We start from the raw sequence: 55,136 nt of genomic DNA, 5'->3' as shown, positions 1-55,136 counted from the left end.
AGCTCCTTTTAAAAAAGGGAGCCTTTTTAATTTTTCTGTCTCTTTTGGTTGACGGAGTGGGGAATGCGCGTTAAACTACATATAACTTCAATTTGCTACCATATTAGCGAACTAAAGGATTCGGAATTTTTAAGTCATAGAGGTGAATACGTATGAGCCGATTATTTATGTTTGAAAAGCCGTTAGGCATGAGAGATACATTACCTGATCTATACGAAAGAAAAGCTGCAGTCCGTTCATCCATCCAGGAGGAAATGAAACGCTGGGGCTATCAGTTTATCGAAACGCCTGCCCTTGAATATTACGAAACAGTAGGAGCGGCTTCAGCGATATTGGATCAGCAGCTGTTCAAGCTGCTTGATCAGCAGGGCCATACCCTTGTGCTTCGGCCGGATATGACCGCACCCATTGCAAGGGTGGCAGCATCCCGACTTTTAAAAGACGAGCTGCCAATCAGGCTTGCTTATTCCGCCAATGTATACCGCGCTCAGCAGCGGGAGGGCGGCAGGCCCGCAGAGTTTGAGCAAATCGGTGTAGAGTGCATTGGCGACCATACGATTAGTGCGGACGGCGAAGGAATGGCGCTTATGATCTCTGCTCTAAAAGAAGCAGGGCTTCAGTACTTTCAGCTATCAGCCGGCCACATCGGCTTTGTCCGTGACTTCTTCCAGCAGATTTTAGGGACGGAAGAAAGAGTGGAAAACCTGACAAGGTTTTTATATGAGAAAAATTATGTAGGATACAGGGAACATGTAAAGAGTCTGGCTCTTTCGTCCATAGATAAACAAAGGCTTCTCGATTTCCTTAAATTAAGGGGCGGGGAAGAAGTCATTGAGATTGCCTATGGCCTTCTGGAAAACGGAACAGGCAAGAAGGCATTAGCCGAGCTTGAACAGCTTTGGGGCATTATGCAGGACTACGGCCAGGAAGGCACCGTTAAATTTGATTTAACGCTCGTCAGTCATATGAGCTACTATACGGGGATTCTTTTTGAAGTATATGCAGGAAATGTTGGTTTCCCGATTGGAAATGGCGGCCGCTATGATCTGCTGCTTCAAAAGTTCGGAAAAGATACGGGAGCAACCGGCTTTGCCATCAGATTGGACCGCCTGCTTGAAGCACTGGAAGACACCAAGGCGGCTGAACCTGTTTACTGCATTTTATACAGTCCGGAACGCCGCAAAGAGGCTTTCGATGTTGCGAAGGAAGAACGTTCAGCCGGAAAGAAAGTGGTCCTGCAGGATATTAGCGGTGTTAAGGACATTGATGCCTGCACCAGCCAGTACGAGGATATTACCTTTTTAGTCGGAAAAGCTGGAAAGGAGAGCATAAAATGAGTGATGTTTTAACGATTGCGATGCCTAAGGGGCGCATTTTTGAAGAAGCAGCAGAATTGCTTCGCCGAGCAGGCTTTCAATTGCCCCCGGAATTCGATGATTCACGAAAATTGATTATCGATGTGCCGGAGGAGAATTTCCGCTTTATCCTTGCAAAGCCGATGGATGTACCCACCTATGTGGAGCATGGTGTGGCAGATCTTGGGATTGCCGGAAAGGACGTAATGCTAGAGGAAGAGCGGGATGTCTACGAGCTGCTTGATTTAAAAATCAGTGCCTGCTATCTGGCTGTTGCCGGACTGCCAAATACCAGGCTAAATGATGTGGCTCCTAAAATTGCTACAAAGTATCCACAGATTGCGGCAGCGTATTTCCGTGAGCAGGGGGAGCAGGTGGAAATCATTAAACTGAACGGCTCTATAGAGCTGGCGCCGATGATCGGGCTGGCCGACCGGATTGTGGATATCGTATCAACCGGCCGGACACTGAAGGAGAACGGTCTCGTTGAATACGAAACCATTGTCGGAATCACATCAAGATTGATCGTCAATCCTGTCAGCTACCGTATAAAGGATGAACGCATCAGCGAGCTCGTTGGCAGGCTGACAGAAGTTATTTCAGGAGAAGAAATAAGCTTTTAAAAGGATGTAGAACCCTATGAAAATATTGAAAATTAATGACCAGGTTTCAATTAAACGGTCTGTTGATAATGGAACAGAAGAACAGCGGGCGATTGTAAAAGATATCATTGAGACTGTCCGCCAAAATGGAGATCAGGCATTAAAAGAGTATACAGAAACATTTGATGGTATCTCCCTAGAGGATTTAGCGGTGACACAGGCTGAGATTGAGGAAGCCTGCAGTCAGGTGGATGAAGAAATCCTAGAAATTATTAGAGAGGCAGCAGATAATATCAGGTCATTCCATGAAAAGCAGCTGCGCCCATCCTGGATGACAACCGAGGAAAATGGCACAGTATTAGGGCAGAAGATTACATCGCTTGATTCGGTTGGGCTGTATGTGCCGGGCGGAACGGCGGCATATCCGTCATCCGTACTGATGAATGTGATCCCGGCAAAGGTGGCGGGCGTCAAACGGATTGTCCTTACCTCTCCTCCTGATAAAAAGACCGGCAAACTGCCGCCTGCTGTTCTGGCAGCAGCACATATCGCAGGTGCGGGAGAAATTTATAAAGTTGGCGGAGCCCAGGCAATTGCCGCATTGGCATATGGAACAGAATCAATCCGGCCTGTCGACAAAATCACAGGTCCGGGGAACATCTATGTCGCCCTCGCAAAGCGCGAAGTATTTGGGGATGTGGATATCGATATGATCGCAGGTCCGAGTGAAATTGCTATATTGGCAGATGAGACAGCGTATGCGGATGAAGTAGCGGCAGATCTTTTATCACAGGCAGAACACGACCCGATGGCAAGTGCAGTTCTTGTGACACCCTCATCCGCTCTGGCAGAAAAGGTTTCAGCCGAAGTTGAACGCCAGCTTGACAGGCTGCCCCGTCAGGAAATTGCTTTACAGTCCATCAGGGATTACGGAGCTATTTATGTGACGGAAAGCATGGATGAAGCAGTTGAGACGGTTAACCATCTCGCTCCGGAACATCTTGAGATTTTAACAAAGAATCCGATGGAGCTTCTCGGACGGATACGTCACGCAGGAGCGGTCTTCCTTGGAAGATTCAGTCCTGAACCGGTAGGTGATTATTTTGCCGGCCCCAACCACGTTCTGCCGACAAACGGGACAGCCCGTTTCTCAAGCCCTCTTAATGTGGAGGATTTTCAAAAGAAATCAAGTATTCTTTTATATAGCGAAAAAGCATTAAGGGATACCGGCGATAAAATTGCGGCATTTGCACGTCTGGAAGGCCTTGAAGCACATGCCAGATCCATTGAAACAAGACTAAGAAAATAAGCTGGAGGAATAATCATGGCTAGAACGGCAGAAATTTCACGTAAAACAAATGAAACGAATATCACTCTTTCCTTGAATATAGACGGAGAAGGCAAAAGCGATCTGGAAACTGGCGTGCCATTTATGACGCATATGCTGGACCTGTTTGCCAAGCATGGACAATTCGACCTGAACATCGCCGCAAACGGCGATACGGACGTGGATGATCACCATACAACAGAGGACATTGGCATTTGCCTGGGCCAGGTACTAAAGGATGCTTTAGGCGATAAAAAAGGCATTAAGCGCTATGGAAATGCGTTCGTTCCGATGGACGAAGCACTGGCTCAAGTGGTAGTCGATCTCAGCAACCGCCCTCACCTTGAGATGCGTGCCGAATTCCCAAGCCAGAAAGTCGGTACATTTGATACTGAGCTAGTTCATGAATTTCTTTGGAAACTCGCGCTTGAAGCGAGAATGAACCTGCATGTCATCGTTCACTATGGACAGAATACTCACCACATCATTGAGGCGATTTTCAAAGCACTCGCTCGTGCGCTTGATGAGGCAACAACGATTGACCCAAGAATTAAGGGAGTTCCATCAACGAAAGGGATGTTGTAAATGATCGGCATCATCGATTACGGAATGGGGAATTTGTTCAGTGTCAGTAAAGCGCTGGAACGTTTGGAGGTCCCTTATTTCCTCTCTGAGAATAAGCTTGAGCTCATGGAAGCAGACGCTTTAATATTACCGGGTGTCGGCTCTTTCAAGGATGCCATGAATATCTTAAATTCTACTGGCCTGGCAGATCTGGTAAAAGAGTTCGCTGATACAGGCAAGCCGCTGCTTGGCATTTGCCTTGGCATGCAGCTTTTATTTGAAAGCAGTGAAGAAAATGGGCTGACAGAAGGATTGCAGCTTCTGCCTGGCCATGTGAGGCGTTTTCAAGGTGCAACAGCCGAAGGTGAAACGTATAAGGTTCCGCATATGGGCTGGAACCGTCTTGAATTCCTGCAGGGATCGCCGATTTTAAAAGGCCTTGCTGAAGATTATGTCTATTTCGTCCATTCTTATTTTGTAGATACAGATGAAAAAGAAGTTGTAATCAGCCAGAGCAGCTATGATGTGGAAGTGCCGGCGGTTGTCGGAAGGGGCAATGTGTTTGGCATGCAATTCCACCCTGAAAAAAGCAGTTCGCTCGGCATGGCGCTTCTACGCAATTTTACCGAGGTGGTTGAAGAAAGGATGTCTGTGAAATGAGCTTTACGATTTATCCGGCAATCGATATGAGAGGCGGCAAATGCGTCCGGCTGCTGCAGGGGGATTATGATAAGGAAACTGTGTATGGCGATTCTCCGTTTGATATGGCCAAACAGTTTGCCGATGAAGGAGCAGACTGGATTCATATGGTCGATCTTGACGGAGCGAAGGACGGAAGACGCGTGAACGATCAGTTTGTCATACAGGCTGCCCGCGAGCTTGGCGCCTCCATCCAGATCGGCGGGGGAATCCGTACGGAGGAAGACATCCTTCATTACCTCGATAATGGCGTAACACGAGTAATCATTGGAAGCATTGCCGTCTCCAAGCCGGAGTTTGCAGTTGAGATGATCCGCAAATTCGGCAAAGCCATTGCGGTTGGACTCGATGCAAAAAATGGCTATGTGGCCACACACGGATGGCTGGAAACATCTGAAGTGAAGGCGGTTGACTTAGGGAGGAAATTTGCCGACGCAGGTGCAGAGACGTTTATTTTTACGGATATTGCAACAGACGGCATGCTATCCGGGCCCAACGTGGAAGCCGTTCGGCTGCTTGCCCGTGAAACCGGGAAAAGTGTCATTGCTTCCGGTGGTGTCAGTGGGCTGGCTGATTTAACGGCACTTCAGAAATATGCTTCTGAAGGTGTTGCAGGGGCGATTGTCGGAAAGGCCATTTATGAAGGGCGGTTTACTGTAGCGGAAGCCTTAAAAGAGGTGAAGGAATCATGCTGACGAAACGCATTATTCCCTGTTTGGATGTAAAAGACGGGCGTGTGGTAAAAGGGGTGCAATTTGTGCAGCTGCGTGATGCCGGAGACCCGGTTGAGCTTGCCCGATTTTATGACGGGCAGGGTGCTGACGAGCTGGTCTTCCTCGATATTTCTGCTTCTCATGAAGGCAGGAAAACAATGGTTGAAGTCGTTAAGGCTGTTGCGTCTGAGCTGGCCATTCCTTTTACAGTAGGCGGGGGCATTAACGCGCTGGAAGATATGAAACGAATTTTGCGGGCAGGGGCTGATAAAGTTTCTTTAAATACAGCTGCCGTAAACAATCCTGATTTAATAACTGAAGGGGCAAATTTCTTTGGCTCCCAGTGCATCGTTGTGGCAATTGACGCTAAATACGATGAAGAGCTCGGTTCCTGGCGAGTGTACACACATGGCGGACGGAAACCGACCGATTTGGAGGTAATCGCCTGGGCACGTGAAGCGGCAAAGCGCGGGGCAGGAGAAATCCTCCTGACAAGCATGGACTCTGACGGTGAGAAAAAAGGCTTCGATGTTAAGCTGACGAAAGCAGTCAGCGAGGCGGTTTCCATTCCGGTTATCGCATCAGGCGGTGCCGGTAATGCTGATCACTTTGCAGAAGCGTTTATTGACGGAAAAGCAGACGCAGCATTGGCAGCATCCATTTTTCACTATAAAGAAACATCGGTTGCTGAAGTGAAATCTTACATTAAGGAAAAAGGGGTGGTAGTCCGATGAATATCGATGCTGTAAAGTTTGACGAACAGGGACTGATCCCTGCTATTGTGCAAGATGCACAGACAAAAGAAGTATTAACGTTAGCCTATATGAATCAGGAGTCCCTTTTAAAATCCGTGGAAACAGGCGAAACCTGGTTTTTCAGCCGTTCCCGCAATGAGCTCTGGCACAAAGGGGCAACAAGCGGAAACACGCAGAAAATTTCAGAAATGAAGCTGGACTGTGACCAGGATGCTATCGTGGTATTGGTGGAACCGGCTGGACCAGCCTGCCACAAGGGTACAGTCAGCTGTTTTGAAGAAAGAGTATATGGTGAAAACACCGCCGGATTACCTGACTACGAAATCCTTTATACGCTTGAAAAAGTCATTGAAGAACGCGAAAAAACACGCCCAGAAGGAGCATACACGACGTATCTCTTTGAAAAAGGCGTGGATAAAATCCTGAAGAAGGTCGGAGAAGAATCCGCAGAAGTCATCATCGCTGCGAAAAACCGTGATAAAGACGAACTGAAATGGGAAGCGGCCGACCTGATTTATCATTTGATGGTGCTGCTGCGCGAGCAGGAACTGCCTTTCAGCGAAGTCCTGAAAGTACTTAATAAAAGGCATGATAAGAAAAATGAACCGGCCTCCGAATAGGGAGGGCGGTTTTTTTGTAATGGTTTCAAATGTAAGATAAATTCTTGAAGATGCTAGATAAAGTTTAGAATCTGCTAGATAAAATAATAACCCTGCTAGATAAATACAAAAATTGCTAGATATAATTGAAAACATGCCAGATATGAAAATAAAATAAAAATATATGCAGGAAAATACTCTTCCTCAGAAGAATTGTTGTATAGCAAATTGAAGGAGTGATGCTTTTGATCATGAAACATCGAACAATACCATTAAGAATTCAGAAAAACGAAGTGCTTTTAAGAAGGCTTCCCAAAAGTCATAAGGCACGGCCTGGAATTGAAAAAGATCAGGCAAAAAGATGGGCGGGATACCGAGGTGAAGCAGCTTTAGACTTCCATTTAAGCAAGCTGCCAGTTAATGAATATATGATTTTTCATGGATTGCGCCTGACAAATGGACAATATTTCTTCCAAATCGATACACTCATCCTCTCTTCGAAGTTCGCCCTCATTTTAGAAGTTAAAAATATTTCTGGAAAACTATACTTCGAATCACAATTTAATCAAATGATCCAGACAACGCATAACGGTGAACAAAAGGGCTATTCTAATCCAATTGAGCAAGCAAGCCAACAAGCTTGCGAATTAGAAAAATGGTTAGTGAGAAGAGGCATTAATCTCCAGGTTGAATTCTGTGTAATGATTAGCAAGCCCTCTACAATCCTCCAAACGTCCTCGGAAAATAATAATCAGCCAAAAAGTCACACATGTTCAATATTTACTAAGCAAAATTAAAAAATTGGATATGGCAATTAATATAACTCCACTCACAAATAAGTAACTTAAAAGGATTTCTAAAATACTTTTAAAGGAGCATGTACAAGAAAAGTTTGATATCTTAAACTTCTATAAAATATCAAAAGATGAAGTTATTAAAGGGGTTCTCTGCCCAGAATGCATTTCAGTATCCATGATTAGAAAAAATGGTGTTTGGATTTGTAAGATCTGCAAGTTAAAAAAGAAGGATGAACATCTTAATGCAGTAACTGATCTATTTTTATTAAATAATGATCAGCCTATTCCCAATAAGGAATTTCGGGATTTCCTTCAGCTAGAGTCCCCTGATATAGCCAGAAGAATATTGGATTCCCTCAGCCTCCCCCAAACCGGCACAAACAAAGGCCGCCGCTATCACCCGCCTCCAGACTATCAGTTAATCTCCGAATTATACACCAGCACCGCTGAATCAACGCGACACCCCCTTTAAAACATAATCGCGATAGGATTTCCAATAAAAAACTCCGCCTGGAAATAGTATTGTCATTTCTTCCCTTCTCCCCGGGCTTGTTCGTGTGATATACTACTTTAGTTACTAACATTTATGGAGGATTTCATGAGTAAAGACTCTAAAGCTAGACACCAAAAGGGAAAGTTACTGTCATTTATCCCGAATGGTGAGTACTATTTTTCCAAAGGGATTAAGGCGTACCACCGCAGGGATTTTCATAAAGCGAAGAAATATTTAATGCGGGCTATGCAGCTTGAGCCGGGTGAACCGATGATTGTCTGCCAGCTTGCCATTGTTCACTCAGAAATGGGTGAGTATCAAGAGTCAAATCAGCTGCTCCATATGATATTGGAGGAGCTGGATGAGGATATGGCGGAATGTCATTACTTCCTTGCCAACAACTATGCTCATATGGGCCTCTTTAAAGATGCATATACGCATGCCAATACGTATCTGGATTTGGATCGGGACGGAGAGTTTACGGAAGATACAGAGGATCTGCTGGAGCTTCTCACGCTTGAAGCGGATGAATTGGATGAAGAGCTGTACGAGCAGGATGATTTGATTACGAAGCAGGAACATGCACGGGAATTGCTGGAGTCGGGCCATTTTCCAAAAGCGGTAGAGATTCTGAATGCTGTTATTGATGAGTATCCGGAATATTGGTCTGCATACAATAATTTGGCCCTGGCGTATTTTTACCTGGGAGAAGTGCAAAAGGCATCAGATATTTTAGAGAAGGTGCTGGAGGAAAACTCGGGCAATCTCCATGCACTTTGCAATAAGCTGGTCTTTGCTTTTTACGAGCGGGATTTCAGACAGGTGCGCCTCTTAAAAGAAGCTCTGAAAAAAATTAAGCCGCTTTCGGTTGAACATCAGTTCAAGCTGGGTGCCACTTTTGCTTTGACCGGCGAGTATGAGGCTTCCTTTGCATGGCTTCGCAAGCTTCAGAAAAAAGGCTTTGAAGGGGACGGACCATTTTATTACTGGCTATCCTATTCCGCTTATTTCACTGGACGTGAAGAACTGGCGAAATCAGCATGGAAGAAGGCAATTGAGATCAATCCGGAAAAAGAAGGCTTTGAGCCCTGGAACGATGAAAAAGTAACCGGCAGCGGCTTTGAAGACCATTATTCTTCTATATTGAAAAAGCTGGAAAGCGACTACATTGAAGAGCGGTTATTCGGCCTCTTCCTAACATCCGTATCCAGCAGAAGAGATGAAATCCTCACTTCTGAAGCTATTGTACGAAACAATAAGTTTTCAGCTATGGAGCAGGATTATCTTTCCTTCGTTCAAACAGAGCAGGAAGCGCCTGCTCAGGTTCAGGCTGCGCATGAAACAGCCCAGCTGTTTTATGAAAACTACCACCCGATCGGCACAGTGGAAGCCGGGCTATATTTAATGTGGTTTACTATTTTTGCAGAATTGACCAATAACCGGCAGAATATTAAAAATAAAAATGCTTGGGCGGCAGCCATAGAGTATGTCTGGCATAAGCTTCGGAACGAAAAGGTTTCCCAATCAAAAATTGCCGGAAGATACGGCATTTCCGCTTCGACGATGGGCAAATATGTTAAATCGGTGAACGACCGCCTTCAGTGAGCAGATATTTGGACGAAACACAGGCCAATTTTATAGGATAACAGTAAGAAGGTCATACTATAATATGCGTATTTATAGAGTGTTTTATTTATTAATGGATTTCTGATTACTGAAGGAGTGACTCGCTGTGACTGAAGAAAAAATTTATGACGTCATTATCGCTGGTGCAGGACCGGCAGGAATGACTGCTGCTGTATATACATCCCGTGCAAATTTATCTACTCTCATGATTGAACGCGGTGTTCCGGGCGGACAAATGGCCAATACAGAAGAAGTGGAAAACTATCCTGGATTTGACCATATTTTAGGGCCGGATTTATCTACTAAAATGTTTGATCATGCGAAGAAATTTGGCGCTGAATATGCGTATGGAGATATTAAAGAAATCATTGACGGCGAAGAATACAAAACGGTTGTTGCCGGATCAAAGCAATATAAAGCGCGCTCAGTCATTATTTCCACCGGTGCCGAGTACAAAAAGCTTGGCATTCCTGGAGAGAAAGAGCTTGGAGGACGCGGAGTATCTTATTGTGCGGTCTGTGATGGAGCATTCTTTAAGGGCAAAGAGCTTGTAGTTGTCGGCGGCGGTGACTCCGCTGTTGAGGAAGGCGTATATTTGACGCGTTTTGCCTCTAAAGTGACAATCGTTCATAGACGGGATCAGCTTCGTGCGCAAGCGATTCTGCAGCAGCGTGCATTCGACAATGAAAAAATCGACTTTATCTGGAACACGACAGTGAAGGAAGTCAATGATAAGGACGGAAAAGTAGGCAGTGTAACGCTTGTGTCTGCTGAAACCGGTGAAGAAAGAGAATTCAAGGCAGATGGTGTCTTCATCTATATCGGCATGGTTCCTCTTTCCAAGCCGTTTGAAAGTCTTGGCATCACAAACGGCAATGGTTATATTGAAACAAATGACCGAATGGAAACAAAGGTGGAAGGCGTTTTTGCAGCAGGAGATATCCGCGAAAAATCCCTTCGCCAAATTGTTACAGCTACAGGTGATGGAAGCATCGCTGCTCAAAGCGCCCAGCACTATGTGGAAGAATTGAAAGAAAGCCTGAAAGCGAAGAAATAATTTTTAGAAAAAATAACCGCTTGTAGAAAAGATTAACAAAAAGTCATGCGGTTTTAATTCTCCTGTAACCTTGATGAAATAAAATTCGGGTAATATAGGAATAGAAATTGACCCCCTTTTAAAGATATAATCCTTTTTAAGCACAGGCATATGCCTGTGCTCTTTTTTTTGAGGTGACGATATATTTTAAAGAATGTTTTTGTAAACCTGTATTCATTGTGGCTCTATGACAAAAATAGTATAATGAAATGAATAAGAAACGCACGTTAGCCAGCCTTTGCTTTAAAGAAAATGGCGGCAGCGGTTGATTTTGAAAATAGAGGTGAAATGTGTTGCAGCGAGTCACGAACTGTGTGTTACTAAAAGAAGATAAAGTATTGCTTTTACAAAAGCCGAGAAGAGGCTGGTGGGTGGCTCCGGGCGGAAAGATGGAGCCGGGTGAATCAGTGAGGGACTCGTGCATCCGTGAGTTCAGGGAAGAAACAGGCATCTATCTGCGCAATCCGAATATTAAAGGCATCTTTACGTTTATCATGAAGGATGGCGAAAAGGTTGTGTCGGAGTGGATGATGTTTACTTTTTTGGCTACAGCTTCTGATGGGCTGAATCTGGATGAATCAGAGGAAGGAAAGCTTCGCTGGCATCCGTTTTCAGAGATAAAGAATCTGCCGATGGCTGCCGGTGATTCACATATTTTGGAGTATATGATTCATGGCCAGGGAATGATTTATGGAACATTCACGTATACGCCGGATTTTGAATTGCTTAGTTACAGGCTGGATCCAAGCTGAATTTGACAGATACAGGGGGAAATAAAAATGAGTACGGGTGCAGTTAATGATACTCAAATGGTGATTATTACGGGAATGTCAGGGGCGGGGAAAACAGTAGCGATCCAAAGTTTTGAAGATCTTGGCTTCTTCTGTGTAGACAACTTGCCGCCGACGCTGCTTCCTAAATTCCTTGAACTTATGAAGGAATCAGGGAATAAAATGAATAAGGTGGCATTGGTAATGGATTTGCGCGGCCGTGAGTTTTTTGACCACCTGTTTAAAGCGCTCGATGAATTGTCTGAGACATCCTGGGTCACTCCGCAGATTTTATATCTGGATGCGGATGATTCGACACTTGTCAGAAGGTATAAAGAAACAAGACGATTCCATCCCCTTGCACCTTCAGGATTGCCTCTTGAAGGCATCAAGCTTGAGCGGGAGCTGCTAGAGGAATTAAAAGGCAGGGCCCGGCTGATTTATAATACTTCACAAATGAAACCGAGGGAATTGCGCGAGAAAATTCTTACGGAATTCTCATTAAATAAAAAGACCATCTTTACTGTTAATGTCATGTCTTTTGGCTTTAAGCATGGAATTCCCATTGATGCCGACCTGGTATTCGATGTCCGGTTCCTTCCGAATCCTCATTATATTGAGCATATGAGGCCGAAGACAGGATTAGATGAAGAGGTATCCGCCTATGTGCTGAAATGGACTGAAACCAGTAAATTCCTTGAAAAGGTTACGGAGCTGCTGAGCTTTATGCTTCCGCATTATAAGCGGGAAGGGAAGGCTCAATTGGTTGTGGCAATTGGCTGTACGGGAGGCCAGCACCGTTCTGTAGCGCTGACGGAATATATTGCAGACTACTTCAGCAAGGATTATAATACGGCGATTACCCACCGGGATATCGACAGGAGAAAGGAAAACATCAAATGAACCGACAGCCAAGAATCGTCATCATCGGCGGAGGAACAGGGCTCCCTGTCCTCTTAAGGGGATTGAAGACGTATCCTGTAGATATTACTGCCATTGTGACAGTAGCCGATGATGGCGGCAGCTCAGGAAGATTGCGAAATGATCTTCATATCCCGCCGCCCGGTGACATCCGAAATGTGCTGGCAGCACTTTCAGATGTAGAGCCGCTCATTGAGGAGATGTTTCAGCACCGCTTTGCGACATCTAATGAGTTGTCCGGGCACTCGCTTGGCAATTTAATTCTCGCAGCAATGACCTCGATTACAGGAAACTTTGTTCACGCGATCCAGGAAATGAGCAAGGTCTTAAATGTAAGGGGAAAGGTGCTGCCGGCTGCCAACCAGAGTGTGGTCCTCCATGCTGAGATGGAAGATGGGACCATTGTATCGGGAGAATCTAAGATTCCTTATTCAGGCAAAAAAATTAAGCGGGTGTTTTTAACCCCTAAAAATATTAAAGCCCTTCCTGAATCACTGCAGGCTATTAGACAGGCTGATATGATTATTATTGGACCTGGAAGTTTATATACCAGTATTCTTCCGAATCTGCTTGTTCCTAAGCTGGGAAGGGAAGTCTGTCATTCGAAAGCAAAAAAGGTGTATATATGCAATTTAATGACACAGGCAGGCGAGACGCTCGATTATTCAGCAAGCGATCATGTAAAAGCGCTGTATGATCATATGGGCTGTGATTTTATCAATACCATCCTGGTTAATAATGAAGAGATTCCTGCCCATATTCAGGAGCGGTACAGCGAGGAAATGGCAAGGCCTGTTGTATATGATACAGGTGCTCTTTCCGAATTGGGCCTTAATATTATGCACGGTGAAATTGTCAGCCATGAAGGCGGGATCATTCGGCATGATACAAAAGAAGTTGCCCAAATGCTTTATAATTTAATTTTGCATGAAACCAATAGGCGTTTTAACGCGTAATATAAAGGTGTAAAAGGGCTTTTGTCAGTAAAAAAATAAACTGTGCATACGTTTGCTCAGCGGAGAATATCATTTTATATGTCTCTGGCTCAGCACTTTTACGGATAGGGGGTGAAGGGATGTCTTTCGCTTCGGAAACGAAAAAAGAATTGACGAACCTGGATTTAAAAGACTGCTGCGGCAAAGCGGAATTGTCCGCCTTGATCCGGATGAATGGTTCACTTTCTTTTTCCAGCCGGAAATTGATCGTGGATATACAGACGGAGAATGCAGCCATTGCAAGAAGGATTTATACACTGATTAAAAGGAATTACAGCGTTCAGGTCGAGCTGCTGGTCCGGAAAAAAATGCGGCTGAAAAAGAACAATGTATACATTGTCAGGCTGTCGGAACAGGCCAGCATGATTCTTGATGATCTGAAAATTTTAAGTGAGGGATTTGTTTTTACCCACGATATCTCAAAAGAGCTCATAAAAAAGAAATGCTGTAAGCGTTCTTATCTGCGCGGCGCATTCCTGGCCGGGGGATCGGTTAATAATCCGGAAACCTCTTCCTATCATCTGGAGATTGCTTCACTTTACAAGGAGCATAACGACTCCCTTTGTGAACTGATGAATACGTTCGGGCTGAATAGCAAAACGCTTGAACGGAAAAAAGGCTATATCACCTATTTAAAGGAGGCCGAAAAAATAACGGAGTTTCTGAATATTATCGGGGCGCATGCATCTTTGCTCCGGTTTGAAGACATCCGGATTGTCCGCGATATGAGAAACTCGGTCAATCGACTCGTGAATTGTGAAACAGCGAACTTAAACAAAACAATCGGGGCTGCCCTGCGTCAAGTGGAGAATATCCGGTTTATTGACCAGACAGTTGGACTTCAGGTTCTGCCCGACAAACTGAGGGAAATAGCCGAATTGCGTGTAGCATACCAGGATGTCACCTTAAAGGAGCTTGGGGAAATGGTCTCAGGCGGAAATATCAGCAAATCGGGCATTAATCATAGATTAAGAAAAATAGATGAAATCGCTGAGAAGCTCAGGGCAGGCAGCACCATAGATGCTCACTGACAGAGGCATCGGCAGGGAGGAGATAGACAATGGCAGAAAAACAGGTAGAAGTTAAGCTAAAGACAGGATTGCAGGCCCGTCCGGCAGCATTGTTCGTGCAAGAGGCCAATCGGTTCTCATCCGATATTTTCCTTGAGAAGGATGGGAAGAAGGTAAATGCGAAAAGCATTATGGGACTAATGAGCCTGGCTGTAAGCTCAGGATCAGTTATTACCCTGAAGGCAGAGGGGAACGACGAAAACGAGGCTCTGGAAGCATTGGCAAACTATATTCAGAAGGAAAACTAAAACAACTCGCATCGGAGAGATGCGAGTTGTTTTTTGCTTTTTTTATTTATCCTTCTTCTCATCCAAAGAGTTTCTGGAAATGATTTGGTCTACCAAGCCGTATTCAAGAGCTCTTTCAGCTGTCATAAAGTTATCGCGGTCCGTGTCTTTTGCAATGACTTCAAGCGGCTGTCCAGTACGCTCTGAAAGGATGGTGTTTAATTTTTCGCGAAGGAAAAGGATGCGCTTTGCAGCGATTTCAATTTCAGTCGCTTGTCCCTGTGCACCGCCAAGTGGCTGGTGAATCATAACCTCAGCGTTTGGAAGTGCAAAACGCTTGCCTTTTTCACCTGCTGCAAGAAGGAATGCACCCATTGATGCAGCCATACCGATACAAATGGTTTGTACTTTTGGCTTAATGAATTGCATCGTATCATAAATAGCCATACCAGCTGTAATGCTTCCGCCAGGGCTATTAATGTAAATGGAAATGTCCTTTTCAGGGTTTTCTGCTTCAAGGAATAACAGCTGGGCAACAATGGAGTTGGCCACGTTATCATCAATTGCGCTTCCAAGCATAATGATGCGGTCTTTTAAAAGGCGTGAATAGATATCATAAGCACGCTCCCCGCGATTTGTCTGTTCAATAACTGTAGGGATTAAGTTCATTTTCCAATTCCTCCTTCAAGATAAGGTCAACATACAAGCTGAACAAGCATGTTCTTCCAAGTAAAGAAAATTTTTTAACTCCTATGTATTATCATGATACACTGATGGTCAATTAAGGTCAAACAAATCGCATGCAAATCGCTCTTGATTCGTTCGACACTTTTTTCTGTGCTGTCCTATCTCATTCCATGATACCCATTGTTCCAATTTTTAAAACTAAAAGGAGGCTTGCAAAGTGAATAAACATAGCATATAATTAATTATCGTAGCGGCTGAGCGCTTGGTCAGCCAGTTTAAAACCTATTTGCCCTCGTGGTGCAACGGATAGCACGTGAGATTCCGGTTCTTAAGATGTGGGTTCGATTCCTGCCGAGGGCGCTAACAAAACTCCTTGTCTGATATGGACAGGGAGTTTTTACTTTTTATACTAACCGTAAATAAATTTGGCCAAAGTGCACATAAAAACTTTTATCCGAAAGTAAATTGGCCTTATCCGCAAATAAATCTATAATAGACCTCCTTATCTTTATCTGCATTTCAAAAAAACCATAAAATTCGCAGGTTTCACCATAAAAAATGAATATTCCCCCCTCTGCCATGCATATTGTGAAGTATTCAGAAAGAAGTTCGGTGCGAATGGCGATTGCCAGGAAATTTCCATACAACATTTTGTGTGAATATTGTAAAATGGGGACAGGGGGAATGTATGATGAATTTGAAAGCTGGGTTATGGCAGCAGCAGACAATGAAACTAACGATGACACAGGAGCTGACGCAGGCGATTGCCCTTCTGCAATACAGCACACAGGAGCTTTCTGCTTTCCTGGAAAGCAAAGCGCTTGAAAATCCCCTTTTAAAATTAGAGTCCGGTCATGTCAAAACAATGGATCCCCGCTATGACCGCGTCAAACCGACGAGGATAAAACCCGAAAAAGATAAAATAAATTGGATTGAGCAGATTGGCTGCGGAAAGACTATGATGCTTGATGAACATTTAAAATCCCAGCTTCATTTGAAGTTAAACCGGGATGAACAAAAAGTGATAAAGCATCTTATTGATAGCCTTGATGAAAACGGTTACTTGCGGGCGGATCTAAAAGCTTCGGCCAATGCTCTTAAGGTTCCCCTTGAAAAAGTGGAGCAAATGCTTGAGGAATTGCAGGAACTCGACCCTGCCGGTATTGGTGCAAGAAATCTTCAGGAGTGCCTGTCCCTCCAGATTAAGAGACTGCCGGAAGAGAATGAACTGGCTGAAGTCATTATAGATGAATACTTTACCCTTTTTGCAGAGAAGAAATGGAAAGAAATCGCCAAACAGCTAGGTGTGGAGCTTAAAGACATACAGGCCGTATTCGACCTTGTCCAGACCCTGAATCCAAGACCGGCTTCATCCTTCCAGAGCGAAAAATCCGCCTATATTACTCCGGACGTGATTGTTCAGTGGGATGGCAGCTCTTTTTCCGTCAGTGTGTTTGATGAAGTGCTTCCGAAAATCAGTTTTAATGAACCATATTACAAAAAGTTTTCGGCTGCTGGTGATCGAAATGTCTGCCGCTTCCTGCAGGAAAAGCAGCAGGATTACCAGTGGATTCTTAGAAGCATCGAGCAGAGGAAAGAGACTCTTGCAAATGTAACTCTTAAAATCGTTGAGAAGCAGCAGGACTTTTTTATAAAAGGACCTGCCCATCTGAAGCCGATGACAATGAAGGAAATTTCAGATGAACTCGACATTCATGAATCGACAGTGAGCAGGGCCGTCCGGGAGAAATATGCGCAAACACCATTCGGGACGTTCGAGCTGAGATCGTTCTTTTCCAGCACGATCAAAACAACATCCGATGAAAATACATCATCACAGCAGGTCAAGACGATGATCGGTAAAATGATAGAAAAAGAAAATAAACAAAAGCCGTTATCCGATCAAGAGCTTGTGAAGCTGCTGAAGGAAAATGAGGGAATGGTTGTCAGCAGAAGGACGATTGCTAAATATCGGGATCAGCTGGGCATCCCATCATCTTCCAAACGGAAAAGGTATGATTGACAAAGGAGATTTGCTGATTGAAACAGCCAGAACTAGTGTTTTATACACGCAGCAGATGCCCGCTGTGTGATAAAGCTAAAAGAGTGTTAGCACAACTAAAGAAGGAATATGACTTTAAGTTAATTGAGAAAGATATTGATGAGAGCGATGAGCTGACTGAGAAGTACGGACTCATGATTCCGGTTGTAGAAATTGATGGGCATGAAGTGCAATTCGGGCACATTGACCCCATTACAGTAGGTGAAGCGCTTACAGAAAAAAACTGAGTTTTATCAGTTGATTTCAATACTCACTCTTGCTATTATGAAGGAGAAGCAAGGGTGATTTTTTTTACGGTAAGTGGGACATAATATGTCTATGCGGGACAAAAAATGACCACATATGATGAAGGAGCATTCCGGATGTACTCACTAATAGATATTCAAAAAAGATTATTGCCTGATATGCTTGCGGTTATGCAGAAGCGCTATGGGATTCTTCATTACATAGGGCTGATGGAGCCGGTTGGAAGGAGAAGCCTTGCAGTCAGTCTCGGTTTGACGGAAAGAGTGCTGAGAAGTGAGGTTGAATTTCTAAAAGACCAAAACCTGATCCGCATTTCAAGTACAGGAATGAGTCTTTCTTCCGATGGCAGAGAATTACTTGATGCACTTGATGGAATAATGAGGGATATTTCGGGTATAGCCGTAATGGAGCATGATTTATCCCGAAAGCTTGGCATTCGCCAGACGATCATTGTTTCCGGAGACAGCGATGAATCTCCATGGGTGAAGCAGGAGCTTGGCAGAGCCACTGCAATGTGTATGAAATCAAGGCTCAAAGGAAAAAATATCATCGCAGTTACCGGCGGTTCCACAATGGCAGCCGTAGCAGAGATGCTTACTCCTGATCTTGCTGAACGCGATTGGCTGTTTGTGCCGGCGCGGGGCGGAATAGGCGAAGATGTGAAAAACCAGGCTAACACTATTTGTGCCAAAATGGCTGATCATACTGATTCCAGGCACCGAGTCCTGTATGTGCCAGACCAGGTAAGCAGGGAAATGTATGAAAGCATTATTAAAGAACCCAATATTAAAGAAGTAATCACCCAGATCAAATCGGCAAGCATGGTTTTGCACGGGATTGGGGACGCTATAACAATGGCGGAACGCCGTAAAACCAGTGAAGAAGATCTTGTGAAAATCAAGCAGGCCAAAGCAGTAGGGGAATCATTTGGCTATTACTTCAATGAAGGCGGCGAGGTTGTACATAAGGTTCAGACCATCGGCCTTCAGCTGGATGACCTATCACAAATTGAACATGTCATTGCAGTGGCAGGCGGCTCTACAAAGGCTAAAGCCATCGCTGCATACATGAAACGGGCACCATCCTCTACCATTTTAGTGACAGATGAAGGTGCAGCAAAACAGTTGATAAAAGGGTAATCCCTTTTCAAATATAAAATCTACCTTTTCAAGGAGGAAATAATCATGGCAGTTAAAGTTGGTATTAACGGATTTGGAAGAATCGGGCGCGTTGTTTTCCGTGCAGCTCTTAAAAACCCTAATGTAGAGGTTGTAGCAGTTAATGACCTTACAGATGCAAACATGCTTGCACACCTTTTAAAATATGATTCCGTACACGGAACATTAAATGAAGAAGTAACTGTTGACGGCGACTCTCTAGTTGTTGGCGGCCATAAAGTGAAGGTTCTTGCTGAGCGCGATCCTGCTCAATTAGGATGGGGAGATCTTGGCGTAGAAGTAGTAGTAGAATCAACTGGCCGTTTCACAAAGCGTGCTGACGCTGCGAAACATCTTGAAGCTGGTGCGAAGAAAGTAATCATCTCAGCTCCTGCATCTGATGAAGATATCACAGTTGTTATGGGTGTTAACCATGAGAAATATGATGCTGCAAACCACCATGTAATCTCTAATGCATCTTGTACAACAAACTGCTTGGCTCCATTTGCAAAAGTATTGAACGACAGCTTCGGAATCAAACGCGGTATGATGACAACTGTTCACTCATACACAAATGACCAGCAAATTCTTGACTTGCCGCACAAGGACTACCGCCGTGCACGTGCAGCAGCTGAAAACATCATTCCTACAACTACTGGAGCTGCAAAAGCAGTATCTCTAGTATTGCCTGAACTTAAAGGCAAACTGAACGGTGGAGCTATGCGTGTTCCAACTCCAAACGTTTCTCTTGTTGACCTTGTTGCTGAGCTTGACAAAGACGTAACTGCTGAAGAAGTAAACAATGCACTTAAAGCAGCTGCTGAAGGCGACCTTAAAGGCATCCTTGCTTACAGCGAAGAGCCATTAGTATCTGGAGACTACAACGGAAACCCTGCATCATCTACAATCGATGCACTTTCTACAATGGTTATGGAAGGCAACATGGTAAAAGTAATCTCATGGTATGATAACGAAACTGGTTACTCTAACCGTGTAGTTGACCTTGTTGACTACATCGCTCAAAAAGGACTTTAATCAAAAATATTCGTTTTGCGAAGAGTTCACAAGCTGAATTTTTTCTCTAAAAAAACACCTCATCTTGTTGGATATTCAAATCGCTAACGTCTATAATGGATAAGGGTAAAAGGGGAGCAGGGAAACATTCCCTCTCCCTTTTGTTTTAAGTAAAACTATTTAACTGGGATGGTGCTAAGCCCCGGAACCTGAGGCTTAAGCTTATGAGTCGTCAGGCAGGGCGCTTTTCGCTTTTCTGGTAAGGAGGTCCTTTTGCTATGAACAAAAAAAGCGTTAAAGATGTGGAGTTAAAGGGTAAGCGTGTATTCTGCCGGGTTGATTTCAATGTTCCGATGAAAGAGGGGCAGGTAACAGATGAAACTCGCATCAAAGCAGCTCTTCCAACGATTGAATACTTGATGAACCAGGGTGCAAAAGTAATCTTAGCCAGCCATTTGGGCCGTCCGAAGGGTTCAGTTGTTGAAGAATTGCGTTTAACACCAGTAGCAAAGCGTTTGTCCGAGCTTCTAGGCAAAGAAGTGAAGAAGGCGGATGAAGCATATGGTGATTCTGTAAAAGCTATGGTTGACAAGTTAAGTGAAGGAGATGTTCTGCTTCTTGAAAACGTGCGTTTCTATGCCGGCGAGGAAAAGAATGATCCGGAGCTTGCAAAGGCATTTGCTGAGCTTGCAGATGTGTATGTGAATGATGCATTTGGAGCAGCACACCGTGCCCATGCTTCAACAGAAGGTATTGCTCATCATCTTCCTGCCGTATCAGGACTTTTGATGGAAAAGGAACTTGATGTACTTGGAAAAGCACTTTCCAATCCTGAGCGCCCATTTACAGCTATCATCGGCGGTGCAAAAGTAAAAGATAAGATTGGCGTAATTGAAAACCTTCTTGAAAAAGTAGACAACCTGATCATTGGCGGAGGGCTTGCTTATACCTTTGTAAAAGCTAACGGCCACGAAGTAGGAAAGTCACTTCTTGAAGAAGATAAAATTGACCTTGCAAAATCGTTTATGGAAAAAGCAAAGGAAAAAGGTGTGAACTTCTACATGCCTGTTGACGTTGTGGTTGCAGACGATTTTTCAGAGGAAGCCAATATTAAGACAGTCGCAATTGAAGAAATTCCTTCTGATTGGGAAGCACTTGATATCGGACCTAAAACGCGCGATATCTACAGCGATGTCATCCAGAATTCAAAACTTGTCATTTGGAACGGACCAATGGGTGTGTTCGAATTAAATAAATTTGCAGGCGGTACAAGAGCAGTGGCTGAGGCTTTAGCAGAAGCAAACGATACATATTCAGTCATTGGCGGCGGCGATTCTGCAGCAGCAGTTGAAAAATTCCACCTTGCAGACCGCATGAGCCATATCTCAACAGGCGGCGGCGCTTCCCTTGAATTTATGGAAGGAAAAGCTCTGCCTGGCGTTGTTGCTTTAAACGATAAGCAGTGACAGGCACCACCCGAAATTTGTCGAATACAAGACACTATTAAAATGCATGAAAGGACGTGCACCATGCGCAAACCAATTATTGCTGGAAACTGGAAAATGCATAAAACACTTCCGGAAGCGAAAGTCTTTCTTGAAGAAATCAGTGGCTTAGTGCCTGGGAAAGAGCAGGTAGATACAGTTGTATGTGCACCTGCGCTATTCCTGGAGCGCCTTGCTGAAAGCTCAAAGGGATCCGATGTTGAAATCGGAGCGCAAAACATGCACTTTGAGGAAAGTGGAGCTTTCACAGGCGAAATCAGCCCGGTCGCGCTTGAAGACCTTGGGGTTAAATACGTAATCCTTGGACATTCTGAGCGACGTGAAATGTTTAATGAAACAGACGAGTCCGTTAATAAAAAGACATTGGCTGCATTCAAACACAATTTAACGCCAATCGTTTGTGTCGGCGAATCTTTAGAACAGCGGGAAAATGGCGAAACCATGGACCTAGTAGGCTCTCAGGTTGAGAAGGCCCTGGCTGGCTTAACAGAAGAACAGGTAAAACAAACGGTTATTGCTTATGAGCCAATCTGGGCAATCGGAACAGGCAAATCTTCTACTTCTGCAGATGCGAATGAGGTATGTGCCCATATCCGTTCAGTTGTTGCAAAGCAATTTTCACAGGCTGCAGCAGATGCAGTCCGCATTCAGTACGGCGGCAGTGTAAAGCCTGGAAACATCAAAGAATATATGAGCCAGCCTGATATTGACGGAGCTCTTGTAGGCGGCGCGAGCTTACAGCCTACAGACTTTCTTCAATTATTGGAGGCAGGCAAGAATGAGTAAATCTCCAGTTGCATTAATCATCTTAGATGGTTTCGCATTGCGTGGCGAGCGGATGGGAAATGCCGTTGCCCAGGCAAAGAAACCAAACTTCGAACGCTACTGGAATACCTACCCTAACGCAACGCTGACAGCAAGCGGGGAAGCAGTAGGTCTTCCGGAAGGGCAAATGGGAAACTCTGAAGTAGGACACTTAAACATCGGCGCAGGCCGGATTGTTTATCAGAGTCTTACAAGAGTGAACGTGGCCATTCGTGAAGGGCAGTTTGAGAAAAACGATACTTTCCGTTCTGCGCTTGACCATGTGAAAAAAACTGGCACGGATCTTCATTTGATGGGACTTCTTTCAGATGGAGGCGTTCACAGCCATATTCAGCATTTATTCGCACTGCTTCGCATGGCCGCTGAAGAAGGCGTTAAGAATGTCTATGTTCATGGATTCCTTGATGGACGTGATGTTGGCCCGCAAACGGCAACAGGCTACATTAAAGAAACACAGGAAAAAATGAAGGAGTACGGAGTCGGCAAATTTGCGACGATCTCCGGCCGTTATTATTCGATGGACCGCGACAAACGCTGGGAGCGTGTGGAAAAGTCTTACCGTTCCATGGTGTATGGCGATGGCCCTGCTTATAGCGATCCCCTGGATTTAGTTGAAGATAACTATAAAAATGGTATCTTTGATGAGTTCGTCATTCCATCTGTCATTACAGCAGAAGATGGCAAGCCGGTTGCAACGGTTAAGAAGGATGATGCAGTTATTTTCTATAACTTCCGTCCTGACCGGGCAATTCAGATTTCGAACACTTTTACAAACAAAGACTTCCGTTCCTTTGATAGAGGGCCAGGACATCCGGAGAACTTGTTTTTCGTATGTTTAACCCACTTCAGTGAAACGGTTGACGGATATGTTGCGTTCAAACCGACGAACCTTGATAATACCCTTGGTGAGGTATTGGCGCAAAACGGAAAAAAACAGCTGCGCATTGCAGAAACAGAGAAATACCCTCATGTGACGTTCTTTATGAGCGGCGGACGGGAAGAGAAGTTCCCTGGCGAAGAGCGGATTCTGATCGACTCACCAAAAGTAGCTACCTATGACCTTAAGCCTGAAATGAGTGCTTATGAAGTGACGGACGCGTTGCTGAAGGAAGTAGAAGCTGACAAATTCGATGCGATCATCCTGAACTTTGCCAACCCGGATATGGTGGGGCATTCAGGTATGCTTGAGCCTACAATTAAGGCGGTTGAAACGGTTGACGAATGTCTTGGAAAAATTGTTGACCTGATTATTTCAAAAGGCGGAAAAGCGATCATCACAGCTGACCATGGAAATGCCGACGAGGTTATTACACTGGAAGGCAGTCCGATGACTGCCCACACAACAAATCCGGTTCCGGTCATCGTCACACAGGATGGCTCAGAACTACGAACAGACGGAATTCTAGGAGACCTAGCTCCAACTGTTCTGGACCTGCTTGGACTAGAAAAACCGGCTGAAATGACAGGAACATCATTACTGAAAAAGTGACAGGCACCACCCGAATTTTGTCGAAAATAACTTTTTACCATAAAGGAGAGAATTACTATGCCATTTATCGAACAAGTATACGCACGTGAAGTATTGGATTCCCGCGGTAACCCAACAGTTGAAGTTGAAGTTTTAACAGAGTCAGGATTTTTCGGACGCGCGATTGTTCCTTCTGGAGCATCCACTGGTGAGCACGAAGCAGTAGAGCTTCGTGACGGCGACAAGTCCCGCTACCTTGGAAAAGGTGTTCAAAAAGCGGTAGATAACGTGAACAACCTGATTGCAGAAGCTGTAATCGGCTTGGACGTAACAGACCAGGTTGGCATCGACCGCACAATGATCGCATTAGATGGAACTGAAAACAAAGGCAAGCTTGGCGCTAACGCTATCCTTGGCGTATCTATGGCTTGTGCACATGCAGCTGCTGAGTCTGTAGGACTTCCTTTATACCGTTACCTTGGAGGCTTCAACTCGAAGCAGCTTCCAACACCAATGATGAACATCATCAACGGCGGATCTCATGCTGACAACAATGTGGACTTCCAGGAATTCATGATCATGCCTGTAGGAGCGCCTACTTTCAAAGAAGCTATCCGCATGGGTGCTGAAGTATTCCATTCATTAAAGAAAGTTTTATCTGGCAAAGGACTAAATACAGCTGTAGGTGACGAAGGCGGTTTTGCTCCAAACCTTGGTTCTAACCGTGAAGCGCTTGAAGTTATCATCGAAGCGATCTCTAATGCTGGCTACGAAGCTGGTAAAGATATCTACCTTGCAATGGACGTTGCTTCTTCCGAGTTCTACAACAAAGAAACAGGCAAATACGATCTTGCAGGGGAAGGCCGCACTGGCTTAACTTCTGAAGATATGGTCAACTTCTATGAAGAGCTTGTAAATGAGTTCCCAATCATCTCAATTGAAGATGGTCTTGATGAAAACGACTGGGAAGGCCATAAACTATTAACTGACCGCATTGGCGGAAAAGTTCAGCTTGTTGGTGATGACTTATTCGTTACAAACACGAAGAAGCTTGCTCAAGGTATCGAGCAGGGAGTTGGCAACTCAATCCTGATCAAAGTAAACCAAATCGGTACATTAACTGAAACGTTCGAAGCTATCGAAATGGCAAAGCGTGCAGGCTACACTGCAGTTGTATCTCACCGTTCCGGTGAAACAGAAGACGCGACAATTGCTGACATCGCTGTTGCAACAAACGCTGGCCAAATCAAAACTGGTTCTATGTCACGTACAGACCGTATCGCGAAATACAACCAGCTTCTTCGCATCGAAGACGAGCTTGGCGATTTAGCTGTATACGATGGATTAAAATCTTTCTATAACTTGAGCAAGTAATTTTGCTGTGCAGCCGTCCCGGGTGGGGCGGCTGTTTTTTGATGGGAAAAGGCTCGGAGCTATTTGAACGCATATAAAATTATTTATCCGCACAAAAATTCATGCTTTGCGCACATAAAAAATTTTATCCGCACAAAAAAGGGTGCTGTCCGCACAAAAAACGGTGCTATCCGCACATAAACTAGTTATTCAAGTAAATCTAAAACAGATTTTGAGTGCTTTTGCACGTAAAACCGCCTGAAAGTGCACTATATAGCCCATCCTCTTGTGTCGAGCCTTAAAATTCTATTGTGAATACCACCAAAATGTGATAAATTAAGAATAATGTGATTGTACGTTTTCAGGAGGTGGCTTCATGCATACATTATTGATTACCCTTTTAGTCATTGTTTCGATTGCTCTTATTGTAGTTGTACTCCTTCAGTCTGGTAAAAGCGCAGGTCTTTCCGGTGCCATTTCAGGTGGGGCTGAGCAGCTTTTTGGAAAGCAAAAAGCGAGAGGTATTGATCTGGTTCTTCACCGCGTCACGGTGGTTCTTTCTGTTTTATTCTTTATCCTTACTGTTTTAGTATCTTATTTTGCAATATAAATGAATGCAGCGCCTGGCCTTCAGAAGGTCAGGCTTTTATTTTTTTATTGGCAGATGCCCTTAAGAATGCTTTTTATTGGCATGTTCTCCCTCTGTTTGCTAAAAATAAGGAATGCGGATTCAATCAAACGTTTGATTAATAAAATTATAGGAATTATAAAGGTAAAAGGAGTTTTATCAATGAGAGTTGTTGCACCAAAACCGTTTACATTTGGAAATGGAAAAAGAGCAGTCCTGCTCCTGCATGGCTTTACTGGAAATACAGCAGATGTACGAATGATGGCGAGGTTTCTTGAGACTAAGGGCTACACCTGCCATGCACCGCAATATAAGGGACATGGGGTTCCGCCTGAAGAGCTTGTTCATACAGGCCCGGAAGATTGGTGGAAAGATGTCATGGAAGGGTACGAATTTCTAAAAAACAAGGGACATAATGAAATTGCGGTGGCCGGACTTTCCCTTGGCGGCGTATTTTCCCTTAAATTAGGTTACACTGTACCTGTAAAGGGTATTGTCCCGATGTGCGCACCTATGTACATAAAAAGCGAAGAAGTCATGTATGAAGGAATTCTGAGCTATGCAAGAGAATATAAAAGACTTGAAGGAAAGACGGAAGACCAAATTGAGCAGGAAATGCAAGAGTTTCAGAAAACACCGATGAATACATTAAAGGCACTCCAGGAACTGATCGCGGATGTGCGCAATCATGTGGATATGATTTACTCTCCAACATTTGTTGTACAGGCACGTCATGATCATATGATCAATACCGATAGTGCTAACATCATTTTCAATGAAGTGGAGAATGACTTAAAAAAGCTGAAGTGGTATGAAGAATCCGGGCACGTCATTACTCTTGATAAAGAGCGTGACCAGCTGCATGAAGATGTTTATGAGTTTTTAGAGCAGCTTGATTGGGAAGAATAAAAACAAATAATCTCCCCAAGGAGGGAAGAAGATATGGAAAATAATATACAACAGCTGATCGACAAGCTGCTTCATTACATGAAAGATGAAGCATATAAGCCATTGACGGTCCAGGAGCTGGAGGCTGCATTTGGAATTGAGGATTCCACAGGCTTCAAGGATTTCGTCAAGGCGCTTGTTGTGATGGAGGAAAAAGGGCTTGTCGTCAGAACGAGAAGCAACCGCTATGGCCTCCCGGAAAAAATGAACCTGATCCGCGGGAAGCTTTCCGGCCATGCAAAGGGGTTTGCCTTTGTTATTCCGGAAGAGCAGGGAATGGATGATATATTTATTCCGCCCAATGAAACAAATAATGCCTTAAATGGCGATATTGTTCTTGCCCGTGTGACGACTGAAAGTTCAGGCCAGAGGCGGGAAGGCACGATTGTGCGCATCTTAGAGCGCGGTGTCACACAAATTGTCGGAACCTATACGGAAAGCAAGCATTTTGGATTTGTCATTCCGGATGATAAAAAGTTTGCCAGCGATATTTTTATCCCTAAAGCAGCATCTAAGGGGGCTGTGGAAGGACACAAGGTCGTTGTAAAACTGACGACTTATCCAGAAGGCAGAAAGAGTGCAGAAGGAGAAGTTATCGACATACTTGGGCATAAAAACGATCCGGGTGTGGATATTCTGTCTGTTATTCACAAACATGGCCTTCCGCTTGAGTTTCCGGAAGAGGTGCTTAAGCAGGCCGAGGAAACGCCGGATACGATTGATCCAAGTGAGCTTGAAAACCGCCGTGACTTGAGAAACGAAGTCATTGTCACAATAGACGGTGCAGATGCAAAGGATCTTGACGATGCAGTAATGGTTAAGAAAATGGATAACGGCAATTACAAGCTGGGCGTTCATATTGCCGATGTCACATACTATGTACGTGAGGATTCTCCGATTGACAGGGAAGCTGAGGAGCGGGCAACCTCTGTGTATTTAGTGGACCGGGTCATCCCGATGATACCGCATCGATTATCAAATGGCATTTGCTCATTGAATCCGAAGGTAGACCGGCTTACCCTTTCCTGTGAGATGGAAATCACATCGGATGGGGAAGTGGTGAATCACGAGATTTTCCAGAGTGTGATTAAAACAACGGAGCGAATGACTTATTCAGATGTGAATAAGATCCTGGAAGAGCAGGACGAGGAACTTATCAACAGGTATCAATCTCTTGTGCCGATGTTTGAGCTGATGAAGGAGCTTTCTCTGATCCTTCGTAAAAAAAGAATGCACCGCGGAGCCATCGACTTTGATTTTAAAGAAGCGAAGGTTATTGTGGATGAAGATGGCAACCCGACAGATGTCGCTTTGCGCGAACGCTCGATTGCGGAGCGCCTGATTGAAGAGTTTATGCTGGCAGCGAATGAAACGGTTGCTGAGCACTTCCATTGGATGGATGTGCCGTTTATCTACCGTATTCATGAAGATCCGAAGGAAGATAAGCTCAGAAGATTTTTCGAGTTTATCACAAACTTCGGCTATATTGTAAAAGGAACAGCTAATTCTGTACACCCGCGGGCACTTCAGGAAATTATCGAAGAGGTTCAGGGAAAACCGGAAGAAATGGTTGTAAGTACAGTGATGCTCCGGTCAATGCAGCAGGCGAAGTACTTTGAAGAGAGCCTTGGGCACTTCGGGTTATCAACAGAGTTTTACACACACTTCACATCACCGATCCGCCGTTACCCGGACTTAATTGTCCACAGACTTATCCGCACTTATTTAATTGAAGGTAAGCTGGATCAGGCGACAAGGGAAAAATGGAACGTGCAGCTGCCGGATATTGCGGAGCACTCTTCCAATATGGAACGCCGTGCAGTTGAAGCGGAACGCGAAACAGACGAGCTGAAGAAAGCGGAATATATGGCTGATAAAATCGGCGAGGAATATGATGGGATCATCAGCTCTGTTACAAACTTTGGCATGTTTGTCGAGCTTCCTAACACAATTGAAGGTCTTATCCACGTCAGCTATATGACGGATGATTATTACCGCTATGACGAACGCCAGATGGCAATGATCGGGGAGCGTACGGGTAATGTCTTCCGCATTGGCGACGAGATTACGGTCCGTGTCGTAAATGTTAACAAGGATGAACGCTCGATTGATTTTGAAATCGTCGGCATGAAGGGAACCCGCAGACGGGAAACCCGTGAAGCGCCAAAGGTGTTCAAGACAGGCAGCACAGAGAAAAAGCCTCGCAGAGGGAAGTCTGACCAAGGAAAAGGAAACAGTTCAGGCGGCCCGAGAAAGAAAAAAGAGAAAAAACATTACGAGAATGCGCCGAAAGCAAAGCGGAAGAAAAAGAAGCGTTAAAAAGCGGGAGGGCCTTTGAGGCTCTCTCTTTCCTTCCTGGCAGGGCTCCGCGTTGAGAGGGGCCCGCAATTTTGCTATAATAGAGGAACCGCTAGAGAACGGATGCTGCATTTCCTGATTAAAGGAAAAGGGAGCAAAGGGGGATTTAATATGCCAAAAGGAACTGGCAAAATGGTTGCGCAAAATAAAAAGGCATATCATGACTATGCTATAGAAGAAACATATGAAGCGGGCATTGTTCTGCAGGGGACAGAGATTAAATCGATCCGTGCGGGCAAAGTGAATCTGAAGGACTCATATGCCAGAATTCAAAATAATGAAATCTATCTTTTCGGCATGCACGTCAGTCCTTATGAGCAGGGGAACCGCTACAATCATGACCCGCTAAGGACCAGAAAGCTTCTCTTGCACAGAAAAGAAATCAGCAAGCTGATTGGTGAGTCTAAGGAAGTTGGCTACTCAATCGTTCCATTAAAAATGTACCTCAAAAATGGTTATGCCAAAGTTTTAATTGGCCTGGCGCGTGGTAAAAAGAAATATGACAAGCGTGAGGATCTGAAGAAGAAAGAAGCCAAGCGTGAAGTAGAGCGTGCTTTCCGCGAAAGACAGAAAATGTAAATCCAGAACCTTACAATTGAAAAATGAGTTCAGTGTGTTATAATAGTAATTGTCACAGCGAGTGACATAAACTTTAGCTCATCTATTTCGAGCTTATCCGAACGTTAGCGTGCTGAATAAGATTCGGCGCAGACCTTTTATAATGGGGACGCTACGGATTCGACAGGGATAGTTCGAGCTTAGGTTGCGAGTCGAGGGGATCGGCCTCGTTAAAACGTCAAAGCCAATAACTGGCAAAACTCAAAACAACTTCGCTTTAGCTGCCTAATAGGCCTTTAGCGGTTCGCCCCTCCATCGCCCATGTGGTAGGGTAGCGGACTCACTCTTAGTGGGCTACGCCGGATTCCACCGCCTGAGGATGAAGGAAGAGAACAACCAGGCTAGCTGGCCGGACGCCCGTCGATAGGCATAAGGATCAGCGAACTGCGAATATATCGACTACACTCGTAGAAGCTTAAGTGCCGATATTTCTGGACGAGGGTTCGACTCCCTCCGTCTCCACCAAATACATATTTGGTGGTTTTTTATTTGTTATAAAGCTTAAAGCGTATGAGTTTATACTTTTGCTTTAAAGAATAAGTAATATTATTCGCTTTTAATACTGCATGAAGTTTATATTAATTATTCCAAACTTTTGATCTGCATAAGAGGGACAAAGTATAAGAAAACTCCATTGCTATTAAATAGCTTTGGAGTTTATTTTTTAAACTTTGTTATTATGTGGTTTCGGTTTAACAATTAAAGGGGGGAGTATTTCGTCGTCCCTGGCAATTGTATTGTGGTCCAAATTATTTAAATTACCCTTAGAATAATTAACTCCAGCTGAGCAACCGCTCATAAGTATACCGATAGTAAATGAAGAAATTAGTAGAAATTTTTTATTCATAATAACACTCCTTATACTGTTAGATGTGATTTCTTTAAGTATTCCCTTGACATTACAAAAAAATTAGCTGCATTTTTATATTTTCCAATAGAATAATAGTGGTCACCCAGAAACTTACAATAATTCGATAAAGAAAAATACTTCTTATCCTTTTCTAATGCAGGAACTATTTTAGAGAACATAATTTTATGTATTTCTTCATATTTTTCATGTAATAATAAATTATAAAAGTTAAATTCTATATAAAGTTGGTTTTTTAGGTTCGGGTAAATTGCTAATAAATCAAAGCCATTCTGTAAAAGTTGAAATATCTCTTTATTACTACCTTTTTTATGAAGTTCCTTAACTAAAGAAAGGATAGTTTGTGCGTGAACCAAAGGAGTTAGTTGATCCTCTTTACTTAAAATTTCCTGAAAAAGTTCAATTGCTTTATCTATCTCTCCGATTACACCGTATAGATAACCTAAATTATGTTGGATCGTCAGGAAAATGTCTTGATATTGGATCTTGCCTGCTAAATCTAATGATGTTTGATAATGGGATATTGCTTCTTCTATATTATTATTTCTTCGATGAATAATCCCCAATAAAACATGACAGTCTACACATCTCTTAAACAGGTATAGCTCTTGGTAAAGCCCTAGAGCTGATTGACAATATTTTAAACATGTAGAGGTCTTTTTTAATCTTGCTGCGGCCAGTGAATACGCATAATACAAGTCAGCCAATTCTAAGTTACTTAAAGTAAACATGGATACTAGATTTACTGATTTTTCGAAAAAATAAAATGACTTTTCTGCTTTTTGTGTATGGTAGTAATAATAACCCAATGCTTTATAAAAGATATACCTTAGCTCAGATGAAAGCTGGGCTTCCTTAGAAAATATGGATTGAATCAGATGAGGGAGTTCCCTGAACTGTTTTGTTTCCACGAAATAGAAAATTGATATGACTTCAAATCTAGATTTTAATGCTTCACTAAAGTCCTTATCTAAAAGTTTTTTGAAAACCTTATTAGCACTTTGGATGTCCTTATTTAATAAGAAATTATAAAACTCTTGAATCTCTTTTTCCTCATTTTCATTAATTTGAAAATTATCTTCGATACCTAATCTTTTTATTATTAAATTTTTAATCTCTTCACTGGGATAAATGACTCCATTTTCAATCTTAGAAAGATATGAAACTGAGCAAATCCCAATAGCAAGTTCACGTTGATTAATTCTTTTTAAAGTTCTTACATATTTGATCTGTTGACCAAAAGTAAAACTCTCCAGCACTTTACCCCCCCTTTCTCAATTTTGTATATGTATATATTACTATATATGGTAATATTTTGTAAGTTTATAGGGGATGGTATCCTGTCGAATATGGGAGTTGTATTTTTGAATTAAATTAAATAAAAACCAATATAATTCAAATTATTGAACTTGTTATTAAATAATTTCTAATTTAATAGGAATATTTTTGAGTAAATGTACAACTAATTGAAATGTCCTTATAGTTGCATAGAAAAATACTTTGATCATCCGCTTAACCCTTTTCAGTTCAATTTATTAAGTTTTTTTGAATTTAGCTAACTACAAAAACTTTTTTGGTTAAGTTTTTGTTCATAGGATTTATTTTAACCCCTGATAATTGCATCGATTAAAAAAAATAGTTCATCTTTTTGAATTTTATTGATTTCTCGCCCCCTGCCATTACAGTTATTTTATACTAATTGTGTAATCTTACTATGAGGGGGAATTAAAGTTTAATTAATGCTATTGTTTAGGAAAAAAGATACAGTGATTAAGGTATAAAACATTTACGATAGGCAAGCCATGGATTATATTTTGCTGGATTTTTGTAAATGAAGTTTGCCAAAAGCAGCAGAATCATTATTTCAAGAATGATGAGTGGACCTTCTTATGATGTACAACAACATAGGTTAGAATAATTAAATATTTTTAACTGTGGAGGAAAAAATGGGTCATTCTATTGGAGAGAAGCTTAAATATCTGAGAAATAAGTACACTCTTACTCAAGCTGAAGTAGCAGAAGGGATTTGTTCTCAAGCTATGATAAGTAAAATAGAAAAGCACGAAGAACTTTACCCATCTGCTCACTTATTATATGAGTTAAGTAAAAAATTAGGTGTTCCAATTGGTTATTTTTTTTCAGATGACTTTAATGCAGCAAATTATGTACAAATTACAATTGAAGAAATTTGTCGTCATACCGAGGAAAAGGATTTCTTTACGGCTTATGAATTAATTAAATTAGAAAAGAGGAATCCAAACTTTAAAAATAATGATGCTGCTATGAGTTATTTGCTTTGGCAAGAAGCGATTTGTATTAGTGAAATCACTAATAACCATAGGCTCTCTATAAAAATAATTGATAATTTATTTATTAATAAAAAGTTCTATTCACTTGAAGAAATAAATATGTTGAGTAGTAAAATCACCTTTTTATTACGTTGTGAAGAAATTGAGGAAGCTTATAATCTTCAAATCGACATTTTAAAAAGGTTAAATAAGCTCCCTTTTTTCAATCTTCACTATAGCAGATTTCTTATCATTAATATCTATTTTCTTTGCTCACAGGCTGCATTCTATTATGGAGATATTAAAAAAGCCATTTCTCATTGCCAGGAGGCAATAAGAATTTGTCATAAAGAACAAACATATTACAAATTGGCTGAATTAAAAGAATTAGAGATAAATATAAAGAATAACTCAAATGGGAGAAAATACTATAGTTCTGTAGAGTGTATACCTGTTTAGTTGGTTCCACTCTCAGCATTGATTATGATCAGCTGTCCGTAATGAACAGCTGATCTTTTGTTAAGGAAAGGGATATGGTTCAATAGGCAGAATTCTGTTACATAGCCTTCTTATTAATTACAAGCTGGTAACCATAGTAGAACACTGATAATAAATAAAGACCTATAAGACTAAAAAAGGATACTTCATTCATATATCCGAATAAAGTTAATGTTAAAAGTCCTAAGCAAAACATTACGACCATAAGGTCAAAGGCTTTAGACTTTGCTTTTTGCTTAATCACTATATTTCTCTCATCATTTTCTTCAATTACATCCTCTTTAGTCTTATATTTATTATCTAATATTACCATAACACCACCAAATAGAAGCATAAATCCACATCCCCCTACAGCAATTGGAACTAAATCCAATCTATCAAAAGGGATGTTTAAAACATCAGCTCCAACGGCCCCCAAAACAATACCTGATACCAGTAAAAAAGATCCCAAAATGGTTATAAACCAACTTAAAGTTAGTTTATTTTTCATTGTATGTTTCCTCCTCATAAATAAAAATGTCTTCAATACTCATGTTAAAAAATCTTGCAATTTTAAAAGCCAAAATAATGGAAGGGTTATATCTTCCGTTTTCTAACGAGCCAATTGTTTGTCGGCTTACTTCTAATGCGGAAGCAAGTTCCTCTTGTTTTATTCCGCATTTCTTTCTAATTTCTTCTAATCTGTTCTGCATACCTTAACTCCTTCGCAAGGGAAAGTTAACTTTCCATCATTATATAATGAACTGAAATTTATGTAAAGTTAACTTTCCGTAAAATTCAAAAAAATTACAAATCATTTGTTTAAAGATATTTTACCGCATCCCCCCAGGTATATAACAAAGGCTGTTGCCAAATTAAATGCAGGCTGAACCAGCTGGTTACTATTTGGACAAGAAGCAGATGGCGTTGTATAAACTAGAGTTTAATATTTATTCACCTATTTGCTTATCCCGTGTTAGTGGTTAAACGTGTATAGGTATGCTCAGCAAGAGGCCTCATTGTTTAGGATTAATTTGAGAATTGTTTTTGACTTCATTGGGTAACCTAGGGAGTCTTCTGCTTATGTAATTGATTAAATATAGCATCCTAAACAAAGTACCCACTACTATTCCAAAAATAGTAATTTTCGCAAATAATGGACCCATCATGAATAAGAAACACCCTAAAATGGTAGTGAAAAAAATTGATACTAATAAATACATTAAAAATCACCCTCTATAGTTGTAAGAATTGAAGATGTAAAGCGAAAGAGGGAAGCTCAGTTCTGCTGGCTTCCCTAAATTTTTTGATATTTATAGTTAAACTGAAATCTTTATTTTATCTAGGTATTCTACAAAATTCTCGCATTCAAAAAGTCCATTATTTTTCCAATACAGATACTCAGCGTGGTCCTTAGGATAGTTATTGAACAAAAATCGATACGAAAGGAAGGCAGCCTCTATCGTATCATTACTCTTTACCTCTTTATCTCCTCTGGTATAAGCAATGATACTTTCAATATTATCCTCTATGTCGTCAAACAAAGCGGGATCAGGAATTAAACTAACTCTACCTACGCCAACGACCCCCATATAGTTCATCACCTTCTCCATGTAACTTAGGACATAATTTAGACCATTAGTTCCTGAAGCAAAAAACATCCCTGGTTTACCTGCTAACCTGAATAGATGCCCCCAGTATGCAAGTCTATCAATAAAAGCCTTCATATCCCCAGAAACATTATGAGAATATACCGGGCTGCCTAAGATGATGAAATCTGCATTTAATAATTGATTTTTAATTTTGTCCATATTATCTTCAACTAACTGATCCTGATTGCAGTATCCTTTTGTAAAGCAATTTTTACAACCTGTTGAGTGATTAATATTTGTTGATGATGCTGTGTGTAAATCTATATGGATATCTGAGTCGACTTCTTTCAGCCGTTCTATCAATTTTTTTAAATATATTGTTAAAGTGGATTCATCATTTCTAGAACCGATGTAAACGAAGATTTTTTTCATGCATTCCTATCCTCCAAATCATTCTAAAGTTAGAACTGACTTTACAGAATTCGGTGAAGAGACTCTTAATAATTGGTTACCTATACCAGCAAGACCCGTGAACATCCCGATCTTAGGAAAATGATCTAAACCAACAGTTAGGTATTGACCACGCTCTTTGGCGTCCTCCATAATTCCCATAGCCAGCTTTCTTGCTTGTAATAGGTATTCGTCATTCTGCAGATATTGAGATGCGGCAACTAAAATTTCGGTTGCTCCCATGTTGCCATGACAGATACAATCACTTTCTCTATACTTACTTTCATAAGTCATCTGCAAGGCTCTTTCAATTTCACTTTGCAGATTCTCATCAGCGTAATATTTAGTTAAGAGTATTCTGCTTATGCCAATCCCTAATGAACCATGACACCAGTCATATCTAATTAAAGAAGGATCATAAATAGCCTTATTTAGCCAACCGTTATGTTCAATAGAAAAAAATGATCGATCTTGGTTCAGTATCTCTAATCCTTTTTCGGTAAATGATTTAACATTAGTTAGGTGTCCTAATCTAAGTAAGACTAAAGCGATGGAACTTGCACCGTGGGCAAACCCGCCGATCAAATCTTCTTCTGAATTATTTAACTGTTGAACTAACTTATTGCCCAGCATAATGGAAGTTGTTAAATAGTCAAGGTTTTTAGTTTGCTCTAATAGGTTCAATACAACAGCAGCTATTCCAGCAGTTCCTTCAATCCAATCAAAATGTTCTATTGAATTGATGTTCTCGCTAATTAACTCTAATAATTTGTCTAATTTCTTCTCTGCCTCAGTATCATTTTCTTCCAAGAATAAAATTGAATAAGGGTACAGTAATGAAAATTTACCAGTTATAGCCGAATGATTGTCTTTGTGATTAATGATATGTTCTGCGGCAACTAGAACTTTATTTGCAAATTCCCTATACTCTTTGTCCTTAGTGACTTTATAAAGGTTATAATAGAATATAAAAACTCCAGCAAGGCCATCATATAAGTCACTGGGCAGGGCAGTAATATTATAGGAGTCACCTACTTCAAAAATATCTAACCAAGTGACAGTTTGTTCATCATCTGAATAAATAGCTAGTTTCCTTAATTCGCGCTCAACCTTTATGGCTTCCTGGATAAAAACATCAACAACCTCATTTGATTCTGTTAATTCTTTTTTATTGATAATATCATTTAGACTAAGAGGTACTTCTATTTTCTCTTTTGCCACTTTTCCCGTCTGTACCTTTATAACTGAAATTTGTTTATTGATTTCATTTTCATCCAGTTGTCTAATTTTATTTAGTAACCTATTATATGCAGTCTCTTTATATATTTCCTTAATCACATTTCCTTTACTATCTATCAAATCTGTTGAATTTACATTATTAAAGAATATAGGTATGTCATCGTTGAGCATGTCTCTATACTCACTTCTGATAACTTCTTTATATTGGTAAGGATATCCCCATATATTTTCTAAGATTTTGTCTCTGTCCAGGGCATCCCTTAAAAAGTCAGGGTGGTAAGTATATGCTAATAATGAAGCATACTGAGAAGTTCCTTTAGCTATTATTCTTACTTTTAAATTTTCAAATTGCTTTAAAACGCCATCGCTACTCAGCAGCTCTTCTTTATGGTCCATAATCACCAGACAGGTTTTTCTAAACCCATTAATAATCTCTTCGACATAATCTTGATACGGGACAATTTGATTATTGTACATTGGAAGGTTGTTTGAGCCTGCCATTTTTGACTCAACCATTCCATACATCATTGTGTCAGTGTTATTGTTTATTATTCCTTGAACTTCATATGGTAATGTTCTTTCTTGCCCGTTTAGGGCGCTAAGATCAATTCCTGCTTTCTGTAAAGTGTTGAACTTTATTTCACCAGGAAGCAGTAAAGTACTCGAAACGAAGTCAATTTTTTTTGTGCTTGCTTTATAATGGGCATTATCCAAACTTGTTAATGGGACACTAGTATGCAAAAGTGTTTCAGTATCTACTATTACTGGCGAAGCTCCTTTTGCAATGATATTTTCCATGTGCATATCTGTTCCATTCAAAATGTACATTACGGCAAGTATTTGCCCAAACTTTATATAATAATCTTTAATTTCATCAGTGCTGCTGCAATCCATCTGAGGAACAAACTCTTCGACAGAGAACTTATTGTCAAAGTTAATAATTCTATAAGTATCCATATCTAAGATGGACTCTTTACTATTTAGCCAATTAATTAAATTATGGTAGGCAATTGCTACTTGTGAATTTCTCGGTTTATAAAGGAACTTCTTTCCTGAGCTTAGAACAAATGATATAACAGCTTTTCCTTCATTATGGGAGTCACCCAAACCAGGCGAAATGCCCTTAACTATTTCTCCCTCATCCAGGTCAAATTCTTTGTATATGGCTGTTTTATTTTGGGTTAGATTATCCAAAAAATCGATGGTGTTCTTAACAGTAAAATGGGCATTAGTAGAAAGTAATCTTGTTAGTACGATGTACTCAGAATAGAAATCATTTAATCTCTTTTTATCTGTAAACAATCTGTTAAAAGAGTGAAACCTATCTTCTGGTGTATCTCCGCTTAATTCACCGCGTACTCTAGAAACATTTAGTTCTAAAAGAAGAGTTTTCATGGAAATTTGTACTGAGTTATATGTAAAAGCATATAAGACATCATTAATGACCTGTTTATTAAAAACAGTGCTGTACTTTTCAAAATGGGAAGATACTTCTTTTTCAACATATAACGTGAAAGGCCGTAGAATAAAACTAAAACCTTTAGAATTGTCATATTCACTATTATCTTGTTTTAACAGATTAAATGCCTTTTGAAACACCTTATACCAGGTTTGATCTTCCAAGAAAGTATGTATATCTTCACGTTCAACTGACATTAGCGCATTAGGGTTAACCGCTTTAGAAAACACATTCTGATTATAATCCATGATTTCAAGCATTTTTTCAAAGCTATGTGGCTGTACTATATTCTTTCTTTCTCTCCATTTTTGAAAACTCTCATCATCAAAAGCTCCATTGTCTTCATTTTTTATGATGTTATAGCGCTCATTTAAGGTAAGGCCTTTCATAAAAGTTAAAATATCTACTCCAATTTCTGTTTGCATGGTACCCCTCCTTCTTATAGTGAAAGGAGCCAAAAACGCAATAACATTTTTGGCCCTTCAGTAAAATTATTTACAAAATACTTTTGTTACAAGGTATGAGCCGACAAAACTAGCTGGTGCTGATACAAGTGCAGAAGTAAGAGCAATTGTAGGTGTTGCTTCCGGTTTAATATCTCCACTTCCACCACAAACTGATAGCATTTCATCAAACTCTAATTCATTAAAACTTGTACCTGACGGATGATTCTCCACTTTTTGACGGCTTTCAGGGTTCTTCCAACTTAAAATGATTTCTTCAGAACTCATATTAGTTCCCTCCTATTATCCAAGGCAGTTTTTGTTATATGTTACAATACCGCTGATCGCGCTTAGAGAAGCACTTCCAATTAATGATGCGGCAGCTGAAATACATTGAGTAGCTGTTGGTAGCGTAAGTGCTGAAATAATGGTTGGAGTTGCTTGTGTTTCAGCTGCTCCATTTACAGCGATCATTTCTTCAAAGCTTAATTCGTTGAAGCTTCTGCCACTTGGGTGATTAGCGCTCCCTCTTTCTTCTGGGTTTTTCCAGGCTTTAATTAGTGCTTCGTTTGACATAATTCCTACCTCCTAAAATTTTACTTCGTGTTGCAAATAGAATGCTAATGCAAAAAAAAACATAGTTCAACAAGTATTTTAAATAGTCAAATAATATAACTATAGTTATGCTAAGGATTAATTAAAAAATCCAATAAATTCTCGCGCATTCTACCGATTTCTAGTTCAATATGAAAATAGTTATATTTTGGAATATTTGTTTGAAACTGTAACTATCAAACTATATAATTTATCATGTATTAACCTCCCTAAGGGTAATTTTTCTAAAGCGTTTGTCGTTAACCGTGTTTTTTAAGAAATTACCTGTCTTCCTTTTAACAACAATTGAACATAACATTCAAAAGGAGTGGATAGTCATAAAAATTAAGAAAAGGCTCCCATTTATAGGTCAGATGGAGCATAGTGAATGTGGTTTAGCATGCTTAGCTATGCTATTAAATTATCATAGTCATCATGTCACATTATCAGAACTTCGAGATGAATATGGATCATTAGCAAGCGGTTATTCATTTTATGATATAGCATGTATGGCCAATGAAATGGGACTGAAGAGTAAGGGGTACAGAGTGGATGTAGGCGGGCTGAAGCAATTTGATTTACCAATAATATTACATTGGAACTATAATCATTATGTTATTTTGGAAAGGATTACTAAAAAACATTTTTTTATTGTAGATCCCTCTAACGGGAGGAAGAAATATACTATTCAGGAATTCTCTGGAGCGTTTACGGGAAACATTTTAACTGCTGTTCCGACTGATGCTTTTACTAAAAAGAAAAAACAAAAACAAAATGTTTTCTTAAGTTTTTTAAAAGAGTCAAAAAAGCTATTATTCACGCTAATTCTCTTGACATGTTTCCTGCAAGCTGTAGCTATTTCAATTCCTATAATTACACAGAAGTTTACAGATAAAATCTTAGGGGCTACCGATTTTAATTTGTTGGCTAGTACTGGAGCAGTATTACTATTTATTCTACTCGGTAACTTGTTTCTCTCTATTTCTAGATCTTTAGTTATCGCTAAATTCCAATCCAGTTTAGATGTTAAGATCATGTCAAAATTTATGAGTGTCCTGTTAAGGTTACCCTACTTATTTTTCGGAAATCGGGCAAGTGGAGACTTAATATTCAGAGCAAATTCCAACTCTCTAATTAAACAACTATTATCAAGCACAACCATTTCTTTGTTTATTGATGTGTTGCTAGTGATTAGTTACATGATAATAATGTTTACATATTCAGTCCCCTTAAGTTTAATCTTAATCTCAATCAGTGTGCTAATTGTAACAGTACTATTAGTTAATACCCGGATAATAAAAACACTTTCTGATGAGAATGTATCAAATCAGGCAGATGTACAAACAATTTTAGCGGATAGTATAAACGGTATTTCAGATATAAAAATGTTAGGTTTAGAAAATACTATTTTTAATAATTGGCAAGAAAGCTTTACGAAAGAGGTTAAAACTGCGGAAAAATTAAATATTTGGAGTGGAAGTATTCAAGCCATTACTAGTTCAATCCAATTAATAGTACCTCTATCTATGTTATGGTTCGGAAGTTTTTATTTGATAAGAGGTGATATTACTATAGGTGTTCTAGTAGCTTTTAGTACAATTTCATCTTCGTTCATTAGCCCGATCGTATCTCTAAGCAGCAGTTACACTCAAATTTTAAGTATAGGATCCTATTTTCAGCGAATAAAAGATGTAATAACTTCAACAACTGAAGATTATAGTAAAGAATTTATAAATATGGAGTTAGGAGGAGAGATCGAATTTAAAAACGTTTGCTTTAAATATTCCAAATATTCTAACCAGGTAGTTTCAAATGTATCATTTAAGGTAAAGAAAGGTGAAACTGTGGCAATTGTTGGACCATCTGGATCAGGAAAGAGTACCTTGGCAAAGCTGCTGTTAGGATTTTATACTCCTACGGATGGAGAGATCAGTTTAGATCATTATAAGATGGACAAGCACACCAGGGTTTCTTTAAGGAAACAGATTAGTTCAGTTCTTCAGGAATCAAAATTATTCAATCGAACCATTCTCGAAAATATCACAATGTTTCAAAAGGATATAGCTATTGAGGATGTTATTAAAGCAACCAAACAAGCAAATATTTACTCAGATATTATGAGTCTGCCAATGAATTTTCATACTAAGATATCAGAAGGTGGTAATAATCTTTCAGGAGGGCAAATTCAGCGTATATTAATTGCCCGTGCATTAATTCGAAAGACCCCTATTTTAGTATTGGATGAGGCTTCAAGTGCTCTAGATAATATTTCTGAACGGATTGTTCACGACAGCCTCTTAGAGTTAAATAGCACAAAAATTATAATTGCTCACAGGTTATCGACAATTAAAAATGCAGATAAAATCATTGTTTTGAAGGAAGGAAGAATAGTTGAAAATGGCACCCATGAAACCTTGCTCCAAGAAGAAGGACTTTATTACAATTTGTATAATAATATGAAGAAAAAAGATGTACAGACTGTTGGATAAATACTGTTGGGATGCTGATATTATCAGCGTCCCTTTAAATTGTTTTTACATATAATTTTAATTCATGGCTGCTAACCTAACATTTTATTACCCTGTTAAATTGATTATATTGCTTTTCAACCCATTAAATAAAAAGTGTAATGGTCATTTATAGGAATTCGCTTTGAATCCTATTTAAAATGAGAGAGTTATGATCTTATTAAAGAAAATAAGTATGAAAACAAAACTCAGAAGGGGCTATAGTTAGAAAAAAACGGCGCTGCTCACTCGCATGTCTCCTGGTTAGAGTGATTGGTTCCTTCACTGTCTATTATTCCCGCAATATAAGCTGCTTCAACACTTTCCATTTCACATCCCCCAGTGTAAAATAAGAATATACGTTCCCTTTTTGAGTATGACACAACTTTTTCTATTTACTAATGTAAAATTCAGATAATTCCCAGGCTTTCCCAATAGTGATATTAGGTAATACTTGTGAGTAATATAATGCAGACGGAGCTGTTATTAATGGGCCACAGAGGACGGAAATAGGGGCCAGCGGAGGGCAGCGCCGCGCATTGCTTCTTGAAATTGCCACGGAGGAATTTGCCCAGAAAGGCTATTTTCATACAAACAGCAGCATTGTGAAAAGGGCAGGTCTGACACAGCCTTCGTTTTACCTTTACTTTGATGCCAAGGTGCCATTTTTCAGGAGCTTATCGACCTGTTTCGCAGACGGATTTCTGAGCTTACTTCCAGTAGCCGTGTGGAAACAGGTGTTGATTTGTCATCATTGCCTGAACGAAAAACCTCAGATCTGACAGCTATCTTTGCATTTTTTAGGGAAAATCAGCATTTGACTCATCGGTTTTTGTGTTGCTTTGGATGCCGACGAATTTCAGGAGATACTTGCTGGTCAAATTGAAGCCAAACCTCTTGTCAGAGCAACAGTCAGGATAGTTCAGTGAAGATATTGATATGGGAATTGTCGCAGAGAGTCTGACAGGAATTATTGAACGCCTGACATCAACCAACTTATTTAAAGGGATAAAGGCTCCGGAAGATTTAGCAGGAGAAATTGTCAATTTATTCCTTTATCGAATGATTAAAAAAGCAGCACTCAATGAAGACTTCTGAGGGGAACAGAATCTTTACGGGAGAGTGGAAAAGGGTATGGAAACCTGTGAGGGGAAAATTGATAAAGAATGGGTAGAGCTCATATTGATAGCCAAACAGCTGGGGTTAACAATTGAGGAAATACAGGACTTTATGAAACAATCCACGATAGGGCCTATTAAAGGCAAGATTCAAGAAAACCATAAATAGCTTGATTATCCTGCGATTAATGGGAAGGATAGGATCAATGCGGAGGCTTTGGGTAATATTTACAGGAATGCTATCTGGAATTTTTCTGGGGTTATTTTTAAAGATGATTGAGATATCCACTGATATAAAAGTGTACACTTTGCTATTAAATGTGGATTACTTTCCGATTTTAAAAAACTACAATTTTCCCGAATCAATCGAATTTGTATTCCACCTAGTCATCTCCGGTATTTTAGCAGTCTGCCTATTTTTCATAATAAATAAATACCGCTGGAACAGAACCCAAATTATCACCCGCACTTTATTCATCACCTTTATTATAGGAGTCCTCCTTTATCCAACGACTGCATTATCTGTTCGAACCCCTGAACTTACATCTATTTCTGCCATGTTTTTTTGGCTGTTAGGCCATCTGTTATATGGACTGCTTCTTTCAATCTTTTTTATTAAAAGTGCACGTCTTTTTAGGTGATGGATTTCCCCTATAACCGCCTTTGGGCTAATGACTCCTGTCAGTTATATAGTAACTGGCAGGAGTCATTTTATTGTAAAATAAAAAAATATACGCCAATTACCGTTAAGTGCAAGCGCCGACAGGGCAAGGCGCTGTTCATATGTACAGACTAATGAATATGGAGGGAGCTGCATGATTTATTTATGGGTAGGGGCAGCAGGTTTTTTGGGTGCCTCTTTACGGTATAGCATTGGTGTTCTTCTCTTTCATGAAAGCACCGTTTTTCCGTTTGCTACTTTGATGGTTAATCTGGCTGGCAGTTTTCTTTTGGCTTGGCTAACAACTGGTCTGATGATGCGTGCTTCAATGCCGGCTCATATAAAAACAGCAATCGGAACTGGCTTTGTTGGATCTTTTACCACCTTTTCCACAGTAAGCGTTGAAACGGCAGCCCTCTTTCTCAATGGAAATACAGCTCTGGCCGTTGTTTATGTTGCAGCCTCCCTTTTTGGCGGATTATGGATGAGCCGACGGGGGTTTCAGGTGTGGAAAGGAGAAGAAGCCGAATGAGTACGTTATATGTTTTAATGGTGGGGATAGGCGGCTTCTTTGGTGCGATATCCCGGCTATGGGTCAGTCAGTTCATTAGTAAAAAGTTTGTGTCGAATTTCCCCGCTGCCACGCTTGTCATTAACTTAATTGGTTCACTTCTTCTTGGAGTCATGGTAGGCTCCGGAATAGAAGGAAGTCTTTTTATGCTGTTTGGCACAGGGTATATGGGGGCATTCACCACTTTTTCTACCTTGAAGCTTGAGGCGATACAGCTGCACATGGATAAAAGGAAAAAGGAGCTTATTCTATATACTTTTTTGAGCTATGGCGGCGGGATTCTTCTGGCCTTCCTGGGAATCGAACTGGGATCCCTCCTCAAATAAAGAAGTAACAGTTTTCTGTATATACTTAGGGAAGTTTGTATGATAACCTGCCTCGGAGAATTATGTTATGATAGCAAATAGCATCAAGGAGGTAATAAAATGTTTTGGGAATCTTATTTAACAAATGATAAATTATTGGACCTGGGAATATCCATTGGGATTTTTCTGCTGTTTCTCATTTTCCGGAAGCTTTTCGCTAAATATGTATTTACTCTTTTATTAAAGATTAGCAGAAAAGCGCCAAACGACTTTTTCTCACATCTATTTGTATCTTTTCAAAAGCCGATTCAAGGTTTTTTTATCATAATAGGGATCTATGTGTCTGTTGGTTACTTTCCATATCTAAATCAAAAAAACCCCTTGTTTTTAGATATTATAAGCTCCTCATACATTATTTTGCTTGCGTGGGGATTATACAATATGGCAGCCGCATCATCTGCCCTTTTTACTAGTTTAAAAGTTAGGTATAATCTTGAGATTGATAACATTCTTATTCCTTTCATTTCCAAGGCATTGAGAGTTATCATTGTGGCTATTAGTTTTAGCATTGTTGCCCAGGAGTTTGGCTACGATGTGAATGGGTTTGTAGCGGGGCTCGGATTAGGCGGTGTTGCCATTGCTTTTGCTGCCAAGGATGTACTGGGAAATTTGTTTGGCGGATTTGTCATTATTACAGAAAAGCCGTTCACGATTGGAGATTGGATTATGACGCCAAGCGTAGAGGGTACGGTTGAAGATATTTCTTTCCGGAGCACCAGAGTAAGGACATTTGCACAGGCGCTGGTCACAGTTCCTAATGCTACTTTAGCCAATGAATCAATTACAAACTGGAGCAAGATGGGAAAAAGGCAAATAAGCTTCAGATTGCGCGTTACTCATGATACGACTAAGGATCAAATGGCTAATGTTATAGGGCAGATTGAGTATCTGTTAAAGAATCATCCCGATATTCATCCAGAAACCATTTTTGTCACCTTTGACGATTATAAAGAAAATGGGCTTGATATCTTCCTTTATTTCTTCACTAAAACAACAAACTGGGGAGAATTCCTGAAAATTAAGGAAGAAATCAACTTTGAAATCATGGATATCCTTGAAAATGAGCGTGTATATGTTGCTATGCCAAGCAGAAAGCTATACTTGGATCCTGAAGGTGAAAACCAGCTGAAAAAAGACATCAGAGTGAGGCAGGAAACCTAATAAGATAAAAAAGGCGGAACTTAGAGTCCCGCCTTTTTATTTTATGAAAAGTTTATTCCATTGTTCAGCCTTTACTAATGCAAATGAATCTTCTCTCACTTCTTCCGGCTTTACTCCGCTGCCGATGATATAGTCGGCAAATTCCATCCCGACAAAATCAAATATGTATTGAAATTGCTGAACAAGGGGAAGTCCTTTTACTTTTGCGCTGCTGCCGCCTGTGATAACAACGTAAGCTTTCTTCTTAGCCAGCTCCTCTTTGAGGTTAAATCGTTCATCCCGTAAATATTGTGACCAGCGATCAAAGAAATCCTTCATCGGACCGCTCATGCCATACCAATACAAAGGGGTGGCAAATACAAAAACATCATGTGACTGCATCTGCTGCACTAATTCTTCATAGTCGTCATCGACTGGTGTAAAGCCGCCATCAGTATGCCTCTTATCCACAATCGGTTCAATATTCAGGTCCGCTAATTTTACCAGGGTGTGGTCAGTGCCTTCTACAATCTTTTTAGCCAAATACTCAGAATTTCCGTTTTCTCTCGTACTGCCCAGCAAGGCCAATACTTTCATTAAAATCGCCCCTTCACTACTATCGTCTTTTTATGAATTTTACATAAAACTAATTTGGGAAGCAAAGAAAGTAACTTTATTTAATAATTACGCCACCAATCGCTATGCCCAGCCAAAGAAGTTTTGTCAGAGAATATGATGCTTAGTAAAAAGGCTCAAACTAGATAACAGCAAACAGGCAGGAGCGATTTTTTTTATTGACAATCCAATTTACCTCCCTTAAAGTTAACTACGTTAATAGTTAAACTATTGAACAGTTAAATAATAGAATAATCAAATGGCGAGGTGAATATATAAATGAGTGTGCCTGACATTAAGAATTTGGTCGACCGGTATATTTCCGTTTCTTTTTCTGTTGAGAAAAAGGCTGCATCACTTGTGAAAAATCAGATTGGCAGCGACCTGACCAATGATCAGCATTTTACCTTGAGGTACATAAACCGGGCAGGTTCCTGTACTTCGTCAGAGCTTGCGGAAGTGTTCGATGTAAAAAAGAGCGCGATTACAGCAATGATTACTCGTATGTGGGAAAAAGGTCTGATTCAGCGGACACGTGATGAAAATGATCGCAGAGTCGTCTATCTGACACTTACCGAAAAAGGGAATGAGCTTTACATGAGAGCAGAAGAAAAGATTCATATCCTGGTAGAATCGCTGATAAATAAATTTGAACAGACCGAAATACAGCAGTTCATTGAAACCTTTGAAAAACTGGATCAAGTCCTATCGCAATCAAACGGGCAGTAATATTCCCGCTTTTAGACGCAGGCACTCATCGAAGAGTCACCAATGGGTTCAACTAACGATCAGCAGAGAGGAAGCCCTCTCTGCACTATCAGAAAACAAAACGGGGGATTAAATAGTGTACTCAATTATTAAAAGAAAATGGCTTGTCATAGTCGTATGGATCGCAGTGGCTGCCGGTTTGTTTCTGGCAGCGCCAAACATGGCTGATCTTGTCCGTGAAAAAGGTCAGATAACTGTTCCTGAAGAGTATTCTTCCACACTTGCCGGGGATATCATGCAAGAAGTGCAGAAACAGGAAGGCGGCGGGGATGAGACCCAGGTCGCACTTGTTTTTCATAATGATAAAAAGCTTACAGGAGAAGAAATCGAAGAAGCGGAAAAAGCTATCCGCATGCTTGAAGACAAAAGCAATGAATTGGGCATAACAGAAATTCTTACTCATTTTAATGAAAAAAGCTTAAAAGATCAGCTTGTTTCAGAGGATGGCAAGTCTATTCTGGCATCTGTCAATGTAAGCTGGAACGACCGGGAACCTGCTGAGCTGAGTGAAGAGCTATATAGTGCGATTGATGATGCCAAGGTAGATTACTATTATACAAGTGAATGGCTGATCAATGAGGATCTTATGAACAGTTCGCAGGAAGGATTGAAAAAGACGGAAGGAATAACAGTCGTCTTTATTCTGGTTGTACTGCTTCTGGTTTTCCGATCAGTGGTTGCGCCGATTATCCCGCTCATGACAGTAGGATTCACTTATCTTGCTTCACAATCCATTGTGGCGTTCTTAGTAGACAGGCTGGATTTTCCGATTTCAAACTATACCCAGATTTTCCTGGTAGCGATTCTGTTTGGGATTGGAACAGACTATTGTATTCTGCTGCTAAGCCGTTTTAAAGAAGAGCTTTCCTATAATGAAAGCACAGCGGACGCCATTGTGGCAACATACCGAAATGCGGGCCGCACAGTATTTTTCAGCGGCCTGGCTGTAATGATCGGGTTTGCTGCGATTGGATTCTCACAGTTTATTCTTTACCAGTCAGCAGCAGCTGTAGCCATCGGTGTAGCGATTCTCTTAATTGCTTTATTTACGATTGTGCCATTCTTTATGGCAGTGCTGGGCCAGAAGATTTTTTGGCCATCGAAAAAGAGTGCCGAGCATGGTGAAAGCAAACTATGGGGTACGGTCGGACGATTCTCGCTTGCTCGCCCATTCCTGGCCTTGCTTATTGTAGCGGCCGTTTGTGTGCCGTTTCTGGTGACATATGATGGAGAACTTTCTTACAACTCACTTGAGGAAATCGGTGGAGATGTTAATAGCATTAAAGCGTTTAATGCTATTGCAGACAGCTTTGGGCCGGGAGAATCCATGCCGACGCAGATCGTCTTGAAAAATGATGAGGAAATGGATTCAGCAGAATATGTAGGACTGGCTGAAAAAATTAGCCGGGAGCTTGAGAAAGTAGACTTGGTAGATACAGTTCGTTCTGTCACAAGGCCAACCGGAGAGCCGATCGAAGACTTCTTTGTAGCCAAACAAGCGGAGACGCTTGAAGAAGGCCTAGGAGAAGGAAAAGACGGATTAAACAAAATTTCAGAAGGCTTAAATGAAGCAAGCAGCGAACTGTCAAAATCAGAACCAGAGCTGCAGAATGCCACAAAGGGGATCAATGACTTGATTTCCGGCACCAATGAAATCAAGTCGGGTCTAAGTGAAATACAGACAAACCTTGCTAAAATTGAAGATGGTATTCGTCAGGGATCTGCAGGTTCAGATCAAATTAAAGATGGGCTGGAAAAATCCAAGGCTGGAGTGGAACAACTCACAGCTAATTACCAAAAAATATTAAATGGTTACCAGGTTACACACGATAAGTTAACAGAGCTGCAAGCAGGATATGTTAAGGTGGGTTCTGGACTTGGTGAAATAAGTACAGCAAATGATAACTTGTATAAGCACCTTGAGGCCAATTATGCTGACTTAGAAACAGATCAAACCTACCAAACTTACAAACAGGCTATTCAGACAAACCTGGGTGAGCTTACAGGCGGTTTAACCGAGTTGAATTCAGGACTGAATCTGTTAACTGGTGGACTAAAGGAAGCAAATAATGGATTTGGTAAGATCCTGAATGAACAATCAAAGCTTTCTGCAGGCCTCCAGCAGCTAATCGACGGAATCGAAGCTCAGCAGGCGGGACTCAATCAGCTAGCCGACGGCCAGGGACAAATTGTTGATAATTTTCCTAGGCTGACAAATGGTTTAACTGGAATCAGCGGTGGCCAGGAGCAGCTTCTTGCCGGATTTGGCGACCTTGGAGGACAAATAAGTCAGCTGACAGATGGACTTGGCCAGAGTGCAAACGGACTTGAGCAGGTATCTGAAGGACTTGGTTCTGCACAGGATTACCTGGCAGGTCTATCGAAGTCGGATAATATGGATGGGTTCTATTTGCCGCCTGAGGTTCTGGAGGATGACGAGTTTGCCCAGGTGTTTGATGTCTACTTGTCAGAGGATCGCAAAGTTATGACAATGGATGTCGTTCTTGAAGCAAATCCGTATTCCAACGAAGCCATTGACCAGGTCGATGACATCAAGGATGCTGTGGAAAGAGCGGCAAAAGGGACTAAGCTTGAAAATGCGGTTGTCGCAGTAGGCGGGATTACAAGCACCAATGCTGATTTGAGCACAATGTCTGATAAGGATTACTCCCGTACAGTCGTATTAATGCTTCTGGGCATTTCGATCATCCTTGTGTTCCTTTTCAGGTCTATCATCATGCCAATCTATTTAATTGGTTCACTAATTTTAACCTATTATACGAGCATGGCAATGAATGAAGCGATTTTCGTAAACCTGCTGGGATACACGGGCATCAGCTGGGCGGTTCCATTCTTTGCATTTGTTATTTTGGTCGCGCTTGGCGTAGACTACAGCATTTTCTTAATGGACCGTTTTAATGAATATCGTGACCTTTCTATCGCAGATGCCATGCTTTTATCCATGAAAAAGATGGGTACGGTTATTATTTCAGCTGCGGTCATTCTCGGAGGAACATTCGCGGCAATGATGCCATCCGGAATGCTGTCTTTATTGCAGATCGCGTCTATTGTTCTGATTGGATTAATGCTTTACGCACTGATTGTGCTGCCTTTATTCATTCCAGTTATGGTCAAGAACTTCGGCCAGGCAAACTGGTGGCCGTTTAAAAGAAGTACAAATTAACTTAAACTGAGACTGTCTTTACGGCAGTCTCTTTTTGTTTCTTTCAAAAAGGATCCCCAATCCTTAAACGATTGGGGATTCATCAAAAATTTATGGATTAGTCGACCACATGCCGGCAGTTTTCACAAACACCCGCGGGTTCAATTTCAGCTGTGCTACCATGAATTCTGCGAGGTCTTCAGGCTGCATGACTTTTTCAGGATTGCCGTCCGTCAGGTTTGTTTCAATTGCAAGGTCAGTGGCAACCGTGCTTGGAGTCAATGCACTAACCCGGATATTATGCTTTCGGACCTCCAGCATCAGGGACTCTGTTAAGCCTAATACAGCAAATTTGGATGCACTGTATGCACTAGTGACAGGCGCTCCTTTTTGGCCGGCTGTGGATGCAATGTTGATAATGTCTCCAGATTTTTGTTCAATCATTTCAGGAAGAACAGCTCTTGTAACATTATAAACACCCATCAAATTGACCTGAATGATGCTTTCCCACTCATCAGGGGATAGCTCCAGGAACCCGCCGAACTTGGCAATTCCGGCATTGTTAATCAGGATATCCACAGAGCCAAGGTCTGATTTTATATGCTCGACTGCATGGGAAACAGCTTCAAGATCTGCAACATCGGCTGCGGCAGCAGATACATTCACCTCGTACTGGCTAAGTTCCTCCGCCACTTTTTCAAGATTTTCAATCGTTCGGCCCAGTAAACCAATATGGACACCCTCTTTCGCCAGCGCAATAGCGGCGGCGCGCCCGATCCCTCGGCCTGCTCCTGTGATGAGAGCGGTTTTTCCTTTTAAAGTATGCATTATCCTTCCTCCTTAAAAAAAATCATTCATATACTACCAGAAAGGCTGTGAATTTCCTAATAAACCGCTTGCGCAGCCGGGACAGTTGAGGAAGCTGCACCCCTTGTGATAAGATCATCTTCATTAAAAGGGGGAGTTCTCATGAAGCTTAGTGTTTTGGATCAATCTGTTGTGGCAAAAGGGGATTCTGCAGCTGAAACGTTTCGTAAAACAGTCAAGCTCGCCCAGGTGGCAGAAGAGCTTGGCTACACCCGTTTTTGGGTAGCTGAGCATCATAATTCGAATGGAATGGCCGGCTCTTCACCGGAAATTCTTATCTCCCATATTGCATCAGGCACCACCCGCATTAAGGTCGGATCAGGCGGAATCCTTTTGCCGCAATACAGTCCTTATAAAATTGCCGAAAACTTTAATGTGCTCCAAACTCTATTTCCGGGACGGATCGATTTGGGCATCGGGAGGTCTCCGGGGGGAACTGCATCCACCCGGCTTGCTCTGACAGATGGCGTAAGGAAAAGTCTGAATGAGTTTCCGAGACAGGTTAGGGATTTGCAGGGATTTTTACACAAAGAGCATCCAGAAGGCCATCCTTATCAGCAAGTGCAAGCTTTTCCACAGGCAGAAGATCCTGCCCTATTATGGCTTCTTGGAATCACGCACCGCGGAGCAAGACTGGCAGCGGAACATGGAGTTGCCTTTACATATGGGCACTTTATCAATCCTGACAATGGAAAGAGGGCACTGGATACATATTTCAGTCAATTCCAGCCTTCAGTGGCTTTATCTGAGCCGAAAGCAAATGTGTGCATTTTTGTTGTGTGTGCTGAAACACAGGAAGAGGCCGAGAGGTTGGCTTTGAGCCAGGATATGTGGCTTCTGGCAGTTGAAGAAGGGAGAGATACGAGACTAATTTCAAGCATTGAAGCTGAAGATACCCAGCTAATACATGAGGAAAAAGAAAAAATGACTGAAAACCGGAAGCGGATGTTAGTTGGTACTCCGGCAAAAATAAAAGAAGAATTGAAGACTCTCAGCGAAATCTACAGAACAGATGAGTTTATGGTCATTACCAATATTCATGACTTTCAAGGCAAGCTGAATTCGTACAAACTGCTGGCCGACGTTATCGGCTTAAGCTGAAACTAGTAATCCCCATTTCATCCACAGTCTGAGGGGTATTTTTATTTTGTATTTTCCATTAACTCGAATGTGAATAACTAATTCATTGATTTTTTTAATTTTTCAGAAGTATCCACAACTTTAGGTGATTTTTGTCCAATTCATCCACACAGCGTGGATAATCCGAAGGTTCAATAGAGTTATCCACATACAATAATCAAGATTGAGACAAAAAGTTATCCCCATTCTGCCCGTTTTTTTAGTTATCCACATAAGTGATTGCTTGTCTTCCATCCGGCAATGAACCTGTCCTTTTGGTATTGTGTATTCTTCTCTTTTAGCGGATTATTTGAATGGATATCATACTCAAAAAAAAGCCCGGTTTCCCGGACTTCAATGCAGCAGTTAATTAATTTCGGCTTTCCCGCTGGATACAGAAATGCGGATGTCATGTTTCCCTGATCCATGCCTGCCGGAAATATCATTTTTATCACGTTTTTCATCTTCCAATTCGAAATTGCTGCTGATATGGCCGCTGCTTGCTTTGCCTTTTAAAGTGAAGTCAGCATCATCAGGCAAGTCAAGGCGGACAAATCCTGAACTGGCTTCAACTTTAATAGAGTCAATCAGCTTGCCGACCATTATATCGAGCTGCCCGGATGAGACCCCAGCGTCAAGCTTGCCCTGGTAGTTTCTGATTTTCACTTTGCCTGAACTCATATCTATTTCGCCTGAACGGGCAAATAAATGATCTGCATCCATCATTCCTGATGAGCCTTCGTGTTCAAATTCATCTGTCTTAATGTTGGCCAGGCTGACTTTTCCCGAGCTCATATTAACATCCAGGCTCTCAAGCCCAAAAGGCTTGCTCTTGGATTCACCGGCGAAATTCATACGGCCGGAGCCTACATGAATGGACATGGACTTATTGAAATCTTCCGGAATGTAGATTCTCAGGTTGCTTTTGTTATTGAAAAACTGAAAGCCATCCAGCCACTTTCTCTTATATTCTACACGAATTTCGTTTCCAGACTTATTGACGGTCACTTTCCCTTTACCGTCAAGTTCCGCTCTAACTTCATTTCCCTTATCAGGGATAATGACGGTATCTGAGCTTGATACATCAATGCTGATCGTATCCGTTCTCTTGCTGAGAGAAGCTCCGGTATTGCTTCCTCCGAAGCTGAAGAAGCTGTTCACGCCGGTAAAGAGCATATATGAACAGATTAAAATAATAAAAATGGCGAAAATCCTTTTCACTGAGAATCCCCTGCTTTCCTAATAGTTTCTTAATATTATTTTATGCTAATCCGAATTCAGGCACATTGAGCCGCGGTTTTATTTCCAGCTAAGACTTGAGGCGTATGGTATATAGGATTACATTTGTGCAGATTATGCCTTAAGATCCAAAAGTATTATTATCTTTATTATAAAAGGAATAAATAGGAACAGCCATTTAAATAAAACAATAAGGCTGTGTCCAAAGGATTGGACATGTCACTGCCACGAATGCTAACATAAAAACAGTTTTCGGCTTAAAAGTTGATAGGATAAAAACAAGAAAAAACTTGCAAACAATCACTTGCATAGAAATAATAAATATGACCCAATACTTGAAGCTTTTCAAAACACTAATAGTAAAGGTAGATGAATTTTTTATTTATGAGTAAATTTAATGCTGATACAACTATTACAATGAAGGATATTGTGCGTGAGGGTGATCAAATTCTCCGTGAAGTTACAAAGGAAGTGCCAGTGCCTTTAACTGAGGAGGATCGCGGAACACTGATTGCAATGATGCAGTATTTGAAGAACAGCCAGGACCCTGCTGTTGCAAAGAAATATGGTTTGCGTCCGGGCATTGGGCTATCCGCTAACCAAATTGGCCTGAACAAGCGAATGTTTACTGCTTATTTTACCAATGAGAAAGGTGAGCCCCAGGAGCATTATGTAATTAACCCGAAAATAATCAGCCACTCTGTTGGTGTTATTTTTCTTCCTGAGGGTGAAGGCTGTCTGTCTGTAGACCGTGATGTAAAAGGATATGTGCCCCGTTATGAGCGCATTAAAGTAAAAGCGCATAATCTTGATGGCGATGAAGTGACACTCCGGTTTAAGGGGATTCCGTCCATCATCATGCAGCATGAAATCGACCATCTGAACGGAATAATGTTTTATGATCGAATTGATAAAAACGACCCGTTCAAAATTCCGGAGAACTCAGTTATGGATCATTTTTGAGATTGAAAAACCGGCTTCAATGTGAAGCCGGTTTTTTCTTAATCCAAATCAGTCTTATCTTTTTGATCCTTATTCCTCTTATTGCCCTTGCTGTTATCACCGCTGATCGAGGATTGATTTCCTCTTGGTGAATTTTGGTTATTGCTGCCTTTATTGAATTTTTTGGTCATTGGGATTCTCCTTTCATAAAATGCTTCTTTATTTTCTCTAAATTACTTCCTTTTTATCCGGACCGGCCTTCTTGTTCCCTTTAAAATGGCATATACATTTAAAAGGATAATGATGGGGGGATCGGATGAATGAAATAGTTTTGACGCCGTGGGAGGAGCATGCATTTTGGCTGGAGATTCTTGAGGATCACGCGATATTTGTCAGGGACCATCTTTCGCCGGCAGAAGGCAAGTATATAAAAAGAGCGGATGACTACAGGCAGGCTTTCAGAAACCTTTGGACCAGGCTTAATCAGTTAGCAACTTCAGCACCTGCAGACTCACAGGAAGCTGCTGCAATGGCCCTGGAGATATGGCCGGCTGCAAATGGCTATTTTCAATTTGAAGGAAAACTTCAGAATCTGAGAATTAATAACATGATTAATATAAATCTTTCGCCGACCTATTTTAACGGTACATTAAGTGAAAATCAGGAATATTTACGCCTGCTTTCTTATTATGCAAAAGGGCTTATACCTCCGCCGCTATCTCTTTTTGATTTGCTGGATTTGTGGCTGGAGGATCAGCTGGGACACATCATTCTTCTGAAAAACTCAATCGATCCGATAGAGGTATTTGTAGATGAACAGGCAGATACGTATACCCGGATTTTTCAGGGGTTTATGGTACAGAACCGGCATATGAAAGGATATCTCCGGTTTACGCAGCCAGGGTTTCCCCGACAGCAGGCATTGGCCAGGGATGTGGGGCTGACTGTGATTGAAATGAATGAATTCATTAAGGGGATAGTCGAGAAATACGCAGGCAAAAGGATCCTCAATAAAACAACACTGAGATTTCTCGAACATCACTTCCCTGAAGCCTGCTATCTAATTAAAAAGCTGAGTTTCTACGCTCCTGAACTGGCGGAAGAAGCATCAAAATGTTCCTTAAAAAAACCATCCTATTCTTAATCCCATAAAACCCTCTTTTAGAAAGAGGG

At 41.3% G+C, this 55,136-nt stretch carries 54 protein-coding genes, 1 tRNA gene, 1 other RNA gene and 1 riboswitch; of the genes, 44 read left to right on the top strand and 12 right to left on the bottom strand.

Annotated elements, in window-relative coordinates; translation table 11 throughout:
* Positions 1–152 precede the first annotated feature (152 nt).
* The 17 genes from AC6CHU_RS22620 to AC6CHU_RS22540 all read left to right on the top strand — a co-directional run bounded on the left by AC6CHU_RS22620 (position 153) and on the right by AC6CHU_RS22540 (position 14,630).
* Positions 153–1,337 carry an ATP phosphoribosyltransferase regulatory subunit gene (locus AC6CHU_RS22620; protein WP_159863687.1) on the top strand — a complete coding sequence of 395 codons (1,185 nt, stop codon included), beginning with the start codon at positions 153–155 and terminating at the stop codon, positions 1,335–1,337.
* On the top strand, positions 1,334–1,978 hold the full coding sequence (hisG, locus tag AC6CHU_RS22615) for an ATP phosphoribosyltransferase (protein WP_159863686.1): 645 nt from the start codon (positions 1,334–1,336) through the stop codon (positions 1,976–1,978). Before AC6CHU_RS22620 ends, hisG begins: the two co-directional genes overlap by 4 nt.
* A 16-nt stretch (positions 1,979–1,994) precedes the next feature.
* The gene (gene hisD, locus AC6CHU_RS22610; RefSeq protein WP_159863685.1) at positions 1,995–3,266 is read left to right on the top strand and encodes a histidinol dehydrogenase; all 1,272 of its coding nucleotides are present in this window, start codon (positions 1,995–1,997) and stop codon (positions 3,264–3,266) included.
* Between the two features lie 15 nt (positions 3,267–3,281).
* Positions 3,282–3,869 carry an imidazoleglycerol-phosphate dehydratase HisB gene (gene hisB / locus AC6CHU_RS22605; RefSeq protein ID WP_159863684.1) on the top strand — a complete coding sequence of 196 codons (588 nt, stop codon included), beginning with the start codon at positions 3,282–3,284 and terminating at the stop codon, positions 3,867–3,869.
* Positions 3,870–4,508, top strand: coding sequence for an imidazole glycerol phosphate synthase subunit HisH (hisH, locus tag AC6CHU_RS22600; protein WP_498122840.1), 639 nt, complete (start codon positions 3,870–3,872; stop codon positions 4,506–4,508).
* On the top strand, positions 4,505–5,242 hold the full coding sequence (hisA, locus tag AC6CHU_RS22595) for a 1-(5-phosphoribosyl)-5-[(5-phosphoribosylamino)methylideneamino]imidazole-4-carboxamide isomerase (protein ID WP_498122839.1): 738 nt from the start codon (positions 4,505–4,507) through the stop codon (positions 5,240–5,242). Before hisH ends, hisA begins: the two co-directional genes overlap by 4 nt.
* Entirely contained in the window at positions 5,236–5,994 is a 759-nt protein-coding gene (hisF, locus tag AC6CHU_RS22590; protein ID WP_498122838.1) for an imidazole glycerol phosphate synthase subunit HisF, read from the top strand. The genes hisA and hisF overlap by 7 nt, the downstream gene beginning before the upstream one ends.
* Positions 5,991–6,635, top strand: coding sequence for a bifunctional phosphoribosyl-AMP cyclohydrolase/phosphoribosyl-ATP diphosphatase HisIE (gene hisIE, locus AC6CHU_RS22585; RefSeq protein ID WP_159863680.1), 645 nt, complete (start codon positions 5,991–5,993; stop codon positions 6,633–6,635). Before hisF ends, hisIE begins: the two co-directional genes overlap by 4 nt.
* A gap of 230 nt (positions 6,636–6,865) precedes the next feature.
* Positions 6,866–7,411 (top strand): nuclease-related domain-containing protein, encoded by a 546-nt coding sequence (locus AC6CHU_RS22580; protein WP_498122841.1) that lies wholly within the window; start codon positions 6,866–6,868, stop codon positions 7,409–7,411.
* 175 nt (positions 7,412–7,586) lie between these two features.
* Positions 7,587–7,883, top strand: a complete 297-nt coding sequence (locus tag AC6CHU_RS22575; protein ID WP_498122837.1) for a hypothetical protein — start codon at positions 7,587–7,589, stop codon at positions 7,881–7,883.
* Positions 7,884–8,009: 126 nt separating this feature from the next.
* Positions 8,010–9,509: a tetratricopeptide repeat protein gene (locus AC6CHU_RS22570; protein WP_498122836.1), complete on the top strand. Its 1,500-nt coding sequence runs from the start codon at positions 8,010–8,012 to the stop codon at positions 9,507–9,509.
* A gap of 127 nt (positions 9,510–9,636) precedes the next feature.
* Positions 9,637–10,587: a thioredoxin-disulfide reductase gene (gene trxB / locus AC6CHU_RS22565; RefSeq protein ID WP_159863677.1), complete on the top strand. Its 951-nt coding sequence runs from the start codon at positions 9,637–9,639 to the stop codon at positions 10,585–10,587.
* A 332-nt stretch (positions 10,588–10,919) separates the two neighbouring features.
* A complete protein-coding gene (locus tag AC6CHU_RS22560) occupies positions 10,920–11,378 on the top strand; it encodes an 8-oxo-dGTP diphosphatase (protein WP_159863919.1) in 459 nt (152 codons plus the stop codon).
* A gap of 27 nt (positions 11,379–11,405) precedes the next feature.
* Positions 11,406–12,299 carry an RNase adapter RapZ gene (gene rapZ / locus AC6CHU_RS22555; RefSeq protein WP_159863676.1) on the top strand — a complete coding sequence of 298 codons (894 nt, stop codon included), beginning with the start codon at positions 11,406–11,408 and terminating at the stop codon, positions 12,297–12,299.
* Complete coding sequence (gene mgfK, locus AC6CHU_RS22550) at positions 12,296–13,273, top strand: gluconeogenesis morphogenetic factor MgfK (protein ID WP_251284513.1); 978 nt, start codon at positions 12,296–12,298, stop codon at positions 13,271–13,273. The genes rapZ and mgfK overlap by 4 nt, the downstream gene beginning before the upstream one ends.
* Positions 13,274–13,392: 119 nt before the next feature.
* Positions 13,393–14,343 carry a DNA-binding protein WhiA gene (gene whiA, locus AC6CHU_RS22545; protein ID WP_251284512.1) on the top strand — a complete coding sequence of 317 codons (951 nt, stop codon included), beginning with the start codon at positions 13,393–13,395 and terminating at the stop codon, positions 14,341–14,343.
* Positions 14,344–14,372: 29 nt separating this feature from the next.
* Positions 14,373–14,630 carry an HPr family phosphocarrier protein gene (locus AC6CHU_RS22540; protein ID WP_009331822.1) on the top strand — a complete coding sequence of 86 codons (258 nt, stop codon included), beginning with the start codon at positions 14,373–14,375 and terminating at the stop codon, positions 14,628–14,630.
* Positions 14,631–14,672: 42 nt separating this feature from the next.
* On the opposite strand, the gene clpP is transcribed toward AC6CHU_RS22540, so the two are convergent.
* The gene (gene clpP / locus AC6CHU_RS22535) at positions 14,673–15,278 is read right to left on the bottom strand and encodes an ATP-dependent Clp endopeptidase proteolytic subunit ClpP (protein WP_035329290.1); all 606 of its coding nucleotides are present in this window, start codon (positions 15,276–15,278) and stop codon (positions 14,673–14,675) included.
* A 306-nt stretch (positions 15,279–15,584) separates the two neighbouring features.
* On the opposite strand from clpP, the gene AC6CHU_RS22530 reads away from it, so the two are divergent.
* From AC6CHU_RS22530 to ssrA, 14 genes are all read left to right on the top strand, one after another.
* Positions 15,585–15,656 (top strand) — tRNA-Arg (locus tag AC6CHU_RS22530).
* A 331-nt stretch (positions 15,657–15,987) separates the two neighbouring features.
* Positions 15,988–17,319, top strand: coding sequence for an RNA polymerase factor sigma-54 (gene rpoN, locus AC6CHU_RS22525; protein ID WP_498122835.1), 1,332 nt, complete (start codon positions 15,988–15,990; stop codon positions 17,317–17,319).
* A 17-nt stretch (positions 17,320–17,336) separates the two neighbouring features.
* A complete protein-coding gene (locus AC6CHU_RS22520) occupies positions 17,337–17,585 on the top strand; it encodes a glutaredoxin family protein (RefSeq protein WP_159863673.1) in 249 nt (82 codons plus the stop codon).
* Positions 17,586–17,720: 135 nt separating this feature from the next.
* On the top strand, positions 17,721–18,743 hold the full coding sequence (locus tag AC6CHU_RS22515; protein ID WP_251284509.1) for a sugar-binding transcriptional regulator: 1,023 nt from the start codon (positions 17,721–17,723) through the stop codon (positions 18,741–18,743).
* A 45-nt stretch (positions 18,744–18,788) separates the two neighbouring features.
* Entirely contained in the window at positions 18,789–19,796 is a 1,008-nt protein-coding gene (gap, locus tag AC6CHU_RS22510) for a type I glyceraldehyde-3-phosphate dehydrogenase (RefSeq protein WP_159863672.1), read from the top strand.
* A 257-nt stretch (positions 19,797–20,053) separates the two neighbouring features.
* A complete protein-coding gene (locus AC6CHU_RS22505; protein ID WP_159863671.1) occupies positions 20,054–21,241 on the top strand; it encodes a phosphoglycerate kinase in 1,188 nt (395 codons plus the stop codon).
* A gap of 63 nt (positions 21,242–21,304) precedes the next feature.
* Entirely contained in the window at positions 21,305–22,066 is a 762-nt protein-coding gene (gene tpiA, locus AC6CHU_RS22500) for a triose-phosphate isomerase (RefSeq protein ID WP_159863670.1), read from the top strand.
* The gene (gene gpmI, locus AC6CHU_RS22495) at positions 22,059–23,594 is read left to right on the top strand and encodes a 2,3-bisphosphoglycerate-independent phosphoglycerate mutase (RefSeq protein ID WP_498122834.1); all 1,536 of its coding nucleotides are present in this window, start codon (positions 22,059–22,061) and stop codon (positions 23,592–23,594) included. Before tpiA ends, gpmI begins: the two co-directional genes overlap by 8 nt.
* 57 nt (positions 23,595–23,651) lie before the next feature.
* The gene (gene eno / locus AC6CHU_RS22490; RefSeq protein ID WP_159863668.1) at positions 23,652–24,947 is read left to right on the top strand and encodes a phosphopyruvate hydratase; all 1,296 of its coding nucleotides are present in this window, start codon (positions 23,652–23,654) and stop codon (positions 24,945–24,947) included.
* 355 nt (positions 24,948–25,302) lie between these two features.
* Positions 25,303–25,536, top strand: a complete 234-nt coding sequence (gene secG / locus AC6CHU_RS22485; protein ID WP_159863667.1) for a preprotein translocase subunit SecG — start codon at positions 25,303–25,305, stop codon at positions 25,534–25,536.
* Positions 25,537–25,716: 180 nt separating this feature from the next.
* Positions 25,717–26,463 (top strand): alpha/beta hydrolase, encoded by a 747-nt coding sequence (locus AC6CHU_RS22480; protein ID WP_159863666.1) that lies wholly within the window; start codon positions 25,717–25,719, stop codon positions 26,461–26,463.
* A gap of 33 nt (positions 26,464–26,496) precedes the next feature.
* Positions 26,497–28,821, top strand: coding sequence for a ribonuclease R (gene rnr / locus AC6CHU_RS22475; RefSeq protein WP_251284507.1), 2,325 nt, complete (start codon positions 26,497–26,499; stop codon positions 28,819–28,821).
* 150 nt (positions 28,822–28,971) lie between these two features.
* Positions 28,972–29,439, top strand: a complete 468-nt coding sequence (gene smpB / locus AC6CHU_RS22470; RefSeq protein WP_009331807.1) for an SsrA-binding protein SmpB — start codon at positions 28,972–28,974, stop codon at positions 29,437–29,439.
* 144 nt (positions 29,440–29,583) lie between these two features.
* Positions 29,584–29,943, top strand: a transfer-messenger RNA (tmRNA) gene (gene ssrA, locus AC6CHU_RS22465).
* 393 nt (positions 29,944–30,336) lie between these two features.
* Here ssrA and AC6CHU_RS22460 read toward each other — a convergent pair.
* Positions 30,337–31,605, bottom strand: a complete 1,269-nt coding sequence (locus AC6CHU_RS22460; protein ID WP_159863664.1) for a helix-turn-helix domain-containing protein — start codon at positions 31,603–31,605, stop codon at positions 30,337–30,339.
* 687 nt (positions 31,606–32,292) lie between these two features.
* On the opposite strand from AC6CHU_RS22460, the gene AC6CHU_RS22455 reads away from it, so the two are divergent.
* The gene (locus AC6CHU_RS22455) at positions 32,293–33,093 is read left to right on the top strand and encodes a helix-turn-helix domain-containing protein (protein WP_159863663.1); all 801 of its coding nucleotides are present in this window, start codon (positions 32,293–32,295) and stop codon (positions 33,091–33,093) included.
* Positions 33,094–33,190: 97 nt separating this feature from the next.
* Here AC6CHU_RS22455 and AC6CHU_RS22450 read toward each other — a convergent pair whose 3' ends face one another.
* The 6 genes from AC6CHU_RS22450 to AC6CHU_RS22425 all read right to left on the bottom strand — a co-directional run bounded on the left by AC6CHU_RS22450 (position 33,191) and on the right by AC6CHU_RS22425 (position 38,870).
* Positions 33,191–33,622, bottom strand: coding sequence for a hypothetical protein (locus tag AC6CHU_RS22450; RefSeq protein WP_498122832.1), 432 nt, complete (start codon positions 33,620–33,622; stop codon positions 33,191–33,193).
* Positions 33,612–33,824: a helix-turn-helix transcriptional regulator gene (locus AC6CHU_RS22445; protein WP_498122831.1), complete on the bottom strand. Its 213-nt coding sequence runs from the start codon at positions 33,822–33,824 to the stop codon at positions 33,612–33,614. The genes AC6CHU_RS22450 and AC6CHU_RS22445 overlap by 11 nt, the downstream gene beginning before the upstream one ends.
* Before the next feature lie 606 nt (positions 33,825–34,430).
* Positions 34,431–35,135: a flavodoxin family protein gene (locus tag AC6CHU_RS22440; protein ID WP_159863660.1), complete on the bottom strand. Its 705-nt coding sequence runs from the start codon at positions 35,133–35,135 to the stop codon at positions 34,431–34,433.
* A gap of 18 nt (positions 35,136–35,153) precedes the next feature.
* Positions 35,154–38,276, bottom strand: a complete 3,123-nt coding sequence (locus tag AC6CHU_RS22435) for a type 2 lanthipeptide synthetase LanM family protein (protein WP_498122830.1) — start codon at positions 38,274–38,276, stop codon at positions 35,154–35,156.
* Positions 38,277–38,342: 66 nt separating this feature from the next.
* Complete coding sequence (locus tag AC6CHU_RS22430) at positions 38,343–38,582, bottom strand: lichenicidin A2 family type 2 lantibiotic (protein ID WP_159863658.1); 240 nt, start codon at positions 38,580–38,582, stop codon at positions 38,343–38,345.
* 15 nt (positions 38,583–38,597) lie between these two features.
* A complete protein-coding gene (locus tag AC6CHU_RS22425) occupies positions 38,598–38,870 on the bottom strand; it encodes a mersacidin family lantibiotic (protein WP_159863657.1) in 273 nt (90 codons plus the stop codon).
* A gap of 284 nt (positions 38,871–39,154) precedes the next feature.
* Here AC6CHU_RS22425 and AC6CHU_RS22420 point away from each other — a divergent pair, with 284 nt between their 5' ends.
* From AC6CHU_RS22420 to AC6CHU_RS22390, 7 genes are all read left to right on the top strand, one after another.
* Positions 39,155–41,377: a peptidase domain-containing ABC transporter gene (locus AC6CHU_RS22420; RefSeq protein WP_159863656.1), complete on the top strand. Its 2,223-nt coding sequence runs from the start codon at positions 39,155–39,157 to the stop codon at positions 41,375–41,377.
* 557 nt (positions 41,378–41,934) lie between these two features.
* Positions 41,935–42,177, top strand: a complete 243-nt coding sequence (locus tag AC6CHU_RS22415; protein WP_236566191.1) for a helix-turn-helix domain-containing protein — start codon at positions 41,935–41,937, stop codon at positions 42,175–42,177.
* A gap of 157 nt (positions 42,178–42,334) precedes the next feature.
* Complete coding sequence (locus AC6CHU_RS22410) at positions 42,335–42,493, top strand: hypothetical protein (RefSeq protein WP_236566190.1); 159 nt, start codon at positions 42,335–42,337, stop codon at positions 42,491–42,493.
* A gap of 36 nt (positions 42,494–42,529) precedes the next feature.
* Positions 42,530–42,682: an anti-repressor SinI family protein gene (locus AC6CHU_RS22405; protein ID WP_159863910.1), complete on the top strand. Its 153-nt coding sequence runs from the start codon at positions 42,530–42,532 to the stop codon at positions 42,680–42,682.
* Positions 42,683–43,140: 458 nt separating this feature from the next.
* A riboswitch (Fluoride riboswitch) is annotated at positions 43,141–43,201 on the top strand.
* A gap of 127 nt (positions 43,202–43,328) precedes the next feature.
* A complete protein-coding gene (locus AC6CHU_RS22400) occupies positions 43,329–43,706 on the top strand; it encodes a CrcB family protein (RefSeq protein WP_251284503.1) in 378 nt (125 codons plus the stop codon).
* Positions 43,703–44,071, top strand: coding sequence for a fluoride efflux transporter CrcB (gene crcB, locus AC6CHU_RS22395; protein WP_159863654.1), 369 nt, complete (start codon positions 43,703–43,705; stop codon positions 44,069–44,071). Before AC6CHU_RS22400 ends, crcB begins: the two co-directional genes overlap by 4 nt.
* Positions 44,072–44,170: 99 nt before the next feature.
* Complete coding sequence (locus tag AC6CHU_RS22390) at positions 44,171–45,271, top strand: mechanosensitive ion channel family protein (protein ID WP_251284502.1); 1,101 nt, start codon at positions 44,171–44,173, stop codon at positions 45,269–45,271.
* 36 nt (positions 45,272–45,307) lie between these two features.
* Here AC6CHU_RS22390 and AC6CHU_RS22385 read toward each other — a convergent pair whose 3' ends face one another.
* Positions 45,308–45,847, bottom strand: a complete 540-nt coding sequence (locus AC6CHU_RS22385) for a flavodoxin family protein (RefSeq protein ID WP_251284501.1) — start codon at positions 45,845–45,847, stop codon at positions 45,308–45,310.
* A gap of 297 nt (positions 45,848–46,144) precedes the next feature.
* Here AC6CHU_RS22385 and AC6CHU_RS22380 point away from each other — a divergent pair, with 297 nt between their 5' ends.
* Entirely contained in the window at positions 46,145–46,594 is a 450-nt protein-coding gene (locus tag AC6CHU_RS22380; RefSeq protein WP_251284500.1) for a MarR family winged helix-turn-helix transcriptional regulator, read from the top strand.
* A 115-nt stretch (positions 46,595–46,709) separates the two neighbouring features.
* Positions 46,710–49,817: an MMPL family transporter gene (locus AC6CHU_RS22375; RefSeq protein WP_159863650.1), complete on the top strand. Its 3,108-nt coding sequence runs from the start codon at positions 46,710–46,712 to the stop codon at positions 49,815–49,817.
* A 90-nt stretch (positions 49,818–49,907) separates the two neighbouring features.
* Here the strand turns inward: AC6CHU_RS22375 and AC6CHU_RS22370 are convergent, their stop codons facing one another.
* A complete protein-coding gene (locus AC6CHU_RS22370) occupies positions 49,908–50,624 on the bottom strand; it encodes a 3-ketoacyl-ACP reductase (protein ID WP_159863649.1) in 717 nt (238 codons plus the stop codon).
* A gap of 141 nt (positions 50,625–50,765) precedes the next feature.
* Here AC6CHU_RS22370 and AC6CHU_RS22365 point away from each other — a divergent pair, with 141 nt between their 5' ends.
* Positions 50,766–51,764: an LLM class flavin-dependent oxidoreductase gene (locus AC6CHU_RS22365; protein WP_498122828.1), complete on the top strand. Its 999-nt coding sequence runs from the start codon at positions 50,766–50,768 to the stop codon at positions 51,762–51,764.
* A 384-nt stretch (positions 51,765–52,148) separates the two neighbouring features.
* On the opposite strand, the gene liaG is transcribed toward AC6CHU_RS22365, so the two are convergent.
* Positions 52,149–53,003: a LiaG family protein gene (gene liaG, locus AC6CHU_RS22360; protein WP_159863647.1), complete on the bottom strand. Its 855-nt coding sequence runs from the start codon at positions 53,001–53,003 to the stop codon at positions 52,149–52,151.
* A gap of 402 nt (positions 53,004–53,405) precedes the next feature.
* On the opposite strand from liaG, the gene def reads away from it, so the two are divergent.
* Positions 53,406–53,984, top strand: a complete 579-nt coding sequence (gene def, locus AC6CHU_RS22355; RefSeq protein WP_159863646.1) for a peptide deformylase — start codon at positions 53,406–53,408, stop codon at positions 53,982–53,984.
* Between the two features lie 38 nt (positions 53,985–54,022).
* Here the strand turns inward: def and AC6CHU_RS22350 are convergent, their stop codons facing one another.
* Positions 54,023–54,154 (bottom strand): hypothetical protein, encoded by a 132-nt coding sequence (locus tag AC6CHU_RS22350; protein WP_268891651.1) that lies wholly within the window; start codon positions 54,152–54,154, stop codon positions 54,023–54,025.
* Positions 54,155–54,279: 125 nt separating this feature from the next.
* Between AC6CHU_RS22350 and AC6CHU_RS22345 the strand changes: the two genes are divergently transcribed.
* Complete coding sequence (locus AC6CHU_RS22345) at positions 54,280–55,107, top strand: DUF2935 domain-containing protein (protein WP_251284499.1); 828 nt, start codon at positions 54,280–54,282, stop codon at positions 55,105–55,107.
* Positions 55,108–55,136 lie beyond the last annotated feature (29 nt).

This window comes from Cytobacillus sp. GQ23 (assembly GCF_059758675.1).
This window is presented reverse-complemented; position numbering and strand designations above follow the sequence as displayed.

Bases quoted from the DNA above. Each gene is read 5' to 3' on its own strand.
- gap (WP_159863672.1), top strand. From the start codon at position 18,789: ATGGCAGTTAAAGTTGGTATTAACGGATTTGGAAGAATCGGGCGCGTT.
- AC6CHU_RS22570 (WP_498122836.1), top strand. From the start codon at position 8,010: ATGAGTAAAGACTCTAAAGCTAGACACCAAAAGGGAAAGTTACTGTCA.
- mgfK (WP_251284513.1), top strand. From the start codon at position 12,296: ATGAACCGACAGCCAAGAATCGTCATCATCGGCGGAGGAACAGGGCTC.
- AC6CHU_RS22440 (WP_159863660.1), bottom strand. From the start codon at position 35,135: ATGAAAAAAATCTTCGTTTACATCGGTTCTAGAAATGATGAATCCACT.
- AC6CHU_RS22425 (WP_159863657.1), bottom strand. From the start codon at position 38,870: ATGTCAAACGAAGCACTAATTAAAGCCTGGAAAAACCCAGAAGAAAGA.
- AC6CHU_RS22370 (WP_159863649.1), bottom strand. From the start codon at position 50,624: ATGCATACTTTAAAAGGAAAAACCGCTCTCATCACAGGAGCAGGCCGA.
- hisF (WP_498122838.1), top strand. From the start codon at position 5,236: ATGCTGACGAAACGCATTATTCCCTGTTTGGATGTAAAAGACGGGCGT.
- AC6CHU_RS22385 (WP_251284501.1), bottom strand. From the start codon at position 45,847: ATGAAAGTATTGGCCTTGCTGGGCAGTACGAGAGAAAACGGAAATTCT.
- gpmI (WP_498122834.1), top strand. From the start codon at position 22,059: ATGAGTAAATCTCCAGTTGCATTAATCATCTTAGATGGTTTCGCATTG.
- AC6CHU_RS22620 (WP_159863687.1), top strand. From the start codon at position 153: ATGAGCCGATTATTTATGTTTGAAAAGCCGTTAGGCATGAGAGATACA.
- clpP (WP_035329290.1), bottom strand. From the start codon at position 15,278: ATGAACTTAATCCCTACAGTTATTGAACAGACAAATCGCGGGGAGCGT.
- def (WP_159863646.1), top strand. From the start codon at position 53,406: ATGAGTAAATTTAATGCTGATACAACTATTACAATGAAGGATATTGTG.
- AC6CHU_RS22410 (WP_236566190.1), top strand. From the start codon at position 42,335: ATGGGAATTGTCGCAGAGAGTCTGACAGGAATTATTGAACGCCTGACA.
- AC6CHU_RS22580 (WP_498122841.1), top strand. From the start codon at position 6,866: ATGAAACATCGAACAATACCATTAAGAATTCAGAAAAACGAAGTGCTT.
- crcB (WP_159863654.1), top strand. From the start codon at position 43,703: ATGAGTACGTTATATGTTTTAATGGTGGGGATAGGCGGCTTCTTTGGT.
- whiA (WP_251284512.1), top strand. From the start codon at position 13,393: ATGTCTTTCGCTTCGGAAACGAAAAAAGAATTGACGAACCTGGATTTA.
- AC6CHU_RS22480 (WP_159863666.1), top strand. From the start codon at position 25,717: ATGAGAGTTGTTGCACCAAAACCGTTTACATTTGGAAATGGAAAAAGA.
- hisA (WP_498122839.1), top strand. From the start codon at position 4,505: ATGAGCTTTACGATTTATCCGGCAATCGATATGAGAGGCGGCAAATGC.
- AC6CHU_RS22435 (WP_498122830.1), bottom strand. From the start codon at position 38,276: ATGCAAACAGAAATTGGAGTAGATATTTTAACTTTTATGAAAGGCCTT.
- hisG (WP_159863686.1), top strand. From the start codon at position 1,334: ATGAGTGATGTTTTAACGATTGCGATGCCTAAGGGGCGCATTTTTGAA.
- AC6CHU_RS22380 (WP_251284500.1), top strand. From the start codon at position 46,145: ATGAGTGTGCCTGACATTAAGAATTTGGTCGACCGGTATATTTCCGTT.
- rpoN (WP_498122835.1), top strand. From the start codon at position 15,988: ATGAATTTGAAAGCTGGGTTATGGCAGCAGCAGACAATGAAACTAACG.
- AC6CHU_RS22505 (WP_159863671.1), top strand. From the start codon at position 20,054: ATGAACAAAAAAAGCGTTAAAGATGTGGAGTTAAAGGGTAAGCGTGTA.
- AC6CHU_RS22540 (WP_009331822.1), top strand. From the start codon at position 14,373: ATGGCAGAAAAACAGGTAGAAGTTAAGCTAAAGACAGGATTGCAGGCC.
- AC6CHU_RS22365 (WP_498122828.1), top strand. From the start codon at position 50,766: ATGAAGCTTAGTGTTTTGGATCAATCTGTTGTGGCAAAAGGGGATTCT.
- AC6CHU_RS22405 (WP_159863910.1), top strand. From the start codon at position 42,530: ATGGAAACCTGTGAGGGGAAAATTGATAAAGAATGGGTAGAGCTCATA.
- hisB (WP_159863684.1), top strand. From the start codon at position 3,282: ATGGCTAGAACGGCAGAAATTTCACGTAAAACAAATGAAACGAATATC.
- tpiA (WP_159863670.1), top strand. From the start codon at position 21,305: ATGCGCAAACCAATTATTGCTGGAAACTGGAAAATGCATAAAACACTT.
- secG (WP_159863667.1), top strand. From the start codon at position 25,303: ATGCATACATTATTGATTACCCTTTTAGTCATTGTTTCGATTGCTCTT.
- eno (WP_159863668.1), top strand. From the start codon at position 23,652: ATGCCATTTATCGAACAAGTATACGCACGTGAAGTATTGGATTCCCGC.
- AC6CHU_RS22445 (WP_498122831.1), bottom strand. From the start codon at position 33,824: ATGCAGAACAGATTAGAAGAAATTAGAAAGAAATGCGGAATAAAACAA.
- rapZ (WP_159863676.1), top strand. From the start codon at position 11,406: ATGAGTACGGGTGCAGTTAATGATACTCAAATGGTGATTATTACGGGA.
- rnr (WP_251284507.1), top strand. From the start codon at position 26,497: ATGGAAAATAATATACAACAGCTGATCGACAAGCTGCTTCATTACATG.
- hisD (WP_159863685.1), top strand. From the start codon at position 1,995: ATGAAAATATTGAAAATTAATGACCAGGTTTCAATTAAACGGTCTGTT.
- AC6CHU_RS22345 (WP_251284499.1), top strand. From the start codon at position 54,280: ATGAATGAAATAGTTTTGACGCCGTGGGAGGAGCATGCATTTTGGCTG.
- AC6CHU_RS22450 (WP_498122832.1), bottom strand. From the start codon at position 33,622: ATGAAAAATAAACTAACTTTAAGTTGGTTTATAACCATTTTGGGATCT.
- AC6CHU_RS22575 (WP_498122837.1), top strand. From the start codon at position 7,587: ATGATTAGAAAAAATGGTGTTTGGATTTGTAAGATCTGCAAGTTAAAA.
- AC6CHU_RS22400 (WP_251284503.1), top strand. From the start codon at position 43,329: ATGATTTATTTATGGGTAGGGGCAGCAGGTTTTTTGGGTGCCTCTTTA.
- AC6CHU_RS22350 (WP_268891651.1), bottom strand. From the start codon at position 54,154: ATGACCAAAAAATTCAATAAAGGCAGCAATAACCAAAATTCACCAAGA.
- smpB (WP_009331807.1), top strand. From the start codon at position 28,972: ATGCCAAAAGGAACTGGCAAAATGGTTGCGCAAAATAAAAAGGCATAT.
- AC6CHU_RS22455 (WP_159863663.1), top strand. From the start codon at position 32,293: ATGGGTCATTCTATTGGAGAGAAGCTTAAATATCTGAGAAATAAGTAC.
- hisH (WP_498122840.1), top strand. From the start codon at position 3,870: ATGATCGGCATCATCGATTACGGAATGGGGAATTTGTTCAGTGTCAGT.
- AC6CHU_RS22390 (WP_251284502.1), top strand. From the start codon at position 44,171: ATGTTTTGGGAATCTTATTTAACAAATGATAAATTATTGGACCTGGGA.
- AC6CHU_RS22430 (WP_159863658.1), bottom strand. From the start codon at position 38,582: ATGAGTTCTGAAGAAATCATTTTAAGTTGGAAGAACCCTGAAAGCCGT.
- AC6CHU_RS22515 (WP_251284509.1), top strand. From the start codon at position 17,721: ATGTACTCACTAATAGATATTCAAAAAAGATTATTGCCTGATATGCTT.
- hisIE (WP_159863680.1), top strand. From the start codon at position 5,991: ATGAATATCGATGCTGTAAAGTTTGACGAACAGGGACTGATCCCTGCT.